Source organism: Paenibacillus qinlingensis, assembly GCF_031455095.1.
In the GTDB taxonomy this organism is placed as follows: Bacteria; Bacillota; Bacilli; order Paenibacillales; family NBRC-103111; genus Paenibacillus_E; species Paenibacillus_E qinlingensis_A.
The window spans coordinates 1-57,671 of the sequence record NZ_JAVDSB010000020.1; the positions used below are offsets into that span (position 1 = coordinate 1).

A 57,671-nucleotide genomic window follows, 5' to 3' on the forward strand; every position below is an offset into this window, starting at 1 on the left:
GGCAGGCCTTTGAACCTGAGCCAAAGGGATAGTGGTGATAGAGTAACAATAAAGTTATACAGGGCTTAGCTTTGGACCTGAGCCAAAGGGATAGTGGCGATAGAGTAACAATGAAGTTATACAGGGTAGGGCTTTGAACCTGACCCAAAGGGATAGTGGCGATAGAGTAACAATGAAGTTACACAGGGCAGGCCTTTGAACCTGAGCCAAAGGGATAGTGGTGATAGAGTAACAATAAAGTTATACAGGGCTTAGCTTTGGACCTGAGCCAAAGGGATAGTAACGCTACGAGGGTAGCGATAGATAGAATAGATAGTGGTTAACCAAGATCAAAAAAACGAACCCCTAACGAGGTTCGTCTATCACATCAAGCTTCAAGCCTCAAACTCCTTAAATCCCCGCCGCGGCGTAGACCTTGTCGAAGCCCGCCTTGGAGCGCTCTACCAAGCTCTCTGGAGAAGCCGTCGGCGCTTCCGCCGTAAGGATCTCCTGTGCCACAGCGCCGGTGTAGCCAATGCGCTGCAGGCCTTGCAGGAAGCCGGCCAAATCAATAACACCCTCGCCCGGATACACGCGTCCGTTGTCGAGCACTTCCTCTACTGGCACATCCGGTGCATCGTTGATGTGCACGTGCACGATCTGATCGGCGCGGAGCTTCTCGATATCCGCGACAGTCCCACCATTCGTGTACCAGTGGTACGAATCGAACAATAAGCCCACGTTGCGCTCGCCAATCGCATCGATCCAATCCAACGTTTCATCAATGGTCCAGATGAACGGGTTCTGCCACCGTGTCCGCAGATGATGCGGACCGACGAACTCCAGCCCTAGGCGGATGCCGTAGGCGCCTAGGATTTGGGCGCACGTGCGCAATCTGCGCGTCGCGAGCGCCATGAAGTGCGCTGCCCCGAGGTCCGTCGAGGGCAGCACATACGTGCAGCAGCTCGTGCAACCGAGCGCTGCAGCCGCTTCCGCGGCTTGGGCTAGCTTCGGCAGCCCCTCGCGGAACACCTCTTCCGTGGAACGCCATTCCACGGGTAAACCAATGGACCCGACAACGAGTCCATTCTTCGCTAAAAGCTCCCGCGCACCAGCAACGGTGTGAGCTTCTACAAGGCTCACAGCGTCGATATCGACCGCTTGGAAGCCATTTTTTGCCGCTAACTCGATAAATTGCTCGTTGCTCTCGATCTTGCCAAGCCCTGCTCTAGATAACCCTCTAAGCATCGGATGATCCCTCCAAATGGTGTTTGTTTACTCGACTAATCCCAGTTCAACTTCACTTCACTACCTGTACGAGAAGATTCATAGATCGCATCTAGAATCAAATTGTTCGTATAACCAGAAAGCGCCGATGTGATTGGCTGTTTGCCCTCACGAATACAAGTTAGGAAATGTTGGCTGAGACGTTGGCGCTCACCTTCATCATTTTCAGGCTTTTTCAATTCCGTCTCGATCGCACGGTTGAATTTCTCTGTCAACAATTTACCCGTAGGACCTTTGTAGCTAGCTCCGCCATCTGCGCCCATGAGGTGTACGAAAGGCGTGTTGTCCGTGTCCATATGAACTGCCCAGCTCACTTCAAGCGTCAGCGTACTGCCATCCTCCATACGAATCAGTGCCGTTGCCAAATCCTCCACATCGTACGTACCGTTCCAATTCGGTTTCCCCCATGTGCCAATCCCTTTACGGCGTGGTCCGAATTCCGCATACGTTGCACCAACAACTGAAACTGGTTTCGGATTCCCCATCAAATAGAGCGCAAGATCCAGCATATGAACGCCGATATCGATCAACGGACCGCCGCCGGACTCATCCATTTTCGTGAACCAAGTCCCCCAGCCTGGAATACCTTTACGGCGGAACCAGCCGGTTTTGGCTGTATAGATTTTGCCTAACTCGCCGGCTTCAACCTGCTCCTTAATCTGCATAGGAACTGACTCCCAGCGCATTTGATGACCAATCATTACAATTGTATTCGAAGCCTTACTGGCATCATATATTTGTTTGGCCGCAGCGGCGTTAATCCCCATTGGCTTCTCGATAAGTACGTGTTTGCCCGCTTCAATCGCTTGTACAGCAAGGGAGGCATGGTATTGATTCGGCACCCCAATGATGACGGCATCGACATTTGTGCTTTGAATAAGTTCCTCTGGTGTAGCCGCGACATAGGCAATGCCATGCTCTTGCGCTTTCGCCTGAGCCAAAGGCAAGTAAGCATCTGTAATCGCCGTAATTTCGCACTGTTCTGCCAGCTTGGAAAATTCCCGAATATGAACACCGCCAATATTGCCTGCACCAATAATTCCAATTCTAATTTTGTTAACGCTTTCCACGATTCGTTCCTCCTCATAAGTACACGCTGTTGACCCTGCTTTTATGATAAAATAAGATCACTAAGAAGTCGTACCGTATATTCGGAAAACGTCCCATTTTTTCGAAGGAGCCCTGACTGATCATGACGTATTTTCCAGATTATCTAAAAACATACCCAAATATGCACTCTCCCTTCCCATTCCACCTTAGTAGAAATACATTGGAGCACGGCTTTCGCGCGCACCGACATGATTACCTGGAGTTCTCTTATGTTGTTGAAGGACGTGGAGCTGAATCAATAAATGATGTGAAACATACGATGGCACCTGGCACTTTCACGTTTGTTCTGCCCTATCAGGTGCATGAGATTTTTACAGACCCAGGTCAAAAGCTAGTTCTCTTCAATGGCATGTTCAGTATGGATCTGCTCATGGAGCCGGGAAACGATCAGGGACTGTCTGAGCTATTTCAGGACTCGAATGCATTGCCAGCCTATGTGCAGTTCGATGGGGCCGAACAGGCACAAATGACCGCCCTCATCGAAGATATGGTGAAAGAGTATCACAGCGACGAGCGCTATAGGCAGACGCTCCTAAAGGCCAAATTGAAGGAAATTCTGATCCGCTTTGATCGGCATCGCTACCAGCACGCAGGGCAAGAGGAAGAAGCTACGACGTTGGCCAAATCTCCATCAAGGTCCAGCCACGCCGTGTGGCCGATTATTCACTACATCCATCGGAATTATCAAGAGGATTTGGCGTTATCCGATTTGGCTGCCCGCTTTACAATGAGCGTCTCGCGGATCAGCGAGGTGATTAAGCAAACGACAGGTCAAACCTTCGTTCACTTCCTGCACGATCTGCGTCTGCGCCACGCCTGCAGCCTGCTGGTCTCCACTGACATGAGTGTCACGGAGATTGCGCTAGAGGTGGGGTATGGATCGTACAAAACCTTTTCGCGGATATTCCGAGAGACTAAGGGGATTGTGCCGAAGGAATACAGGCGAGTTGAGCATGGTCGGGCACTGACATAACTGATAAAGAACCTGCCATTTCGCACGATGCGAATTGCAGGTTCTTGGCAAGTTGCTATGTACTTGTTATATCCGCAAGAGCTGACAAACGGACAAATGAACCTTTTTAGCCACGGAAAGATCAGCTATTGCCCCTTAAACAAAAAAGGGACCCACAGCAACGGGCCGCGGGTCTAAGGTATATATATTTAAAAGGGGGTCGAGATTTAGTATAGGCTTGTTACCTTAAATCTACCTGAAGAAAAGATTGCAACCCTGTTACAATTACATAACGACTTGTTGCAGTTTGCTTTATTTATTCAGCACCCGATTGGAAACATCGCTGATTTGCTTCAATTCCTCATTGGTTAGTGTGAATTGCATCGCCTTCACATTCTCCTCCGCATGGTGCGTCTTCGATGCACCTGGAATAGCAAACACCGTCTCCCCATGTGCATGGATCAACCAATTCAGCGCGATCTGCGTTGGTGATGCATCATAAATGACTGCGAGCTCGTCCAACTTATCGATGAGGGGCTTCGATTGCTGTAAGCCCGCTCCTCTGAAGGCTGAAGTGAATTTACGAGGGCCCTTGATCGCTTTCACCAGCGCAGGATTCTTATGGAACTTACCGCTTAAGATCCCTTGCTCCAGCGGGGAGTACGCGATAATCGCGATGCCCAGCTCCTTCGCGGTATCCATGATGCCGTTGTGCTCAATCCGACGATCCAACAAGCTATATTTTACTTGGTTGGAAATGAGCCGGAGTCCGTGCTCCCGCAATACACGATCAGCTTCACGCATCTTTTTCGCGGAGAAATTGCTGACGCCCACGTTCTTGATTTTGCCCCGCTTCACTAGTTCAGCCATCGCGTTCATTTCTTCGCGAACGGACGAAAATGAGAATGGCTGATGCACCTGATGCAGCTCAATTGTTCGGTTCTCCAGCAATCGGAGACGATCATCGATGGTACTCGTGATACTGCTCGCCGTGCGCAGGGCTGGCCACCACTTTGTAGCTATGTGAGCCCCTTCAGCTAATGGCCCAGCTTCGCGCAACGCTTCTGCAAGCATTTGTTCGGATTGACCTTTTCCATAAACCTCTGCTGTATCAAACCAATTAATCCCGCCCTTGAGACTGGTCTGAACAATGCTGCGTACATCTTCCTTCTTCAGCACCGGCCAAAACTTGCCCACCATCCCTTGACCATTGCTAAACTGCCAACAGCCGAGTCCAAGAGGTGATAAGGCCAGAGACGAGCTGCCCATCTGCCTGATTACCGCTTTTCCCACCATACTTTCCCACCCATTCCTCGCAATGATGTGAATCTTCCATTGATTATACACGATCTCCGTTGGAATCACTCGATTCACGTGAAGATGCTCATTCTTCAACGAGAACGAGAAAAACCCAAACTGCCGAGAAAATCTCGGCAGCCTGGGCCTAAAGGTATCGCTTATAATAGCTGGAATGTAGTAGGGCTCTTATTGGTAATCCTTTGCTTTCTTCACCAATTCCTCATACGCCGCTTCCGGCGTAATTTTGCCGAACATCACTTTTTCGCCAATATCCTTGAAATCCTTAGCTGTGTAGTTACTCCAGCCTTTTGCCCCAGGGTTAAATGGCTGCGCATCAGGCGCAACATTCTTGATCAACTCGATTTGCTGTTTATCTGCCGGCGTCAGCTTCGGTGTCAAGTACTCGAGAACTTTTTTGGACACGGGTACACCACGCGTTGTTGTCAAAATATCCGCTGCTTCTGTATCGTTCACAAACCAGTCGATGAATGCTTTAGCCGCGTCAGGGTTCTTAGAATCCGCACTGACAGACCAGAACATGGACGGCTTCAGGAAGCCGCTGGCTTGCGCACCTTTAGGCTGTGTAACAAACTTATAAGCTCCCGGTTTTACACCCTCATAGCCAGGCAGCAAGGCTGCGAAACTACGCTTGATCAAGACCGTATCGTTGTTCATCAAATCCATCTTCGCATCGGATTCTTTATCTGTCGTCGCAACATCCGGCGGAGGAACTACACCTTCTTTACGAAGTTCAGCATATTTCTTCGCATACGTAATGTACGTATCTTTGTCCAAGTTGAATTTGCCTTCTATTGTAACCGGATAGCCCTTGCCTTGGCTGCTTTGGTAGGAGGAATACACGGTGTAGTCACTTGTCGCATCCATTAAGGCATATTTATCTTTTTCCAGCTTTGCTTTCGCATCTTTGCCAAATTGGAAATATTGATCCCAAGTCCAGCCATTAGCTGGAGGTGTGATGCCCAGTTTGTCTACAGCATTCTTATTAAATAACATCCCCGTAGCGTTATTGCCTAATGGAATCGCATACAACTTGTCTTTATATTTACCGGAATCAACCAGAGACTTATCTATATCTGCGATATTAATGCCTTTGGAAAGGTCCACGAGTTGGTTTCTACCACTGTATTCCGCTAACCAAGCCGGGTCCATCTGGATTACGTCAGGTGCGTTCTTTGCCGCAGCCTGAGTTGCTAGCTTATCCGCATAGCCATCAAACCCGGAAAATTCCGGCTCAAACGTAACGTTCGGATGCTTCTTTGTATAAGCTTCGAGTGCCTTCAAGGTCGCATCGTGCCTAGCTTGTGAGCCCCACCATACAATGCGCAGTTTAACCGGCTTATTATCGACTACAGCTGCTGTTGGTGTTGCTGCTGCACCACTGCTCGGTGTCGCAGCTTCGTTCGTTTTGGTTCCGGCACCGCATGCAGTCAGACTTACAGCTGTAAGTGCCGTAATTGTCAGTACACCCCATCTTTTTATCTGCTTGTTCATCATTTTGTTAACCCCTTCCTGTCTTCCATATTCAGAACTGTGTCAAAGCCGTTCCAATTAAAAACGAAGGTGCCGTAGCAGCTCCATTCATTCAGCAGCGCTTCTAGCTTCATTATATGAATGGAAGGACACAATCAAAATAAGGGTAATGAACACATTTCTACCACAATCGAGCACAACCTATTTTTTTCCGAGCTCACTGGGATTCATCCCATAATGCTTTTTAAAAATGGAACTGAAGTAAGCCACATTCTTGTAGCCTACCATTTCTGCGATCTCATAGATCATGTGCTTGCCTTCCGCCAGCAGCACCTTAGCTTTCTCTAGCCTTACACGGATCAAATAGTTCGTAAATGTCTCCCCTGTCGCTTTCTTGAATATCCGGTTCAAATAATTGCGTGTTAGATATAGTTGTTTAGATAAATCCTCCAAAGCAATGTCCTCTGCATAATGCTGGTGCGCATACTGAATCATAAAATCGATAGCTTCCTTATGTTTGGAATGTTCGCTCCATCCACGTTGTGAGGCAATACCAGAGATTTTGTTCTCGAGCCAATTCCGAAGCTCCTCGATCGTTGAGATCTTGGCAATTTCCTGGCTTGCTGGCAAACCGGGGAACAGATCGTCGAGCACGACACCTGTACTGTATAACGAATAGGCGAGAATCGTCCACAGCTCTGAGCATAAGTATTGTAGATAAGCCGGCGAAACGGGCGACATCTGGCGGAGCTGCGCTAAGTAGGCATCAACAATCGCAAGTGTCTCCTCCTTCTTGGCGTACACGATAGCCTCGGCCAGTTCTTGATAAAACTTGATGGGACGTATCGTCACAGCAGGCTCTTCTGCATCCGGGATCGATAGTCGAGTTCCATGATCTTCTTTCAACGTTTGCTGGAGTAAATCTAGGAACGCCTCTTCCGTTGAGTTGGGAAGCTGTCGCCAATCGCTCTGTACACTGCCAATTCCGATACGGATACTCAGCTTCAAATAGGTCTGCATACACGCCGTAAGATGCTCTCCGATATGCCTTATATTCGCCCTGGCCTCTGCATTCGATTGGGCTGAAGGGATGTGATACACGATGGCTGCATGATGACTGTGCAACTCAATGAATTCCGATTGTGGCCATTCCTGCTCTAGCACTTCACATATGATATTGGCTAGTGCAAATCGGAACAAGCTCCAATCTGTTAAGGTAAGATTCGATAAGCGATCCGTCCCCATCAGCTCAATGCCCATGACGAGATGCTTCTGCCGCAGCCACACTTTCTCGTCGATGGGCTCCATGCTTTCCTCTGCCATAGCCCGACCCAATGTACCCGTAACGACCGATTTTAGCCATTCCTTCTGCACGAAGGGTTCGTACATCATCAACCTGCGCCGTGTCTCCTCCTGCTCAAGCTTGGCCAATTCCTTGGTCTCCAGCTCGCGAATTACCCGCTCCAGTACGCCCCCCAACTCATCCATCGTAACGGGCCTCGACAAGTAATCGCTCACCTGTAAGCGCAGCGCCTGGCGCGCGTACTGAAAATCGGAATAACCACTGAGAATAATAATTTCTCCAGAAAATCCAACCTGTTTCAGCTGCTCAATCATCTCGAGTCCATTCATCACAGGCATGTAGATATCCGTTATAATAATGTCCGGGCTCGTTTCCTTCACCTTCAGAAGCCCCTCCTGCCCATCCATCGCTTCTCCTACCCATTCTGCCTCTAGCCGCTCCCAGGGAATGGATTTCTTCATCCCTTCCAACACTTGAAAATCATCATCAATAATAAGTACTCTCCACATGAAGGGCATCCTCCAGTTCTGTTTTATTATGCAAAATAGGGAGCAGCAGGACGACTTCCGTTCCACCTTCCTCTCTGTTTCGTAAAGTGACACCGTAAGGCTCCCCGAAATACGCTGCGATCCGGTCCATCACATTCCTGACGCCATAGCCTCCCGTTTTGCGTGGCTTCGGTGATGCCCAATCTGTCTTCAGCCCAACGCCATTATCGCGAATGATAATTTCTAATTCGTATTCCTTACGCTTAAGGGAGACGTTGACTTCCCCAGTCCTTCTGCCATGAAAACCATGAATGAAGGCATTCTCCACAAACGGTTGTATCGTTAAACGCGAAATATACAGATCTTTTAGATCTTCTTCGATATCCATGCTGTATGTGAGACGTTCTCCCCAGCGAATCTTTTGAATTTGCAGGTAGCACTCCACATGCGTTAGCTCATCCCGAATGGGAATGACCGTCTCTCCGTTCGAAAGGCCAATACGAAACATCTTGCCCATTAGCGAGACGATGGTACTGATCTTCTCTTGTCCGGAATCAATCGCTATCCAGTTCAACTGATCCAAGGTGTTGTATAAAAAATGGGGATTAATCATCGCCTGCAGTGCCAGTATCTCCGCTTCCCGCTTCCGCTTATGCTGCGATTGCAGTGATTTCAGCAGCTCTTCAATCCGCTCCATCTGCCGACGATAGCCATTAAATAAACTCCCGAACTCGTTCTCATAGTCCGTAGGCAGATCCACCACAGCTCCTGCAGCAGGTACTCGCCCCATTCGTGACAGTAACAATCGAATTGGTTTCGTGAACTGTCTGGATAGAAACAGCGTGAAGAAAGCGGTGATGAATATCGCGGTCAATCCAACGGAGACCAAAATATAAGCCAAGCGGATACTGCCATGTACAATCTCATTCCATGGCGTAATCTCAATCAGCATCCAGTCTGATCGCACCTTGCTCCATACGAGAAGCGCACCCTCGCCATGATCTTGGTTCACCGGTAGGTGAATATAATTCGAGGCGTTCTCCTTGCTATTGATCAGCCCAAGATCATTTTCACTTAATGTCGGCTTACCAATCGTAGCAATTGTCCTGCCGCTCGCATCCAACAACAGCCGGTTCTTCTCTTTGCCAGCGGACCCGCCCCGAACAAGACCTTCAATCGCCGTTGCCTTCACATTAAGCATCAGCAGCCCATAATATTTGTCCGAATTATTATAGAGCTTGCGGGCAAAGCTGATAAACTGCTGCGGTCCTTTATTCGTTGGGAGCGTCCGTTCCCCGACCCAGGTGAAGTCTAACTTCTCAATCTCCGGATACCATGACTCCTCCCGGACATGCGCCATATCCAGAATTTGCACAGGAGCCTGTGGATCGGTTTTCGTAGGGTTATCTATATATAAGTAGATCGACTGCACCATTGTCGTGCTGTAGGTGATGCTGGCCAGCATCCGCAGCATATCGTCCCTTCGATGAAATAATTCGAACGGATCCTTCTCAAATGGATCATACCCAATCGTATTCATATTTCGGGATGCCGCAAGCGACATCTGCTCAATCGATTTCAGCTGAATATCAATCTGCTTATTCAACTCATTAAGCATATCTTGCTGATAGTAAGAGGACGTATTCGCAAGTTCCTTGGACGTCGTACTGTAGCTAATCCAAGTAAAGACGAGCAGCAAAATGGATAAGAAAGAAGCGAAGCTCCCGAAAAACAAACGGTCAATCCGCACGCGTTTAAATAAATTCATACAGGCTCTCCCTTCTGGCGTAATCATGAAAGCCAAAAAAGCTGCACAATATCGCAGCTTTTCAAATAACTCTCCAAATTTTACCCCTTCACCGCACCGGAAGCAATGCCGTCTACAAAGTGGCGCTGAGCCATAAAGAAAATAATTAAGGAAGGTACAACCGATAGGAGTGACATTGCGAGCAGTTGACCCCAAGGCAAAGCAGACTGACTATCTACAAACAATTTGAGCGCAAGTCCTACTGTATATTTATCCACGGAGTTGATATACAACAGGTGCCCGAAGAAATCATCCCAGTTCCATAGGAAGCAGTAGATTGCTACCGTAACAAGTGCAGGCTTCGTTAGCGGCAGGACAATGCGCCAGTAAATACCGAACCAACTACAGCCATCTATTTTGGCTGATTCATCCAGATCCTTCGGAAGTCCTCTTATGAATTGAATGAGTAGGAATATGAAGAACGGTCCGCCTACCCCGCCAGCCAGAGCATGCGGGACATAGAACGGCAGATACGTATTCACCCAGCCGAATGTATTAAACATAATATACTGTGGAACCATCGTTACCTGACTAGGCAGCATTAACGTGACCATCAGAATAGAGAACCAGACATTTTTGAGTGGAAAATCAAGACGGGCAAATCCGAATGCGACGAGACTGCAGGAGAATACGGATGTAATCAGTACGCCCAGTGTAAGCTCGAAAGAGTTCATATAGAAGTGCGTGAACGTATATTTCGGCAAAGCCACCCAGCCTTCGGTGAAGTTGCTCCACAGCCACACTTTCGGGAACAAACTTGGAGAGCTCATCTCATCATTGGATTTGAATGCCGCTCCAACCCACCACAGGATCGGATAGACCATAAGAATACTAAATATCGCTAAAAAGATATGAGAGCCGAGGGTCCGGCGTTGTGTAATTGTCATTTCTTACGGCCTCCTTCTGTCTCATAGAATACCCAATAGCGGGACGATGCGAAGATCAAGGCAGTCGCGATGCCGATAATAACTAGCAGTATCCAGGCCAATGCGGAAGCATAGCCCATATCATAGCGGGCGAAGGCTCTTTCGTACAAATACAAGGCGTACATGTAAGTGGAGTTAATCGGACCGCCTTTGGTAATGATGAATGCCTGCGTGAACATTTGGAACGAGCCAATCGTCTGCAGCACTAGATTAAACAGGAGTACCGGCGAAAGCATGGGCAGCGTAATGGTAAAAAATTGTCTCAGCTTCGATGCACCATCGACCGAAGAAGCCTCATACAGCTCCGCTGGGATTTGCTTTAGCCCAGCAAGGAAGATGACCATCGAAGATCCGAACTGCCAAGCTACCAAAATAATTAAAGTACCTAGCGCTGTACCAGGACTACTGATCCAACTAATCCCCTCCACGCCGAAAATACTTAAAAATCGATTGATAAAGCCGTCGATGCCGAATATGTTTTTCCATAAAACAGCAACAGCAATACTACTTCCGATCAGGGAAGGCAAATAAATAAAAGTACGGTAGATCGAGATACCCTTGATATTCTTGTTAAGCAACATCGCAACCAACAGGGCGCTCACCAGCTTCAGTGGCACAGAGATGACAACGAACAACAGCGTGACGGAGAGAGACTGCCTGAACGTTTCATCATCAGCGAAGATCCGCTCATAGTTTCGCAAGCCAATCCATTCGGGAGCATCGAGCAAGGTAAACTTGGTAAAGGAATAATAAACGGACCGAATCATCGGCCATAAAGTTAAGAGTAAGAAACCAAGCAGCCATGGGGAGATGAACAAATATCCGGCGACAGGCGATTCCCAGCGGCCCTTCCAATTGAAGGCGGCGAACCGCTTTTGAGCCTGTTTACTGGCATTTGTCGTAGGTTGTGTACGCATATCGGGGCTCACCCTCTTCTCAAAGTAATTTCATATACCTGTAGTATAAAAGAGCCCTCCCTGCAAGAAAATGAGGGGATTGAACACAACTTCATCCCAATCGAACACAACCGCTGGGCCACACATTTCTAGCCCAACGAAAAAGGAGCTGCTCTCAGCAGCCCCCATCTCGCCTAACCCTACTCATACTCTCGCCCCTACTCCCACGTCCTCCTCGCTTGAGGACAACACTTCGCGTTTCATGAAGAAACACGTCATACATGCTACAACCCCGAATCCGAATCCGATGGCGACGATATACTGGAGGGTTTCTTCAACAAACGTAGTGATCCGCAGCATCACACCTAACATCAGCCCTTTCGAGGTATCACTTCCTTGATCCATCCTAAGCCCCCCTTTAACCATCAATGAGATTGATTTCCTTCACCCGTAATTGTCATTAAATGCTATACATCTATTGTACAGCTGCAGCCCCCCACGCTCATCAGCCGTGAGTTTTAGCCTCATCTCGGTCTAGAGATGTAGTTTGCCTGGCTATGGTATACTGTCCACATATGCATGATTGAAGGAGATATGATCGTTGAACGTGCTATACAAGCAACAAACCGACCACCATGGCATCTCCATTTATGATACAAACACCTTTTCAGGGGAAAAAGGCCGCTTTCGCATCTTAGAGTTTTCTAACCAAGCCATGCAAGGCGCGATGGATTTGGCGCATCCAGATCGCATTCTGTTCGAGTACCCGAGAGCCATGATTCATCTCATGACGGTGAACGCTCCTAGCTTTGATCGTGTTTTCCTCATCGGTCACGGCATTGGCACCATCGCCTCCCACCTCGCTGAGAAACGTTTCACTGTGGCAGAGCTGGATGCGCATGTCGTCGAGCTCAGCAGGCGCTACTTTGACTATAGCCAGAATAATGTACATATTGGCGACGGCAGGCAACTCTTAAGCGATGAACCTTCACACACGTACGATTATATTCTTGTCGATGCTTTTACCGAGAAGGGCACGCCCCTTTCGTTAACATCATTAACCTTTTTTCAAATGGCACGAGATAAGCTTGATTCCGATGGCGCGATTCTTCTGAACGTTATGGGGAAAGGTGAGCACGACCCGCTTCTCACGGCCATACATACCACGCTTAGCGAAGTATTTAACCACGTTAAAGCATTCGCCCTCCCCTCTGAGGGACGCCGCGATTTACTGAATATCATTCTAATGGGTCAAAATAAACCGATCACCAGTCACATGCGCCATATGGCGGGCTTCGTAGAAACAGAGTTAGGCTATGGGCATATCCTGATGGATGAAGCGTAATTTCCTTTTTTTATTCACCTGGGGGAGTTGTTTGCTTCCTATCGTTTATAATAAAATGTAAGAAGCAAAAAAAGTTCAATAGAAAAGGTGTCATTCATGAGCATATTAAATGTAGAACGACTTAGTCACGGATTTGGGGATCGTGCGATCTTCAACGATGTATCTTTCCGCCTGTTGAAAGGCGAGCACATCGGACTTATTGGCGCAAATGGTGAAGGGAAATCCACCTTCATGAACATCATTACCGGAAAGCTGCAGCCGGATGATGGTAAAGTGGAATGGTCCAAGCGCATGCGCGTAGGTTACCTGGACCAGCACGCGGTGTTGAGCAAAGGAATGACGATGCGCGACGTGTTGAAGGGTGCCTTTCAGTATCTATTCGATATGGAACAAGAAATGAACGATATGTATGGCCGTATGGGCGACGTTTCACCTGAAGAGCTGGAGCGCCTGCTCGAAGATGTAGGAACAATTCAAGATACACTTACGAATCAAGATTTCTACATGATCGATGCCAAAATCGAAGAAACGGCCCGCGGTTTGGGTCTGACAGATATCGGCTTAGATAAAGATGTCAATGATTTGAGCGGTGGGCAGCGTACGAAGGTCTTGCTGGCTAAGCTTCTTTTGGAAAAGCCAGACATCCTGCTTCTCGATGAGCCTACGAACTATTTGGATGAGCAGCATATCGAATGGTTGAAGCGCTATTTAAATGAATACGAGAATGCCTTCATCCTCATCTCCCATGATATTCCGTTCTTGAACAGCGTAATCAACTTGATCTACCACATGGAAAACCAAGCCTTGAACCGTTATGTCGGCGACTATGACCATTTCCTAGAAGTACACGAAATGAGAAAATCTCAGCTGGAATCGGCTTATAAACGCCAACAGCAGGAGATCTCGGAGTTGAAGGACTTCGTTCAACGTAACAAGGCGAGTGTCGCAACGCGTAACATGGCGATGTCTAGACAGAAGAAGCTCGACAAGATGGAAGTCATTGAAATTGCCAAAGAGAAACCGAAGCCACAGTTTAACTTTAAAGAAGGGCGTACGGCAGGTAAGCTCATTTTTGAAGCGACGGATCTGGTTATCGGTTACGATTCACCGTTGTCCCGTCCACTTAATCTGCGAATGGAACGTGGTCAAAAGATTGCGCTCGTCGGAGCCAACGGAATTGGTAAGACGACGTTGCTGCGCAGCATTTTAGGCGAAATCCCGGCGTTGTCAGGTTCAGTGCATAAGGGAGAGAACCAACAAGTCGGTTATTTCCAGCAGGAAATTAAGGAATCCAACAACAATACGTGTATTGATGAGGTTTGGAATGAGTTCCCTTCGTTGAATCAATTCGAAGTGCGCGCGGCGCTTGCTCGTTGTGGACTTACGACGAAACATATCGAAAGCAAAATCGTTGTGCTCAGCGGTGGCGAAAAAGCAAAGGTTCGCTTATGCAAGCTGATTAATCGCGAAACGAACCTGCTTGTACTCGATGAGCCGACGAACCATTTGGACGTGGACGCGAAGGAAGAACTGAAGCGTGCGCTGAAAGCGTACAAAGGCAGCATCATCCTGATCTCCCATGAACCTGATTTCTATCGTGATGTTGTAACAGAAACATGGAACTGTGAGTCCTGGACGACCAAAGTATTCTAAGCTGCACACGTAAAGAGCCTATCCCATCGCTTGATGATGGAGGTAGGCTCTTTGCTTTTCCACAAATCTGGACAAACCTCCTCTAAAATGATACATTATGTATCAGACGAAATTTGAACTAAGCCACGGAAAGCGAGGAACCGTATGCTTGTTTTTCGATTCTTCTTTACAAGCAAATTGCTGCTATCCCTGCTCATTCTTTGCTTCTTTGACGCACTATTTACCGACATTGGCCTGCAGCTAGCCCTCATCCAAGAGGCCAATCCATTGATCCGCTATCTCTACGAATGGCATATTATCGCCTACTATCTGGTGAAGCTCATTTTCCCAGTCGCTCTCATGCTGATATACCCCTACATTCGTCAAAAACTATGGGTAAAACCTTGCCTTACCCTCACCGTCGTGATTTATGCTGCCGTCAACGTGTATCACTTCGTCTGGCTTTCCTATGGACTAACCTACGTCGCTGGTCCTGCTTAGAAGGGATTGCAGCTCATCGGAAACATATAGAGAGGCCTGCTGTTACGTCTACCGACTCACTCGGTATTCACGTGAACAACAGGCCTTTGGTCTTTTTTATTTTCAATAACCCTCACGAATGGAGACGGTTGCGTCTTGCTGTCCCAGTATGCCGTCAATTTCATGCTGAATTCGTTTCAAAAGGGAGAACACCTCCTGTGGATCGATGCCTCTCTCCAGCTCTTTCTCCATCGCAAGGACCTGCGCTACCAGCGCGTCCGCGTAAAAATTCACAGCAATCCCTTTCAGCGTGTGGATCTTCCTTTTAACAGCAACAAGCTCTCCATCGCTAATAAAAGGTGCCAGCTGATCCTGAAAATCATGATAATCCATCTTGAATTTCTCAAGCATGTATTGAAAAATATGCAGCTTATGATCAATATTTCGCATTAACTGGTCCACACCAACACCTGGATATTGCTTTGACCAGTTCAACATGTCCCATTTCCCCAACATATCTGTCAGCTGGCGTTCCGTAATCGGCTTAATGAGCAAATCATTCATGCCCAGCTTCAGAAGCTGCATGCGATCCTGCATTAACATATTCGCGGTAAGCGCGACGATCGGCACAAGATTCAAGCTTTTGCGCTGCCTTAGCTTCTGTGTAGCCTCGTAACCATCCATCTCTGGCATATGTATGTCCATAAGAATCAGCTTAAATGTCTCTTTATCCGCCAATTCCAAGGCTTCAAGACCATTCTCTGCGATCAGCGGGTGATAGCCTAGCTGCTTCAATAACTCCGAAATAACCAGTTGGTTGATTTCATTGTCTTCTACCACGAGAATATTCCCTTTGGACGCAGCGGCCTGTTTATTCACTAAAAGTGCTTGTAGTACCGGCTCCACTGCAACGGATTGTATCCGCTCTTGAGCTAATCCTTCAATGACCATCTTCAGTTTAGCTCGGCTCACTGGTTTCACGAGCACCGCATCCGCCTGCAAAAGGTCTGGAAGTTCTGACATCTGTTCCCTTCCGTCAAGTGTCGTATACGCGATGACCTTCGTGCGTGAACGATCGATTGGAGCCATCACACGCTCTAGCCCATCTTGATACTGGAGTTCCTCCATTTGCATATCGAGAAGCACATAGTCCACAGGCGCAGCATACCAAGCATCCTCTTCCAACGTTCTCACCAAATCTGCTGTCGTTGAAACGCTGTCGATCTGAACAGGCATAGAGCTAAGCAATTCACGGATATGCGTTGCAACAAGCGGGTTATCTTCAGCAATCCGAATACGTTGGTTCTGAACGGAGTTCATCTGCCCATCCACATCTATAAGCTTCGTCCCTGCATCTGTTCCCGCTTTCCCCAGCATTAAGTTGAAGTAGAATCGGCTGCCTTGACCTAAGGTGGATTCCACTTGCAAGATACCGCCCATCGACTGAACCAAATGTTGGCAAATAACCAACCCTAAACCTGTCCCTCCATAACGCCGACTCATCGATGTATCCGCTTGAGAGAACGGAACGAAGAGCTTCGAGAGCTGTTCCTTGGAAATGCCAATTCCCGTATCCTCCATGGCGAATGAAAGTAAGTAACCTTCATCTGTTGTAGCCTCCAGAGCAACTCTCAACCTCAAATAGCCTCTCTTGGTAAACTTTATTGCATTATTCGTAAGATTAATGAGCACCTGCTCCAGACGAAACGCATCACCATTGACAAGATCAGGCAGATCCTCTGAGGTATCCAGCATAATCTCGATTCGCTTCTTTCCAAGTGAGACACTCGCAAGATCAGCTACTTTTTGGATGGATTCTTCGAGTGAGAAATCCAACGTTTCTAGTGTCATTTTGCCTGCTTCAAGCTTCGAGAAATCAAGAATATCGTTAATCGTAGCAAGCAGAACGTTAGAAGATGAATCAATTTTGTTCAAATAATCCTGCTGGATGGGGGATAACTCTGTCCGTTGCAGCAGCAAGGACAGTCCGATAATCCCGTTCAACGGTGTTCGTATTTCATGACTCATCCGAGCTAAGAACTGACTTTTGGCCCTGTTGGATTGATCAGCCTCTTCCCGCTTCTTCAGATCAGTGATATCGTGGACCGTTCCCGTTACACCATCAATCTCCTCATCCCCATCCATATAAAGAGGGGACAACGTGACATTATACGCGTGTTCCGAACCATCCGGATGCAGCAGCTGTATGCCGAATTGTTGCGTTTTCCGCTTCAGAATGGTTTGCTCGAATTTCATCTCCCACTTCTCTGGGTCATCCATCTGCACGACTTCCGTCAGCAGCTTTCCTTTCACTTGGTCCGATTCCAACTCGTAGGTAATATACATCTTACTATTCGATGAAGCTATTGTTCCATCGAGTCGAAAACGGAAGATAAAATCCTCTGAATTTTCTACTAATGTTCGATATTGCTCATCTCGCACTCTTGCTTTAACTAAGGCAGCTCGATGCTCCGTAACATCGCAGGCCGAGCCAATGAGTTCTGTCACATAACTATTTTTATAAATCGGTTGTAAGCTGACTAAGATCGTAAAGCCGTTATAATCATACTCATAATTCACACGTTCGCCCTGCCAGGCCCGTTCATAATAACCTTTGATTTGAGCCTGAAAAGCTGAAGTGAATACTTTCACATCATCTATCTTTTTGCCAATGAATTGATGTGGATACAGACCTAACATTTGCAGCAGCTGTCCTTCAATCACAATGAAAACGTATTCATCTCGATGTTTATGCAGTTTAAATGTGAAACCTGGCTGAAACCTAAGCATATCAATCAACTCATCTTCGACTTGTCGAAGCTGCTGCTTATATTCCCGATTTCGTAATAAATATCGCAAGAAGCACGCAATTACGAAGACACACATCAACTGGTAAGTGATATATTTCCAGATCGTATCAGGCGACGTCCCATACACCATCCACACCAACGTATAGTAGAAGACAAAAAAGAATGTGGAAGCCGACATCCATTGTAACCAATAGGTTTTTATTTTGGCAAAGATTATGCTCGTTCCCGTAATCGTTGCAAGCCCAATCAGCAATAGCGGCAAAGAAATCGTTCCGTCCATAATGAATCTCCCTATCCATAAACAAACAAAAGTGATAAATATTGAAAGCATACCACCCATATAGGCAGATAAGAGTAAACCTACACCCCTGAAATTTAGACTTACCAGCGGTTCCAACTGAATACTATAATTCAGTAAGACAACCACCAACGCTCCGTGCGCCAATCCGATATACACTTTAGTTACCCAGGTTGGCCTCTGATCAAGCTTCATGATGAGAAAGAAGTGTTCTACAAATACGACAAAAACAGTTATTACGGAAAAATTGATAATTAAATCACGTAACAGAACAATCACCAACCCGTTTATTGACTCTAGTGGGAACCTTATCTAATCCTTCATCATTCTATCATGTCTCTTAAGCTAGTTGAAACAACATTTGTTCGATAAGGCAAACTTCGACAGGCTTACTATAGTAATACCCTTGAACGAAGCGACAACCATACTCACGCAGCACCTGCAGCTCTTCTTCCGTTTCAACACCTTCCGCAACAACAGACAGATTCAATTGCTTCGCCATAGAAAGCATCGTACTCACAATAACAGCATTCACATGTCCATGTTGTAAATCTTTAATGAAAGATTTATCAATTTTCACTTTGTCGACGGGTAAGTCACGCAGGTAACCAAGTGAGCTATAGCCCGTTCCGAAATCATCCATCGCAATTCTCAGACCTAGCTTCTTGAGTTTCCCTAGCGCATCCGCGGCAAGTCTAGCATCTACACTTAGACTCTCTGTAATCTCTAATTCTAAGTACTTAGGATCTAAGCCAGTTTCCTCCAGAATGGCTGCAATCGTCATACTTAACCGACAATCATTAAACTGCTTGCGTGATAAATTCACGGCTACAAACATAGGTGGAAGGCCGGCCTTTCGCCATTTCTGGTTTTGTTGGCAGGCCTCTCTCAGCACCCACTCACCAATTTCGTGAATGAGCCCACTTTCCTCTGCAATCGAAATAAACTCCGTTGGCGGGACATCGCCAAAATCAGGATTATCCCAACGAAGCAGACATTCCAACCCGACAACAACGCTCGTACTGATATCAACAACAGGTTGATAGACCAGTTTTAACTCTCGCTTGGAGATCGCCTTGCGCAGATGAACCTCAATATCCATTCTTCTCTGCAGCATTACGCTACTGCTTAAAGGAGTGCTAGGCTGTGTACATTCCACATAGCCCTCTACATGGGCAGTGGCGGGGTAGACACCTTTGACCCCATTTTGAATAGCGACCTTACATCGTTCTAAGAAGTAGGTAATGACCCCTTCGCCATTTAATCCTGCAATTAACATCTCTTTATGAAAATAATCGACCGCGCCAAAGCGCATCGCTTGGATCGTTTGAACCGAGCCTTCTGAAGTATGTGTACTTAGCATTATCACAGGAATAGGGCTATGGTCCATAATGAGCTGAAGTGCTGTAAGTCCTAGTAAATTCGGTAAGTCCATATCAATAAGGACTAGATCAGGCTTATCACGAAGCATACATACCAATGCGGCACTGCCATGTGCTACAATTCCTGTCAGAATAAGCTGCTCATCCTGCTTCAATATGGTCGTAATGACCTCTTGAGTTTGTTCGGACACACTCACTACCAGTACTCCATACCTGCCTGTCAGACTCATTTTTTCGCCACCTTTTTAAGCCATTCTTACTTATAATCCCATTGTACTTTCCACTTATTAGGTTACTTACTTAAATCTCATGAATTTTTTTGCTCTATTTCGCTAATATTTTACTAACATTTTTTTGAAATCCCTATATGAAAACGGTTTACTCTTAAAATTCGACAGCGTATAATAGATTTATTAGCTAAATATTAGCAATATCACTCACCTCATCACTTTTTACGATATTCAAATTAGAAAACTATGCGTTAGGGGGTACTTCTAATGGACAGAGTTCTATTAATTGAGGACGATGATATTATCGGTGAGATGATCTGCATGTATCTGAAAGAGGAAGACTTTTTAGTTCTCAGGTGCCACAATGGACAGGAGGGGCTCACAGCCCTACATGATTTCCAGCCAGATCTGATTCTACTTGATCTTATTCTCCCAGACTTCGAAGGTACAGAGCTATGCAATTCCTTACGAGGGCTTACACCTGTTCCGATCATTATCATCTCCTCAAACTCTAAAGTCAGTGAGAAAATCGAAGCTTTTACCGTTGGCGCCGACGATTATTTATGCAAACCATTCAGCATGCATGAAATGAAGGCCCGCATTCAAGTTCTTTTACGCCGCTTCAAAAAGGAACTACCCGCTGAGCAGCAACCTGCTGATCCTGCCCCGATTCGCCAACGGATTACCGTTCCCGCTATGGAGCTCCAGATTAATTTAGAGAAACGAACCTTGCACGTGCGAGGCGAATCGATCGAAATGACCTTCTCTGAGTTTGAACTCATTCGATTGCTAGTTGAACACCCTGAACGGGTTTACCGCCGCGAAGACCTGATTAATGCCCTACGTGGATTCGATTCTTACATAAACGAGCGGGCGATTGATGTACATATTACGAATTTGCGTAGGAAAATTGAGATCAATCCCAAAGAGCCAAAATATATTAAGACCGTATGGGGCGTAGGCTATAAATTTGTCATCTAAGCGACTTACATATTGACCTGATCCTGGATTGGATTCGGTCTTATTTTTTTGTTCTTTTTACTGTAAAAGAGCAAACACTTTCAACTAATTATTAGTTGGCCTAGGAAGAGGGGACTTGAAGATGAAAGTTCAACAAGTTGTTGCTGGTGTTTATATGTTACCACTTGGGACCGTCAATGCTTACTTGATCCAAGCGGAGGACGGTCTTATTCTGATTGACACGGGAACGCCAGGAAGTGCACCTAAGATCTTGGAGGGGATCCAAGCCATCGGTTGCAAGCCTTCTGACTTGAAGACCATTCTCCTTACACATGGCCATCCTGACCATGTAGGGGGTACAGCTGCACTGAAGCGCGCGGTTCCGCATGTGAAGGTCTATATCAGCGAAGTGGATGCGCCGATCGTGGAGAAAGGACAGCCGCAGCGTCCGCTGACGGCCACGCCTGGATTGATGAATAAACTGTTGTTCCGTTTATTCATCAAAGAAACGCCGATAGAAACCTTTGCTATCGACGGTTATTTGAAAGCGAATGCCACGCTGGATTTCGCTGCTGGTATGCACACGATCGCTGCTCCCGCGCACAGCGCAGGGCAAATCGCCTTGCTGCTGCCGAAGCACGGCGGCGTGATGTTTGCCGCGGATGCAGCGGCGAATATGATGGGCCTTGGCTGGAGCATCGGCCACGAGAACTTCTCGCAAGCGAGGCAGGACTTGATCCGCCTAGGGAAGGCGGAATTCAATGCCGCTTGCTTCGGGCATGGCAAGCCCTTGCTTGCGAGCGCTTCGCAAGCGTTTCGCGCCAAATGGGCGTAGGATCGCCGCTGGCACGCCTATTAGTCCGATTTTGCCGAACTAATCCCACTACGCGCGTCGATACATCCTATTTAGTCCGAAATAGCCCAACTAAATCGCTCCAAACACCCGTTACACCAGGAAAATGCTGAAATAGTTCGGTAGAATCAGACTATTGGACTTGTATCACAAAAAATCCTCGATTTAGTTCGGCAGAATCGAACTAAACGAGGATTTCACAAAACTGAAGTAGACACATCTACTCTTCAGGCCGACCTGCTTGCTTGCTCACTCACTCTGCCTTCTTCTTCACCTTAATCGAAGCCAACGTCTCCCCTTCGGCAAGAGCATGTCTTCTCGATTTGGACAATCCTATCCGCTGTGAGGTGTAAATCCCTGAATGACCGGAGAACAGATAGCTCACGAGGCAAGCCATAAACATGTAGAGGATCCCTTCGGAGCCAAACAGCTCTACGCCCATGATGAAGCAGGCCAACGGTGTGTTGGTGGCGCCGCTGAAAACCGCAATGAGTCCCAACGCAGCCAAGAATGGCGCGGACAGCCCCAACAGGTCGGCCAACGAATTACCCAGCGTAGCGCCAATAACAAACAACGGGGTTACTTCCCCGCCGAGATAGCCCGCTCCGAGCGTTAGCGCAGTAAAAATCGTCTTCCACAAGAAGGCAAAATGAGCGACTGGCGCTTCGAAAGCTTGCTGCAGCAAAGGGATGCCCAACCCCAAATAGTCCCTCGTTTTGAATGCTGCAATAAGCGCGATAATCACAATTCCGCCGACAAATGCTCGCAGCACCGGGTTCGCGAATAACCGCGTATAGAGCTTTTTCATCCCATGGGTAAGCTCGCTAAATAGGATACTGGCTCCACCAAATAACATAGAAGCAATCACTACCTTGAGAACAACCCCTACAGTTAACAACGGGACTGCCCCCATCGCATAATGAATATGATGAATCCCCCACGCCATGGTCACCTGATGTGCTACCAGACTAGCAATGAAACAAGGAATCAGTGCTTGGTACCTCATCATCCCGATTGCAGCCACTTCCAAAGCGAAGATGGTACCTGCTAGCGGCGTCCCAAAAACGGAGCCAAACCCGCTGCTGATGCCGCACATGAGCAGGATTTTCCGATCCATCTCATCTACTCGGAAGATGCGCCCTATCCATTCAGCTAAGCTTCCCCCCATTTGAACAGCCGTCCCTTCGCGACCCGCTGATCCCCCAAAGAGATGCGTGACAAGGGTCCCGACGAGCACCAAAGGCGCCATGCGCAGAGGAATCCTCTCCTTGCCCTCATGAAGCTGTTCGAGGATCAAGTTATTCCCTTTCCCTGCATTTTTACCGATTTTCAAATAGATATAGGCCATGATTGCCCCACCTGCAGGCAAAAGAAATAACAACCACGGATAGGCAATTCGACGCTCCGTAACCAAATCTAGACTGACGAGGAAAAGCGCTGAAGCTGACCCCGTTAGGATGCCAACGATGCTGCCATAGCAAATCCACTTTACGAATGAAGCTAGTAAGGTAACATGCATGTATTTAGCTGCAAAATCTATCACTTTGGGACGATTATTCAAAGTAATTCTCACCTCTCGTGGAAAGGCCTCGTGTTACAGTGTTCCGACTCGATCCATAAGAAGCTTGCTCTCCGCGTTCAAGCCTATGATCATTACGGTTTTATTGATTTGCTCGTATCTTTGTATGGTTTTGGCAATCGCCGTCACCGCTGAATGGTCCCAAACATGAGACGAGGCGAAATCGATAATGATCTCTTCTGGATCATTTTTATAATCAAAAAGCTCAACAAAATGCGCCATCGTACCGAAGAATAGCTGTCCCTTAATACGATACACCTTAGCGCCATTCTTCTCAATTGTTGATTGTGCCTTAATTTTCGCTGACCGCCACCCGTAGACCAATGCACTCAAAATCACACCCGATACAACGCCAATCGCTAAGTCAGATGTTGCCAAAACAGCAGCCACTGTCACGATCATGATTAACGCATCACTCCGAGGAATTTTCGCGAGCGTTCGTAACGAGTTCCAATCGAAAGTACCGATTGACACCATGAACATGACGCCAACAAGTGCGCCCATCGGAATTTGCTTCACGACATCGCCGAGAACGAGAATAAGGAATAACAGGAATACCCCAGATACGAACGTAGATAATCGCGCTCTACCGCCGGATTTCACATTAATCACGGTTTGTCCGATCATCGCACAGCCTGCCATCCCGCCAAATAACCCTGAGACCACGTTCGCAATTCCTTGACCTTTTACCTCTTTATTTTTGTCGCTTTTCGTATCCGTCATCTCATCAACAATCGTCGCCGTCATCAAAGATTCCGTCATACCCACAACAGCGAGCGCTAAAGAGAACGGCAACATACGCCAGATAATCTCTAGAGAGAAATCAATTTGCGGCACATGGAAAAATGGCAGCTCTTGCGTGATTTTGCCCATATCCCCCACCGTACGAAGATCCAAATGCAGACTCATCGAGATTATCGTCATCACAATAATGGCTACGAGCGGTGAAGGAACAACCTGCGTGAATCTCGGCAGTATATAGATAATCACAAGCGTACCTGCAATCATCAGCGGCATTTGCCAATTCGCTCCTTCAAAGCTTGGAAACTGCGCCATAAAAATAATAATGGCCAGCGCATTCACGAATCCTGTCATCACCGAATGAGGGATAAAGGTAATGAATCGCCCAAATTTCAATGCCCCCATCACATACTGGAGTACGCCAGTTAGTATTGTCGCGGCAAATAAATACTCAATTCCGTATTTCGCTACCACAGGTCCCATTAACGAAGCCATAGCTCCTGTAGCCGCGGAAATCATACCTCTGCGCCCGCCTACGATGGAAATCGTAACTGCAATACAAAAGGATGCATACAACCCTACCATCGGATCTACACCCGCCAAAATAGAAAAGGCAATCGCCTCTGGAATCAGCGCTAAAGCCACTGTTATGCCCGCGAGTACATCCTTACGGACGTTAGAGAGCCACGCCATTTTAAACTTTTGAACCAACAACCTGTCTCCACTCCTTCTTTAAGTTTCTTGACCTTTCAGTCTCAGAAAAGTCGGGTCCGTTCGTCAACTTGTCTCATTATACACAAATGTTCGACATCCCTCTATGCAAAAATAAAGAGCTCCTCCATGAAACGGAGAAGCTCCTAAGTTATATCGTTCTATTACTGTGAAACACTAACCGATTTCCGACTAGTCACGACTTCTGGTTCAACTTCCTCTGCCTGACCTACACGTTTAATGAAAAAGGATAACACCAAGCCGACAATCGCGATGCCAATAATAACGAGATAAGAATCATTAATCCCCTGAATGGATGCCTCTTTAATCATTTCTTTCGTAGCAGTCGCCGTTTTACCTGCCGTCATTAACTCAATGACATGTGATTTGGTTCTAGTCGTCATAACCGTAATCAATAGTGCGGTACCCACACCACCAGCTACTTGCTTGATCGTATTGGATATCGCAGTACCATGCGCATTCAGCCTAGCAGGCAATTGATTGAGCCCCGCTGTCGTGATTGGCATTAAGAAGAGTGCCATACCAAAACGTCGTCCTGTGGACATGAGAACTAGGTACGTATAACTTGTAGAATCCGTCAAATTGATGAATCCAAGTGTCGTTATGATCGTAATAACCATACCAACAATGGACAACCATTTTGCTCCGAATTTATCGAACAACTTACCAGCTACTGGCATCATCAAGCCCATAAGCAATGCGCCAGGGAGCATAAGAATACCAGACTCCAACGCGGTATAGCCGCGAGCATTTTGCAAATACAACGGAAGCAGCATCATATCTGCATACATAACCATTGTTACAGCGATGTTGATTAAAGTGGTCAAAGTAAACATGTTATGCTTGAACGCTCTTAGATCTAGAAGTGGGTCTTTAATGACCAGTTGGCGCCATGTAAACAAAATTAATGCAACTACACCGACAACAATCGATAAGATGACCTCCATGCTGGACCAGCCTTTGCCGCCAGCACTACTAAAGCCGTAAAGAAGGAAACCGAATCCGATCGTTGAAAGAATGGCACCCCACGTATCAATTTTGGGATACTGACGTTCAGACACATTTTTCAGATACAAGAAAGCAACAGCAATAACGATAATAACAATAGGAATGATGCCGTAGAAAAGCGTACGCCACGAATAATGTTCCAAAATATAACCAGCAAGTGCAGGACCGACTGCAGGGGCAAAAATGATGGCTAAACCAACCATCCCCATAGCTCCTCCACGCTTATCTGCCGGGAAGATTGTCAAAATAACATTCATAAGCAACGGCATGATAATACCTGCCCCAGCTGCTTGAATCAGACGACCCGTCAACAATACCTCAAAGCCTGGCGCCACAGCTGATACAATGGTACCAATGAGGAAAATAATCATGGACGCTTGGAACAATTCCCGCGTCGTAAAGCGCTGCATGAGGAACGCTGTTATCGGAATCAAAACACCGTTAACTAACATGTAACCCGTAGTCAGCCATTGTCCTGTTGAAGCGGCAATATTGAATTCGACCATGAGTGGCGGTAAGGCAACGCTCATAATCGTTTGATTCAGAACGGCAATGAACGCCCCCAGAATCATAACAAAGAGAAGGGGACCTTTCTTAATAGAACTTGGATCAAATGCTGCAATTTTACTCATAGAATTATTCCTTTCACATTCGACTTCTAACTAATAGACATTGTGTTGTATAATTAACTCGATGTAAATAGTATTATAGTCATTGAACCTCATGTTCACAAGCAACAGCTTTTTTAGATATGTATATTAGTTAACAGTTTCTATGGATTTGTAGTCTATCTATTAGATAATCCACAGTTCCCGAAGAAATTGTCGTATATAACATTTGTGGAGAGGAAGAACTGACTCATGTCTACCAACATACAACGGATAGACCCGCGAGTACTTCGTACACGCCAATTAATTCGAGATGCTTTCATTGAATTGCTTCAGGAATTTGAACTAGAGAAAATAACGGTCAATCGCATCGCGAAGCGTGCCACCATTAATCGCGTCACCTTTTATCTGCATTATCGCGATATTCCAGATATGATGGACAGGTTGGCAGAGGATATGATTAATGATATCGATGCTATCCTGAAGCAAGCGCCGGATCCTCCCGGTTTTAACATGCAGATCGTCGTCCAAATGCTAGAGCATATCGCTGACAATTCGCGATTTTATAAAACGCTGCTCGCTTCCAAGCGGTTTCCTGTCTTTACAGAAAGGCTTATGAAGCTGATTGCTGAATTTATCACCAGTCGCATCGACAAGCTGGAGGCAGTCACCAAGCTGACCGTTAAGCGCGATATCGCGATCTGGTATGGCTCCTCGGCCATCATAGGCACGATTGTCTTCTGGCTTCGCAATGATTTGCCCTACACGCCAGAGTTCCTGTCTGCCCAGCTTGCGGAGCTCCTGCATCTGACCAAACGGGAATAATCCTCCCTACATGCGGGCATGTTATTTGTTATCTAAGGGTTAGGAAACAACAAAAGAGCGAACCAGAAATCAGTTCGCTCCCCTACATGAACCTTATTATTTTTTCATCGTTTTATAAGCATCGCTTATCTCTTTGTCGTAATCTTTTCCTCCAGCTCTTTCCCAAGCAGCCAGCATCTCCGCATACGTCTTCTCGAAGTCCGTAGAAATAATGACTTTAGAAACCCCTTCATACAGGCTCTTCTCGATGGCTGCAACGGTCTTCTGGGCTACAGGACGAGGTGAGTCGATGACTGTGTTCGGTTTGCCGAATTTTTTGAAAATATCATAATAAAGAACGAATGAATTCGCATACTCTTCACGCTGCTTTTGATCTGGAAGTGAGAGGGCTACTGACTTCAGCAGTTGTTCTTTGTTTAAGGCAGGTCCCCCTTGTTGAACAATAGCAAGATCTCCCGCAAGTGATACCCACGTGGTTTTCTTGTTCAGTTCGGGATCAATCTGGACTTTAACACCACCGTCATCCTTCCAGTTAACTCCCTCAATACCACTTTGTACGGTCGCAAGATTCTTCGGTTCAACCATCCAGTTCAGATACTTCATAACCGCATCCGGGTTCTTACTGGATTTCGGAACAGCCACAAGCATAGAGAAGTCGGATACCTTGTTCATCACTTGAGTGCCATCTGGACGTTTGAATGGCTCTACAGGTACCCAAGTTGCTGTTGGAACCGACTTACGTGTAGCCACATTCAGGTTCCAAGGGGTGTCGTTGGAGTCCACGAAGCCGGCAGCACCACTGTTGACCTGTTGCGTAAATTGCTGTGAGCTCACATCGGTAACGAACTCCTTGGAGATTAGCCCCTCTTTGTACACTTTGTTCATCCATTGGTAATAGGCTTTTCCTTCCGGTGTAGCAACGGAGGAGGTGAAGACACCGTTCTTATAGTTGCCATCTGGCGCATAGAACTGATTACTTGGACCATCCATATTGACGCCGAAGCCAAACATTGGACCATAATAGAAGGCTTTCATAGATTGGTTGATCGCAGGGAGCGCCCATGGAATCACTTTATCTTTTCCTACTTTGCCAGGGTCCTTCTCTTTAAAGGCCTTTAGCACTTGATAAAGTTCTTCGTTCGTAGTCGGAATCTTCATCCCTAGCGCATCAAGCCAGTCTTGACGAATCTTCATGTTAGGACCTGAATAGGTGTTTGCTTTCAAAGCAGGAATCGCATACCGCTTACCTTTGTACATGCCTACTTGGTCTAGCGCGACTTTGTTATTCTTAATCAAGTCCGGATATTTGGCAAGATAGCTGTCCAACTCCCATAATCCGCCTTGTTCCGCGTATTTGAAAATCGTATCCATGGAATAGGTTAGAATAACGTCAGGTGCTTCGCCGGATGCCATCCATACGTTCAGTTTCTCCGATTCCTGCGCTCTAGGCAGGGAAACGAATTCCACGTCGAGGCCAACCTTCTTCGTCTCATCGATGACATATTTAATAATTGGGTTATTACCCAGGTTCTGCCCCTCTGGCGCATTAGCGCGATCCCATAAGGTGACACGGATCTTGGCTGGTTTTTCAGGTTCCTTGCTTGGTGTTGCTGCGTTACTGCCACTAGGTGAAGTTGTTGCTGTGCTTGCTCCTCCATCCTTATCGGAACAGGCAACCAAGAAACCCGAAAGCATGAGCATAGCCGTCATACTTCCTAATACCCCTTTTTTAAACACCTTTACCATACTGCTTCCTCCCTAGTTTTCATTTTCAAGCCTACTCGTTGAACTGGGATTTGACCCACATCTTGTTGGGAATATATCTACTTAAGCGCTTGCATTGTAAATATAGGCGCAATCAATATGCGATTCTATTCGATAATTTTGACATTTTGTTAGTTTTTTTGTTATCAACTTTATTCTTTATCCTTTAACTGAACCGAGGAACGAGCCCTTCACAAAATACTTTTGCAGGAAAGGGTATACGATGAGAATCGGAACCGTAGCGAAGACAATCGTAGCTCCTTTCAGAGACTCCTCAATGACGTTGAGATTATCCAAGGATTGCATCGTTTCCAGAGAAGTATCCATCTGGGCCAGCAGCAAAATGTTCCTCAGTTTCACTTGTAACGTATAGAGCGCCGAATCGTCGATGTACAAGACAGCAGCAAAATAGGAATTCCAGTGACCAACCGCATAAAACAGAGAGATCGTTGCCAATACGGCACCAGATAAAGGAAGCACCACCTGTGCTAAGTATCGCAAATTGCCACAGCCGTCCATGACGGCCGCCTCGCGCAACTCTTCAGGGAGATCCTGAAAAAATGTTTTCATAATAATAACATTAAAAGCGCTAATCAAACCTGGAAGCATTAACGCCCATAAGCTATTCAACAACCCGAGCGACTTGATCAACAAGTAGCTGGGAATCATCCCACCGCTGAAAACCATGGTTACAATCATGAAATTCATAAAATATTTGCGTCCCTTCAAGTCCTTTCTTGAAAGGGGATAAGCCGTTGTAATTGAAAATAGCATATTAAGTGCAGTACCGGCTACCGTGATATAAATCGTTACCCCTAACGACCTGATGATATTAGAATCGGTAACGACCGATTTCATCGCATCAAGCTGAAATTCCACTGGCCATAGCACAACTTGACCCGTCTGTATGGCATGGCTGGAGCTAAAAGCATTAGCTATCGTATTAATGAAGGGAAATATGCATATGAAGGTGAACAGGATTAGCAGGGAATAGTTAACGATGTTAAAGCTAACGTCCCATCCCGAATACTTGCCGAATAAGCTGCGTCTATTTCCATATTTCTGTGCAGTAGCCGCCATATCTCTACCCCCTACTCGTTCGAATTTTACCAAAGTCCTTCCTTACCGAGACGCTTGGCAAAATAATTCGCACCAAGCACAAGAATAAGATTAATAATCGATTGCGACATCCCGATGGCCGTTGTAATGCCGAATTGCCCCTGTTTGATCCCCGAAGAGTACACGTATGTGCTAATGACCTCCGAAATATTCGTAACAACCGGATTCTGTAGGGCAAAAGGATGCTCGAAACCGATAGATACCATATGACCGATGTTGAGAATCAACAAGATAATAACCGTCGGCATGATGCCCGGCAGCGTAATATGTACGATTTTCTTCCATCTGCCTGCACCATCCATGACAGCCGCTTCGTACAAAGAAGGATCAATCATCGTCATTGCCGCAAGATAAATGATCGTTCCCCATCCCGCTCCAGCCCATACGCTGGACAACGTGTAGGTGATGACCCACCAGGTCTCATCGATCATGAAATAGATCTCTTCCATCCCAAAGAATCTCAACATACTATTGATGATCCCATATTTCGGGGAAAGCAGATTATAAATAATCCCGCCCATGATGACCCAGGACATAAAGTGAGGCAAATACAAAAGCGATTGCGATATTTTCTTAAAATATTTCGCTCTGATCTCATTCAACATTAGCGCTAGAATAATGGGTGCCGGGAATCCCACTATGAGACCTAGCACGTTAAGTAGCAGCGTATTGCGGACGATCCGATAGAAATCCTGAATCTGTAGCATCTCCTTGAAATGATGCAGCCCTACCCAATCCGAATCGAGGATTCCTTTGAAGATGTTATAATCTTTAAAAGCAACGACAAGCCCTAACATAGGAACATAACAAAATACAAAGAAAAAGATAATACCTGGGACAAGCAGTAAGTACAAATCGTAATTTTTGAACAGCTCTTTTGTAAAAGCACTTCTTCGTTTACTGTCCGTCTGTGCAATTACTTGGTGTTTCTGAGATTGTACTTCCATACCCTTGCTCCTTCCTTCACATACTAACCCCGTAACTTAGCCGAATGCGTTTCCTCCATTGTCAAACATTCACTGCACAGCCTATTCTTCTACTCATATCGCAAGTGTACTTCCTTGCTAAAACGATTGACATGCTAGAAATTTTACTTTTTATTAGTTTTCTTTACTTTATCTTTACAGTCCTTGCTTTTGTTAATCGATCCATAATTCGTACATACCCTGTAAGCAAATTTCGGCATGTTGCATCATATCGTCAATAAAGACGAACTCATCTGCTTGATGAACATGGGTGTCAACGCCACCAGGCAGCCCCGCACCGAATGCGACACCATTGTTCCGTAATTTACGAGCATAGGTGCCAGCCCCCATCCGCAGCAGCACGGCTTCATCACCCGTCATTTTCTTGTACGCACGGCTTAACCGGACAATGACAGGATGGTTCTCTGGCACATATACCGGAAGTAGATGTCGTGTCAGTTCAGTATGGATGCCACTTGTGCCCGCTAGGCCAGCAACTGTACTTAATATCCCAGCGCCGTCATGGCTGACTGGATACCGAATATTGCTTAGTGATTCCGCTCGATGGAGATCACAGGAAATGGTGCGTAAAAATAAGATCAACGCGCCTGACTCACTATCGCTGCAAGCAATACCAAGCGACTGTCCGCTTTTCTCCGCGCCAATCTTTTCATTAAGAAAATGTAAGAAGGGATCCCAATTGGTAGTCAAGCCTTGCCCTCTTAGGAAAGCAACCATATTCACGATGGCATTTCGCGAGCCTGTTAGACAGTCTGCCAGAAACTCGCTTCCTGCTGTTAGCACTAGCCTACCCTCATCGTCGTATACGAACGACATATTGGTCTGAAGGTTGACCGCATCGTGAAAGTCTGCCACCTGATTGTCGGTAAGTTGCGCGAGTGATAGCAGAGCTGTACAGGTCTCTGGAATCAGGGTGAGCATGTTCCCACCTTTCAGAGACAAAATCGTGAGCTGCGGTTTCGTGGAAGCAGATTCTTGTTCACTCGAGAACACCACGTTCATACTACCCATTTCCACATTGAAAATAGGGTATCCCGCATCAGGGGCAAATGCCATAACCGGAAGCTGTTCCCTCTCGAAATAGTACTCGAGATCCCTCATGCCACTCTCCTCATTCGTACCGAAGATTAAGCGGAGACGGCGACTGCCGGTAATGCCTAAGTCCATCAGCGTTTTTAGCGCGTACAGAGCGACTACAGATGGTCCTTTGTTATCGGACGCACCTCTCCCAATTATCTTACCATTCTCGATGAGGCCGCCAAACGGTGGGAACGTCCATCCCTCCCCTTCTTCTACGGTATCCAAATGTACGAGCACTGCAGCGATTTCCTCGCCTTGTCCGTATTCGGCATGACCCGCATACCCGTCCACGTTGGTCACCTCGAACCCTAACGATTCCGCCAGTTGGAGCATGTATTGCAGAGCACGATCAACACCAGCGCCAAACGGTTTTCCCGGCTCCGGGGTGGCTTTGATGCTTTTTATTTGTACAAGTTCGGAAATACCAGCGATAATCGCATCCCGATATTTGTGAATTTCTTTCCCAATGATCATCGATATACCTCCCACTTTCCCCTATTCGCTTCTAACCAATAATTAGTCGACATGATGAAGGCTTTCCACCAACATCAGCAGCGTCATGGATTGCCCGTAGGGCATCGGGCATAGCGGGATGTCGCGATAAAACTGTAACGTACGCCCCATGCGCGTTCCGTAAGATACGCCGTGAACAGCTCCTTTGGCGTCAACCTTATTCATGACCGCTTGCAGTGCCTTCAACCCGACTTCTTTGTAGACTTCACTGACATAACCTTTGCGAACAGCCTTTAATATGCCGTACGCAAAGCCTGCTGTTGCTGAGGTCTCCTCATAGGATGTCGGATCGTTCAGCAATGTCGTCCACATCCCGCTCGGTCTTTGCAGCTCCGTCAGTTTCTGAACTTGACGTTCTAGGGAAGAAAGCAGGAACACTTCCACACCAAGCGGTAGCTTAACAATATCTAGGTAGTCGACCAACCCTGCCGTGTACCACGCATTACCGCGCCCCCAGAGCGCTTCCGCGAAATTATGCCCCTCCTTGAAACTCCAGCCATGGAAAAATAGTCCTGTTTCCTTATCCGTCAAATACTTAAGATGAACGAGGAACTGACGGATACTTTCTTGGACATAGTGATCTTTGGTCAACAAAATGCCCATCCTACCCATGAATAGCACTGTCATATAGAGCGTATCGTCCCACAACTCACCTTCGTTCGCATTGTCAATCGTCTCATGCGTGATCCCAAACTCCGGCGTACGGGGCATCTCATCCGCCGCATAGCTAACCCACTCTTCACATATCCGTAAATACTCTGGATTGCCCGTTTCTTCATACAAGTAGCTCAGCGTAAGCAGAGGACACATCGTATTGACGTTCTTCGGTGGAAGTCCCTCGCGAATCCGACTGTCAAACCAATCGGTTAGATACGTGAACACATCCTGATTCTGGGTTTCCTTGTAATACAAATAGAGGGAGAACAAGCCGACTCCCTGGGACCAATCCCATTTATCCATTGTAATGATGCTGATTGGTGTGTCTTCCTGAATGGTTGCCTCTAGATTTTTCATCCCACTAATGACTTTATGAAGCATGATCTCTATCTCTTGCCGCTGTATTTGCGTTATAGTCACGGTAAGTACCTCCCAATACGCACTATGAAGTGCTTGTAACCCTACTGTAACGCACACGCCCAGCAGTTTACATACGAGAATCTTACCCTTTTATTAGATTTCTTTACCTCTGTTCTTATATTCTTTGGGCGATTGGCCTTCAAGCCGTTTGAACACCTGATAAAAATAGGCATACTCCTTATACCCTACCATTTCGCCTACTTCATTCACCTTATTTTTAGGATCCATGAGCAGACGCTTGGCGGTCTCTATCCGAGACTTAGATACCAAATCCACGAAATTTATTCCGGTTTCTGTACGCAGCAACCTGCTTAGATAACTTGAGCTCAGACCAAAATGTTCAGCCGTTGACGTCAAGTTAATGGGGTCGCCGATATGGCTGTTGATGTAATCAATCACCTTTTTTACAACAAGGCTGTACACCTTTTCCCCGCCTTCAAGCTTCTTTTTAACCGTCCCAATAAACGTCGTGAGGTAGGTAGACGCTTCCTTCATACTCGTGAGCCGATATACATCCTCAAGAATTTGGTCGACACTTTTCCCAAGACCGAACTCATCACCAGTTACACGGAAATAATAGCGCGCAACGGCAAGACAAACTTCGGAGAGCAAGCCCTTCACTACAAGAATATTCCCTTCGCTATAAGCGGTAATTTGTTTTAGAAAACGCTCCAAATACGCCATCACATCTTCGCTCGATTTGTCCTCCAACATTTGATTGAACTGCTCTAAATCCTGAATAATTGAGAATTTTCCCAGTTCCTTCTCTTGCTCGCTATGTTCCGGAAATAACACACTTTCCTCCATTCGGAAAAAGCTCCAATCCATAATCGAAGAAGCTTCCCGAAAAGCATTCGGCAGCTCATGAAGTGATTTATACACGGAACTGACTGCAAGATGGCAGGAGACTTGCTCCTTCATTTTAGCCACATCAATAAACTCATTGCAGAAGTTCTGCAGCTTCATTCTGTACTCCCGGTGCGACATTACCTTGGGAAACAGACATACAAATAGGAGATCGCTATTACGCAAAGACTCAATTACATAGAAATCGCGCTTGGCAGTTAGCTTATGTGCTTGTTCGGTTAGCCGCAGTTGCATCTGTTGCTTAAGCTTGATAGCACTCGCTACACCAGTCTGCCCCGTTTCATCTGTTATACGGACAATTTGCACAACGTATCGGCTATATGGGATCTCTAGCTTCTTCACTTGTTCCTGCATGTCTGCTGTTCCTGTAATCAAATCACCGATTAGCTTACTTCTAAGCGAGGGCATAGAATCGCTATGTTGTTTCTCCAACTCGACGTAAGCAGAAGCAATCTTGACCGTATTCTCATTCTCCTTGCGCTTAACATCGATCTCTGATATAGCGCTCCCGATCACTTGGCTTAGCTCTTCGTAATTGATGGGTTTGACGATAAAATCGAATACACCCAGTCGAACAGCCCTCTTCGCATATTCAAAATCTTGGTAACCTGTAATAAGGATAGTTTTGGCCAAAGGAAAGTCCGTACTCATCTCCTCAGCTAAATCGAGCCCGCTTAATCCGGGCATTTTGATGTCCGTCACGAGAATGTCTGGCTGAAGCTCTTGAATTAACCGTTTACCCTCTATGCCATCCTCCGCTTGACCGACTACGGTACAATTCAACTTATCCCAGGCGATCATTTGCACAATCGCTTGCCGAATCAGCGGTTTATCGTCAATAACCACGACTTTGTATGTCATTTGGAGCTCTCCTCCGTTAGAATGGGAAGACGAATCCGAATCGTTGTCCCCTGATCCATTTCACTCGTAATACTTAAGCCATACTCTTCGCCAAATAATATTTGAATCCGCTTATGCACACTAATAATCCCGACGTTCGTATGCTTATCCTTCTGTTTCAGCTTGGAGTGCTCTGGTGGGTTGAGCAAATGTTCCTTCGTTTCTTCATCCATACCTACGCCATTATCGGACACTTCGAGATAGAGGACGTCTTCTTTAATCCAGCTGCCAATACTGACAATCCCTTTACCTACTTTCTCTTCAATGCCATGTTTAATCGAGTTTTCTACGAGTGGCTGTAGAATAAATTTAGGAACCCTATAGGCCATCAAGCTCGTGTCAAAATAATAATTAACCTCAATTCGATTGCCATAGATAATCTGATGTATAGATAAATAACTCCTAATATAGTCCACTTCTTCCTGCAGGTAGATGATGTCCCCCTTTTTACTGATACTCTCTCTGAGCAGCTTGCCGAGAAGGTAGATCATTTCACTGACTTGTTCGTCACCTCGCATCTTGGCCAAGCTATGAATAGACTCCAGCGTATTGTAGAGAAAGTGGGGGTCAATCTGCGCCTGCAACGCTTTATATTCGAACTGCAGCGTGCGATACTCCGCTTTTTGCTTAAGCAGTTTCTCCTCATAAACCGTGTGGATTAACTCGCTGATCTTCTTCGCCATAGAATTGAATTTCTCTGCGAGCAGCCCTACCTCGTCTCTACTTCTGGGCACAATCACTTTATGCGTAAAGTCTACGGAGAAGTGAGTCATACTCTGGAGCAGCAGTCGAACATTGCCTGTGATGTTTCTAGAAATGACCACGGCTAGAAAGAACGCCAGGGATAGTGAAATGAGAATGGTGCTCAATGTCCAAAATTTGATAACTTCCGTGCCACGTGTTAATTCGTTAACAGCGATGACTTGGACAATCATCCACTTGTCATAAGGTGTTGAAATTATAGTAGAAATGTACGTTTGCCCTTCAAATTGAAAGCCCTCATTGAGACCAGGCTTCTGATCGTACATCTTGTTTTCGATAAAATAGCGAGTCGGCTCGGAAACAAGCCTGTCGTACATTAGCGGCTCGAGGACTTCGTTTAGGATGACGATGTTTCCCTTCGTAAGTTCGTTCACATTCGTGTAGATGCTGCCGATTAAATTAATGTCCACACCGACGATAATGATACCCGCATAACGACTAGACGTAACATCGTATACAGCCTTCTCCATGAAGATAACGTTGCTAGTGCCCGGCACCCAGGAAGTGCGGCCACGCTTATCTTTAATCATCTCGACGTCGAGATTCATCAATTGTTTATTGTAGTTTTGGGTCGCACTGCGTTCGAACCCGAATGGGTTGCCCGCCGTATCAATGACCATGACCGATAAGTATTCATCTTTGGAAAATACTACATCTTTCATAAACTCACTAATGACCTTATTTTTCATATATAAATCGGATTCACTTGCGTCTTCAGAAATACCCAGCGTCGTATTGAGCGTGGAATTGCGGAATTGTTGAAATACATGCTCCTCGATGTCCTTGGTCCGCTTCTCGAGATTTATACCAATTTGCTCAATTAAGTATTGAGAAAAAACGGATGTATTCTGCTTGATTACGCTTACAGATACATAGTAATTAACGATACTAATCATTAGCACAGTCAATAAGATCATGACTGTAAAGGACAGCAGAAACTTCGTACGCAATTTCAAATTTAGAAATTTGGAAATCACCTTAGACAAACGCTTCACCCGCATTCTGATGGAATGGCAAGTGCGCGAGCCCACAGCTCACGCACTGATTGTTAGCATTATAAACCTTTCCATGGTAAACGGCTATCACTTATGCTTTCACTCTATCGTGTAAACGGCACGGTACGCCGCTCCACGCCCTTGCCTTCTTACCAATACACCGGTTCGTTGCTTAGCTGTTGTATCTTCGTAGCCCTCGAATACATAAATCTCAGTGCCCACGCACCCTTCCATTCGAAGCGTCAACGTGCGTTCTGCCAACACCCAGCGTATCGACCAGCTCTCATCCGTCGCGCATACACGCAAATTCATCAAGTGCTGATAGCCATACTCGCTCCCGATGGGCGAACAAGGCTGCGTTTCGAACGCGGTCTCCATCTTCCCTTGGCAGTGGAAAAGCCAATCTGTCTGATGTTCCTCCGCGGTGATAACCTCAAACGTATCCGAGATGTATCCTTCTTGAAGGTGAATATCGCGCACATAATCGACACCAGGATATACCTCCTTGGCTTTGGCACGAACACGATTCTTCTCCGGTTCGAATTGTTCCACTCGCCCCCGCTCCGAATAGATCTGATCAACACCGTCGACGATAACCGTATTATGGGCGATTGTCTTCCGTTGCCACTCTAGAAACAAGAAAGATCCGTAGCCATTCGAAGAAATATCATGAGACCATAAGCAATCCGCGTCGAACAGCTCGATATTCATTAAATCAGGGTGTGCATGACTCCGCGTATTCAGTCCGTATTTCATAAATAAAGCCGTTTTTCCTGCATGTAACGAGCAAATATGAGAGGCTGGATAATTTTGCGTAGCGCGGAGCATCTCTTCCCCTGCATATTCCCGTTTGCCAAAAAGGAGACGCTGAACCCACCCTTGGGGTGAATTCTCGATCATCCCTCCATAAGCCATTGTTGGTCGATAGTACGCCTCATAGGATCTGGAAAGCGCATATTCAAAGGCTGGATCTGGAAACAATCGGTTCGCGTACTCATACTGTCCCGCATAGTGAGTCAGTGCGATATTGGGCCAGCCATCATTCGGATTCGGGAAAACACCGTTATCGAACACAAGCTCAGCGGGGAACACATACATCCGTTTAACGATCTCTTCCATCCCATTGCATGTCACATTATACATACGGGCGAACAACAGGAAATAAGTGAACGGTTCTACGCAATAAAAATGATAGTGAAAGGAGCCTTCGTACCAGAATCCTTCCGCTGTTACGCCCTGTTGCAATTGCTGCTGCAAGCCAAATGGCCCCTCCAAGGCTTTCTCCACGTAGCTACTATCACCGAAGAACATCCCAGTCATGCCCACAGCTGCCTTCATCCAACATGTAATGTTGTGAATACTTGTACAAAGTTTTTCCAGCAGCTCTACCTGGGGATCGAATAGATGACTTTTGTAGTGCCGAAGCTCTGTGTCGCTTAGCGTTTCCTTCACCATCTCCATGCCCTGCAATAGCCAAATCATGCCCACCGCATCGCAGAGATTAATGCCAGCTATTTTTCCAACATAACCGGCGGGAACGTCTACCTGGAGCTGCTCATAATGGTCACTATAGAAGGACAATACTCGGCGGATATAGGCCGGATAACGTTCATCGCCCGTGAGTCGATACAACACCCCTGCGTAAAAAACATGTTTATGAACTTCATCCCGGTACAAATAATTCCAGGCTTGATCGAATCGCGCCCCCTTGTTGACGTGACCACAGCTTCCGCAGCTATTCATATGAGGGGCTTCCCGCTCAAAATCAATCCTGCTCCCGCAAGCTTCACAGAAATAGTTATGACCCCACCCCGTAATTCTCTTTGGATCATCTGCGTAATGAGTGACCCACCACTCCGTGGTCTCAACCAGGGTATCATAGACGGTCTTCGCCCAAGCTTCCGTCCGAATTTTCTCTTGAACAGCCTGCCAATCCTGTACATAGCTCACGTCAACACTCGTCTCCTTCATACTACTTGCAATTTCCGATCGACAGTTTCCCTTAACGACTAGCGTGTCATTCCGACCAGTGCGCGATCTAGATCCTCGATTATCGAATCTGCACTCTCCAGACCAACCGAAATGCGCATTAGACCGATCGGAATTCCAGATAGGAGGGATGTCTCCTCGTTGACCCATAGCCCAGGGGAATTAATGAGACTCTCAAAACCGCCCCAGCTTGGGCCTTCTTCGAAATAACGCAAGCTTTTCATCATTTTCATAATCTGCCCTTTGTCGCCCTTAGGCACGAAGCTCATCAAACCGGAGTAACCGGACATCTGCCTGCACCCGAGCTCATATTGCGGATGGCTAGGCAAGCCTGGATAGTAGACAGCGGATACTTGCGAATGACCCTCAAGGAAAGCAGCGACCTTCTTGCCATTCTCCTCATGCTGCCTCATCCGAACTGTGAGGGTTCGCAAACTTCGGATAAGCAGCCAAGATTGGTGAGGATCCATAACAGCTCCAAACAAGCTTCTTTCGTTATTGGTAATCGATTCTAGAATCTGCTTACTGCCTATGATGACACCACCGAGAATGTCGCTGTGTCCTCCCAAATATTTTGATGCGGAGTGAACCACAAGATCAATGCCATAGGCAAGCGGATTCTGATAGAGTGGCGTCGCCCATGTATTATCAATAATCGTCGCAATCCCATAAGATTTCGCCAACGCGGAGATAGCCTGCAAATCCTGGAGCGAAAAAATGTTCGATAGCGGGCTTTCCAAATAAATCACTTTCGTGTTCGGGCGAATCGCTTGTTCGAATTCTTCGATGCTTTCCCCTGATACGAGCGTCACCTCACAGCCGAATTTCTTCATGTAAGTATCCAGAAATGCTCTTGCCGGTACGTAGGCCGCTCGAGGGCAAATCACATGGCTATCTTTCTCCAGGTAGTAGGACAAGGCAGCGCTTATAGCCGCCATGCCTGAAGAGAAACAACGTGCTTCCTCCCCACCTTCGAGCGCTGCGATTTTCATCTCAGCAATCTCCGTCGTCGGATTGGCCACGCGCGTATACGAATACCCGTGATTGACCGTTTTCCTTGTAAACAGCGTGTTTTGAAAAATCGGGGGGACGATGGCACCCAAATAGCGGTCATAATCGTCACCGAGATGAGCAAGCAGGTCTTCCTTGCTCTTGATATCATCCTTATCCATATCTGTCCTCCTTACGATCTGGAGGCTAAGAGTGGGAACATCCGACCGGCCAATGGTTGATTGTCCTGCAAGTTCAAATCCATCGTGATCGCATGCTTCTTCCCGCTAAAAGTCGTTCCGTCCGGCATGTAAATGATTGCTAATGCACGTCTAGGTTTATCCGTTACATTCGAATGCGCATAGTGAAAAGTAAGTCCATTATGAAACGTACAGCTTCCTGCTTTTAACGGCACCTTCACAGGCTTCGCATTCTCATAATCGGTCCCTTTAACGAACTCGAATAAATCCTGAGGATTTGCCAAATCGATGTGGTTGAGTTTACCAGCATTTTGCGATTTCGGTACGAACATCATGCAACCATTCGACTCATCCACGTCATCGAGTGCGATCCATATCGACATCGCTCCCTGCTCCGTCATTGGCCAATAAGGGTAATCTTGATGCCACGGGGTCGGTTTCGAGTCACCTGGCATTTTCCACAGGGCATGATCGTGAAAGAGACGAATGCCGCTAGCTCCCGTTAGCTCGAGTGCCATTTGCGCAAACCGCGGATTGAAGGAATATTTATGCATGCCACCATGATCGCGCCAGACGTTAACACGTTGGTTAAGCACGCGGTAGTAGCTTCCTCCTTTTTTATCCGTTTGTAAGGATAGCGCTCCTGACTCCTCGACCATCACTTCTTCCATGTATTGACGAAGCTCAATTAATTCTTGCTCATTCAGTACATTATCCACTTGCACGAACCCGTTCTCTTGATAAAATGCGCATTGCTCTGCGGTTAAAAGCGATTGAATCCCGTTGGTCATAGCAGCCAGCTCCTTTTATACTTTCTGTAATTTAACTTCACTTTATCATGTGTACATGGAAGCAGACTTGGTGAATCCGTCAGAGTTTGAAGGTGATTTGCCAGCTTCCCTTCTTTTTAAATATCCTCTATGATAAAAAGAAATGAAGCACTTATCTTCCTTTCCGGAGGTCTTGCCCGATGACCCGATTAGAAAATAAAGCTTATCTGGAAGCGCATGAATTCCCCTTTCATCTCGAGCAGTACATGTTCCAAAAAAAAGAATCCGTCAAGCCACACTCACACGAATTCATTGAGTTTGTGTATGTGGTAGAGGGATCGGGTCGCCATAGCTATGCAGGAGCGGAATACCTTATTCAAGAAGGGGATGTCTTCGTCATTGAGCCGGATGTCGAGCATGCATATTTCGTAGATGAACATCTCATCGTTTATAACATCCTGCTTGCTCCTTCCATCTTGAGTCACGAACTGCAATCGTTATCCAACGTCACATCGTTCGTCGACTTTTTCTATGTGGAGCCTTTTCTGCGGCAGTCTGTCCATTTCCAGTCTCATCTCAGGCTGAATCCACATCAACGAATTGAGATGAAGCAGCTGCTGGACCGCATCCTCAGCGAGTACACCGATAAGATGCTCGGTTATCGCCTGCTCGTGAAGACCAGGCTCATCGAAATGTTCGTATTCCTCAGCCGCTGTTACGATCAAATGCTGCACAAACCAATGACAGCGCTTGCTTCCGAGCATAAAATCATTGAGCGTGTAGCCGAATTTATCGAGCTGCATCACGCGAATCCGCTGTCGCTTGCCCAAGTCAGCCAGATGTGCGGCATGAGCCAGTCCGCCTTCACCTCTAGGTTTAAGCTCTACAAGGGCAAGACCTTCATCGAATTCCGCAATGAAATTCGCATCCGGATAGCGAAAGAGTTGATGCTCTCTTCGAATAACAACATTTTACAGATAGCGCAAGAGGTCGGCTTCGACGACTTGAGCTTTTTCAATAAGCTTTTTAAGCAGATGCATGGCATTTCGCCAGGCAAATTCCGCAGGAGCCAAATCTAGCCGATCACACGAATCTGAATATCCCAATCCGCCAACTGCTCATGGTCCGCTGCTACTTGAATTTCTAGCGGAACAGCTACGTGCATCACTCGTTTTCCTTCTTCCTTTGACCACGATACATCGATACGCCCGTAAGCAGTCGGAACGATTCCCTCTGCCCAGAGCAGTTCAGTCACAGGCGGGGCGATTCGAATTTTTCGGTAGCCCTCCTCTAATTTCTCAATGCCCAGCAGCTGATTCCCAAGGACAAAAGCTGGCGCAGCCGACCAAGCATGCGCATGACTCCTTGGGAATACCTGAAAGGTTTCCCACGTAGTGCTCGCGCCATATCGGATCATTGGACCCCAGTCCGTCTTCATCTGCGCAAGTGTGCGATCGAGTTCACCGAAGCGATTCCACACCTCGAACAAATAGAACGAGAAAAAAGGAGAGCCAATTTGAATCCAATCCTTCGGTGGATGAAGCAGTTGCGGCTCGATAATGGCCGCCTGTCGTTCTCCCAGACAGTCCGCCAGATACAGCAACACATGTGTCTGAAGACTTGTCGTTGTCGAAGGCTTCCCGGTACGGTGGACACCGTCTAGGTAAACCTGAGCCTCATCGTCCCATAAATGTACATTAATCGCCCGCTTCAACTGCTCCGCACACTGCAGCAAATCCTCCGCCTCGCCTTGTAGTCCGAGCAATTCCGCCATCTCCGCTGCGATTCGATGACACTGGGCCAACTGCGCCTGCTGCGCGGTGACTACACCGACTGAAGGAATATCGATTGGTGCCCAATCAAGCATATTCCAAGAGCTGGTGTCGAATAGGCCATCTCCGTTGAGAAACCCTCTATACGCTTCAAGTGTGATCCTGATTTCTGGATAGATCGTTTCGATGAAGGTAGGATCGCCACTGTAATCGACATACTCCTTACAGGCAATAATCCAACTAAACGTCCACATCGGAATAGCCGCCTGCCAATCCGTAGGGAGCAAGGCAAGCAAAAACGGACTTTGACTCCGCGAACGCGGTACCATTTCCAAGCAATGCCGGACTAGCTCATAGGAACCGAACAGCTGATAGTTAACAAGTGCGCTCACTCGGCAATCACCTACCCAGAATACCTGCTCATATGTGGGGCAATCGACGAATGTATCCTCCATGCACATGTGCGATGTATGTCGGGAGATCTCCCAAATGTCATTCAGCAAGGGATCTGAACAGCGAAATAACGCTTTATCCGTGCCCGGGTAGCTAGATTGGTTCAGCTGGACTCCGTGAATCCGTGTCTGCCTGCTTGCGCTGCGAACCGCCACAATCATATATCGGAAGCCCATCCGGGTGAAGCTCTTGAACACCTGCCTACCTTCACGGCATATGTATCGGAATGAATTATTGCAGCCGGATGTATAGGCATTGACGCCATTGATGCGATTCTCGAAGCCGTAGACATCAATCACCGTCCCTTGGGGTGCATCAACTTCGAGTTCAATCGTACCTACATAAATTTTTCCGAAATCCAACACGATTTCGAGATCCCCGCCTTCTACGGGATCAGGAAGCACTGTCGGCAGCCGATGGTCATGGAGCATTCGCTCCAGCTCGTTCGTAATGGGATAGTGCTTAACGAATCGTTTACGCATCATCAACGAATAAATCATTTTATTAACGAGCACATGCCTAGGATGAACATTACGGCACATGTCATGGTATGCCTCGAATGCCTTCAAGGTGGAGCAAGCCCCGATGTCCAGCAGCAGCGCATGCTCGTGATTCAAACCTGTACTCTTCTCAACGCCTCCATATACAGGTTGAAAACCATCCGCATACGACTCGATGGTCTCGATTGGGCCGATAGTTACGAATGAGGCGTCCTGATCACCACCCTGAGGATGAGCGAACAGTAGTTCTCTATCGAAATCGAATTCCATATGACAGAACAAATCATTATGAACACCACAAATCTCCATGAGGAACAGATGATCACCAGCTGCTAGCTGTATCTCGTCCTGATGAGCATACCAGCGGTCATCGATCTTAAACCGTCCCTGAACGCCGTTCCATTTGGAATGTGCAAATGTTAACCGACCTTTGGTTTCTGTCTCAACTACCAGCCTAACAGCCAAAAATCCGCTAAATATCTTCGCATTCGCATCGCGCGAGCTTGGAAATAGATTATCCCGCATATTGACGGAGATTACTTGACGGATCGGTACAATTTCACTAAGTCCGATGATTTGCTTCGGTCGGATGATCTGTGTCGACAATGGCTCGATGACTCGGGGATAGAGTCTCCCCCAAGGCGCACCGCCGTAGGAAGCAACAACCTCACTCCTCGCCCAACTCTCGTCATCATAGGAAGGAAATACCCATTGTTCACTCAGCGCATTGGCATCGTATATTTCCATCCAACCCAAATTCACGTTTCGCTTGACGACATCGGTATCATAGCCCTCATGTTTACAACAGAGCCATGTCTCATCTGTGCCGATCACTTGCATGCCGGCGGCGCCCTGTAAACATAATTCTGCTATAAGACCCGCTTCATTCTCAATGTATTGATAATTGGAATGACCGTAGTGCCAGACCTGTACAGCAATTACGTTCTTATCAGGCTGCAATAAGTGAGTAATATCAAACTCATCGTAATACCAGTGATCAGCGGTTGAACGAATAGGTCCTTCTCCCAGCTCCGTTCCATTCACCCATAACCTGTACTTCGTATCCGCAGAGATAGACAGCATCGCTTGATTGTATAACTCTGTCTCGTATGCAAACGTTTTTCGAAAAAGGATGTGCTCATTAATCGGTCTCCGCTCTCCCGACTTCCATATCCATTTCGCTTGTTCGAACATGCGGTGCTCCCCACCTTTTGTAGAAGTTATTCGTGTCCTTCGAATATGCGAGCTTCGATCAAGCGCATATACGTCCACATAAGCCAGCTTTTCTTGCTCCAAATACGGCTTAAGCCCTGCTTCCCCAGCATGGCAATCGTTCACCCCGAAACCAATGGTCACAAGATCCGGTTGATACGCAATCACATCCCGCTGCCATCTCACCTCCGACTTCACGACCCTTAGGCGCTTATGGAATCTGGCAAAAGCACTCATAACGGATCCACCAATGTATCCGGATTATGATAATTGCGTGGCCAATTGAACGGTTTTAATTGCTGCACTAGCTCTGGCGACAACGGCTTGCCATCCGATACTTTGAGATTGAGTTCCACTTCTTGAACGCTGCGCATTCCCGGAATGACGCAGCTTACCGCTTCATCCGACAGACAGAAACGAAGCGCAACTTCGGCAAGCGTCATTGTCGCATCGTAGTCACGAATCATCCGTTTGATCGCATCCACCTTCTCCAGCGTCCGCAGGAAACGCTCGCCCTTGAAATAGCTCCGTCTTACATCGCCTGGCGCAAACGTATCGTAAGTTTCCGGTATCCAGCTGCCGATTAGCGAACCTTCATCAAAAGGGACACGTGCAAGGACAGCGACTCCATTCTTCTTACATGTAGGTAACAGTTCTTCCGCAGGCCTCTGTTCGAAAATATTATAAACAACCTGCTGGGCTTGAATCAGCCCTGCCTCGGCAAGCGCAATACCGTCCTGCGGACAATAATCGCGAATAGACACGCCGAATTCACGGATTTTGCCCTCCTTCTGGAGCTCCGTCAACGCCTCATGCCATTCTAGATCCTCTAACCCCTTAGGGAACCAGCCGTGCAGCTGATACAAATCAATCGTGTCCACACCTAGCCTGATCAAGCTGTCTTCACACTGCTTGCGTATGTGAGCTTTGGGATAGCGCCCTGTCATTGCTGGATTAAGCTCATTCGGATGCGGCCATTGAACGGGTTGCACCTTAGAAGCGATATAAATATGATTGTGGTGCCATTCCTTGAGTGCCTGACCAATGACTTCCTCAGAGTGGCCTTTCCCATACATTTGCGCTGTATCTACCAGGTTGATTCCAAGGTGCCAGGCTTCAAGCAGCGTTTTAACTGAATCACGATCATCCACTTGACCGAAAGCCCCGCCACCGCCAATCTGCCAACCTCCGAAACCGATCTCTGAAATATCCCATCCCGTATTGCCAAATTTCCGATATTGCATAAGAAGCATTCTCCTCCCTCGAATCACCTTTCAGTATAAGGCGTTTGCGAAACGATTTTCTTGGTCGATCTGCCAGAAAAAGCACGCCAAATTCGTGCTTCACAGCTCCTAAAGGATGCGGTAGAATGTAGGAAATTCTGGACATTCCCACGTATCTGCGTCCGAATACATGGAGGGACGAAAAGTATATGAAGAAGGAATTGATTGCTATGCGAGGCGAGCAACATGCAAATTTTACCGAGGATGGAGCGTGGTGTTTCTTCGCTGACCCGCGGGCAGTCCGGTATGTCGGAGGGCAGGACCGTACCTATGTCGGTTGGTTGACTCAGCAGGGCCATGTCATGATCGGCACTTATGATCATCGTGACGAGTCCGTTAACTCCGTCATGATTAAACCAAGTCTGCAGAAGGATGACCATGCGAATCCCTCTTTGTATTTTCCTGAGGATGGGCGTGCAGTCATCTACTACTCGGCTCATAATGGGAAGACGATGTATTACCGTCAAATGGAAACAGCAGAGGATATCACATCCTTTGGCACTGAACAGGACCTTCCCGAGAATACGAGCGGCATGCATGGATATACTTATCCCAATCCAATCTATCTTCGTCAGGAACATCAGCAGTATTTGTTCTGGCGCGGCGGTAATTTCAAACCTAATTTCAGTTGTTTACATGATAAAGAGGGGACATGGTCGGAACCCCAAACCTTAATCATGGGAGAAGGCGCCCGCCCCTACGTCAAGTATGCCAGTAATAGCGAGGATACTATCTGGTTTGCTTTTACGGATGGGCACCCGAATATAGAACCCAACAACAGCATCTACTGTGCTTGCATCCAAGATGGCAGCATCTCTCATGCGGACGGTTCAGCCATTAAACTGCTATCCGACCTGCCTATGCTTCCCCGTGAAGCTGATGTGGTGTTCGATGGTACCTTGCACGATACGAAGGCATGGATTTGGGATATTGCGGTGGACGAAGGCGGTCGTCCTGTCATCGTATATGCCGTCTTCCACACCAATACGGATCACCGTTACTGGTATAGCTATTGGAACGGCCACGCTTGGGAGAACCATGAAATGACAGCCAGCGGCTCCTGGTTCCCGCAAACCGTGCAAGGCGCCGTCGAACGGGAGCCTTTCTATTCGGGCGGTCTTATTCTCGATCATGCCGATCCAGCCAACGTGTATTTGTCGCGTTCGGTCAATGGTGTTTTCGAAATCGAGCATTGGCACACGACAGATCACGGTAAAACGTGGGTATCCACTGCTGTGACCAGCGGTTCCTCTCACAATAACGTGAGGCCTGTCCTAGCTAGGAACAACAGGCAAGAAGACGCGCTCCTTCTGTGGATGCATGGGGATTATGTGCATTTTACTAACTATGAGACAGCTTTAAAAATGAAGTTGGTTACGGGGAACAGGTAGGCATAGGATTTCGCATCCAGAACACCGCCTGTTGGGATTTACGCCGTTTATCCTCCCTATCTCCACTATCCCCTTCGCTCAGGCTTCAATTCCTTGACTACCATTCAACAACTTTTTTATTCTGAGCCAAAGGGATAGTGCGAATAGGCGCCTAATAACCAAACGATGATGGCCTAGTACTGGGAGCAGAATAAGCCCTTGCATCCTTCCTATTGAAGGGCGCAAGGGCCTATTCTGAACTCATTTCACATCAACAACGAACGGCACTGTGAACACTTCTCCGTTATGCTGGCATAGGATTTCGCATCCAGAACACCGCCTGTTGGAATTTACGCCGTTTATCCTCCCTTATCTCCACTATCCCCTTCGCTCAGGCTTCAATTCCCTGACTACTATTCAATAACTTTTTTATTCTGAGCCAAAGGGATAGTGCGAATAGGCGCCTAATAACCAAACGATGATGGTCTAGTACTGGGAGCAAAATAAGCCCTTGCATCCTTCCTATTGAAGGGCGCAAGGGCTTATTATGAACTCATTTCACATCAACAACGAACGGTACTGTAAACACTTCATCGTTATGCTGGAACTGTCCCCACAGCTTATAGATGCCCGCTTCAGGAAATGCGGTAGCGAACTTAGCAACAGGGCCCGTTGAATTCTCCTCAAGGGGATGTACATGAATGTACTGCTCGGCATCGGCTGACAGAATCACAACATGGCCCACGGCGCCTAAGTATGGCTGCAGATTCGTGATCTCTTTATTCGTCTGAGCGTCTCGAATTGTAAAACGGAGCGTTACCTCATCTTTGGCCTTCAAGCTGCTCAAGGAAAGTTCAACTGTCTTACCGCTAACCTCTTGCCGCAGCTTGGCATCTGCTTTGAGCACGGTGTGCCCCGCCTCTTTACCAGTAACCTTCACCCATTGACTAAGCGTAGTGCTTGTTCCACCACTAGGGATGAAATCAGCGATGAGCTTGTAGTCCCCGCCTGCATCGAAGCTTGTGCTGACCGTAAACTTGCCATTTCCTTGGTAGGTCGGATGGATATGTTGAAAAGAAGATAGATTGTGATTCACTACAATCAAGTGCAGCAGCTTCTCATGATTAATTTCAAAATCTGTCACTGCTTTGCCAACATCGTCTGTAATTTGGATCGTTAATTCTGACTTCTCATTGGCTTTCAGACTTGTCGATCCGAACGTAAACGATGCTTTCAGGTTCGTGGCTGCCTTAGCCATTTCGCCCCCATGTCCGCTATGTTCATCGCCACTTGCTGGGCTGGAGGCTGCCTCGTGACTGCCATGCTGACTCTTGCTCGAGGCCTCTCTGACACTGCCGCATGCGCTCAGAAGCAATACGACAAGCATAGCTGAGATAAGCCCTATTTTATGCATATTCACGCGCTTCTCTCCTAGATCTAGGTCAATTCTTTGCGAATCTTCACACGTTGCAGACGAAGTGCATTAAGAACGACAGAAACTGAGCTTAATGCCATGGCTAGGCCCGCCACCCAAGGCGCCAATAAGCCAAGCGCAGCAATAGGTATCCCTAACGTATTGTATCCGAGTGCCCAGACCAAATTTTGTTTGATGTTGCGCATCGTTTGGCGGCTCATGTAGAGCGCATCCGGAATGCTCGCTAAATCCCCACGCATAAGCGTTACATCAGCAGCTTCCATGGCCACATCCGTACCCGTCCCGATCGCCATCCCGATATCAGCCGTCGCTAGCGCCGGTGCATCATTAATACCATCTCCAACCATCGCTACTTTCTTTCCTAGCGCTTGGAGTTTTTTCACTTCTACCGCTTTGCCTTCGGGTAGAACCTCCGCGAGGACATGCTCAATACCCACTTGAGCTGCGATCGCTTGGGCCGTCCGTTCATTATCGCCGGTGATCATGATAACCTGAAGGCCCATTGCCTTCAAACGGCTAACCGCGGCATGCGAGGTTTCTTTGACGGTATCCGCAACAGCTACTATACCCCCGTACCCTTTATTGATGGCGACAAGCATAACTGTTTTACCGGACTCCTCGAGCTGCGACATCGTGTCATAGGCAGCCTTTGCATCTACACCGAATTGCTCCATAAGTCGTCGCGTTCCGATGAGCAGCTCTTTCCCTTCAACAACAGCTTGAATGCCATAGCCCGGGATGGCTTCGAATGATTCTACTGCGGGTAGTTCAATACCCTTCTCTCTAATCCCAGTCACGATTGCTTCTGCAAGGGGATGCTCCGAGTTTTTCTCCGCGGCGCCAACAAGTCGCAGGAATTCGGCTTCGTCACCTTCCGCGTACACATCGGTAAGTGCTGGTTTTCCTTTGGTGACCGTACCTGTTTTATCTAAAATAATGACATCAATCTGATGCGTCTTCTCTAGATGTTCGCCGCCTTTGAACAAAATGCCCAGTTCGGCCGCGCGCCCGGATCCCGCCATAATGGAAGTCGGTGTCGCTAAGCCTAGCGCACAAGGACAGGCAATAACCAAGATGGCTATGGCTTTCTCCAAAGCCCCTGCAAAATCGCCCGGTGTCACGAAGAAATACCACACTAGAAAAGCAATAAGCGCGATACCCACTACAATAGGAACAAAGATCCCAGAAATCACGTCGGCCACCCGTTGAATCGGCGCTTTTGAACCTTGCGCTTCTTCGACGACTTTAATAATTTGTGCGAGCGCCGTTTCTTTCCCGACCTTCGTTGCTTGGATACGAAGCCTACCATTTTTGTTGATGGTAGCTCCTATTACCGTATCACCAGATCTCTTCGTTACAGGCAGACTTTCCCCAGTGAGCATCGATTCATCCACAGAGGAAGAGCCATCAAGCACTTCTCCGTCTACCGGTATTTTATCTCCCGGACGGACGAGCACGATATCCCCCGTCATTACTTCGTCAATGGATACGTTGAGCTCTTGACCTTCACGGATAACCAACGCGGTCTTGGCTTGCAGCCCCATCAAAGACTTAATCGCTTCGGATGTTCGCCCTTTAGCAAGTGCTTCAAACAATTTACCCATGATGACTAATGTTATCAGCACAGCACTTGTTTCATAGTACAGAGACGGTCCGTGATGCATGCCGCCGCCCCCGATCGCCCAATCGATCGTCAAATACAGACTATAGAAGTACGCTGCCGATGTTCCTAGTGAAACCAGTACATCCATGTTGGCAGAACCATTGCGCAGCGCTTTATAAGCGCCTTCGTAGAATTGTCTTCCGATATAGAACTGAACCGGCGTTGCCATCAACAATTGAAACCATGGATTCATGAACAATTCCGGTATCCAAATCCATGTGGTAAATGAGAAGTGGCTCACCATCGACCACAGCAACGGCAAAGATAAGATCGCAGCTATCAGAAGCTTACGTTTCTGCTTTGTAATCTCTTGTTGCCTGTGTTCAGCAGGGTCGCCTTGCTCTTGTTTCGGCACGGCTTTGAAACCGAGCTTCTCCACCCGCTTCTGCATGTCAGATACCGTAAGATCGGCTGGATTGTACACGACATGGGCTGTTTCCATCGCAAAATTAACCGTCGCCACGCTAACACCAGGCATCTTGTTTAAGGTCTTCTCAATCCGCTGGGCACAGGCCGCACATGTCATGCCTTCAAGCTGTAAATCAACGGTTTCCTTCGCTGTATCATAGCCTAGCTTCTGAATGCTTTGTTCCATCTTGGCAGCATCGATGCGACTAGGGTCATACGTTACCGTTGCTCGCTCCATGGCGAAGTTAACATTGGCTTCCGTGACCCCCTCCAACTTGTTCAAACCCTTTTCAATCCGATTGGCACAAGCGGCGCAAGTCATTCCCGTGATCTGCAGGGATGTTTGCTTCGTGTTTGTTGCAGCATCCGCAGTTTCCATGATCTACACCTCTTTTAGTTAACGTCGTAGCCTTGCTCTTCAATCGCTTCTTTAATCGCATCTTGTGTCAGTTTCGTTTCATCGAAGGCCACATTCACTGTTCCGTTTGCTAAGTCCACTTTTCCGGTTGCACCTATTGTTTTCAAAGCTCCCTCAACGGAATTCACACAGTGATTACAGGACATGCCTGCTACTTTTAACGTTACATTTTGCATATGGTTCATTCTCCTTAATTAGGTTTATTGTTATTGAGTTTAGTATACCCCCCTACCCTATAAAAAGTCAAGCCAGAGACTTAGCTTTTCTGGGGGTTCACCATAGGCATCCACCACATATGTTTCTACACATGAAGAGGATGAATTCGTACGCTTGCGCATATCCTATCCATAGAGCACCTTCGGAACTTCCTGCCTATTCGTTTAAAAAACATTAGATCCGTGTAATTAAACACAGGAGGTGTTTATTATGAAGATCATGATCACAGCTGCGGAAGCTATGGAGAAAGGGGTATGGCTAGAGCTCCTTCGGCTCTTCGGCAGAGATAAAGATGAGGATATTTGGCCTGGGCAGGAGTTTATTCTAACCGAACAGCAAGCAATTCATTTGAAGCTGATTAAGAGATAGACACCTGCTAACTTACATAGGGACCTCATCTATACGGTGAAGTCCTTTTCGTACGTTGGTAGAATATTTACGTCCCTAATCCTTATTTCATAAGCTTATTTATCGTGGTTAATAACTCGGTTATCACTTCTTCATCGCCTTCTTGAATACGATCAATAACGCAACTCTTCATATGATGCTCAAGTAGTTGCTTACTTACCCCGTTTAACGCGGATTGGATGGATGAAATCTGATTCAGCACATCGTCACAGTACGTATCCTTCTCAATAAGCCCCTTAACCCCGCGAATTTGCCCTTCGATCCGGTTCAAACGCGTAATCAGATTACTCTTGGCTTTATCGGAATGATGACTCTTTCGTTCACTTGTAGTTCCACACATATCGTGTGAATGGCTCTCCTCCGTCATCACAATCACTCCCTATTGATTGCATTTTATCATAGCCCCCCACCCTATGCAAATGACAAAAGGGGTTGCATTGTCATAAACGACCGGTCTAATATATAGGGGTAATAGAAAGGAGATTTCCTATGAAACCCAATACTCGCGACACGATCATCGCCGCCGCGCTTGACTTGTTTTATTCGCGCGGTTATACAGCGACAGGTGTGCTCGATATCACCAAAGCCGCAGGTGTGCCTAAGGGCTCGTTCTATCACTTTTTTCCAAGTAAGGAAGCGTTGGCTGAAGCGACCGTCATTGCCTACACCAAGAATAATCGTATCGAGCTCCTGACTGATTCCAGCCCTTCCCCACTTCAACGTATCCATAATCATATCGATTATCTCCTAGATTTTGCAGAGCGGGACGGCTATGTGCGAGGCTGCTTATTCGGAAACTTCTCGACAGAAATGCCCTCTCAGAGTGACTTGGTTTCGCGTGCTGTTGCGGCCGCCCTCGACAATTGGGTCAAACAGCTTACATTAACAATTATTGCAGCCAAAGAGGCTGGCGAAATCACCACGAACTCTGATCCTGCGAGACTTGCCACCCACATCGTTGCCAGTATCGAAGGTTCCCTTTCTCAGTCCAAGGTTTCCCGCTCCAGTGCACCTCTAGAACTAACCATCACTACAATCTTTACTGACCTTCTCTACTAGACAAACTAGACAAAATAGACAAAATAGACAACTTTATATGCAGCAAGTTGCCCAAAACAGCAGTTCAAAGTAATTTCCGAGCTGCTGTTTTTGACATTCATTTTTACACAAAGCTTGCAAATACTAGACGACCGGTCTATTATGAAGAAACAGAAGAAGGGAGGCTACCTATATGTTCACAGAACATGTTTTTGTCGGAAGCGTTTTTATAGCAGGATTACTATCTTTTTTCTCACCATGCATCCTCCCCTTACTTCCTGTGTATATGGCTCATCTCGGTGCGGTTTCACCCAGAAGTAACGCAAGGGCAGTTCAATTAGGAAAGATGAAGCTTCATCCTCATCTGATCGGTAATACCTTATTTTTTATCCTAGGCATCTCTGCCGTCTTCCTACTACTTGGATTTGGGGCAGGAGCCTTGGGAACGGTTATTAATAGCTCCTCGTTTATCGTCGTTTGTGGTGCCATTGTTGTTGTCTTCGGGATCTTTCAGACAGGTCTTATCCAACTACTCTTTCTACAGCGGGAAAGAAAATTAACGATTTCAACGAGTGAAAAGAAAGGTTTCACAGCGGCATTCTTGCTTGGCTTAACCTTCAGCTTCGGATGGTCACCATGTATCGGTCCTGTTTTAGCTGCTGTACTTAGTCTATCTGCAAGTGAAGGGTCGTCGCTTGTTGGCGGAGGATATATGTTCGTGTATACGCTCGGATTAGCCATTCCATTTCTGATTCTCTCCATCTTCTCAGATTTGCTATTAAGTAAGCTAAGAAAACTGAATGCCTATACACCTACAATAAAAGTCATATCTGGCATCTTGCTGATTGTGATGGGCGTATTGCTCATGACGAACAACTTGAATATATTTGCTCTTATTTTCAACTAACTAGGGAGGCGATTCTATCATGATGATAAAAAGAAACTGGATGATCACTACAGCGATCTTACTTACGCTGCTAATTCTTACGGCTTGTGGCAGTTCGCAAGCTGCACAATCAGAGAATTCACCGCAAGCTGTTCTAAATAAAGGACAGGCTGCACCTCCGTTTACATTGAAAGACTTAGATGGTAAGAACGTAGATCTAGCTAGCTTTGCTGGGGAAAAAGTTTATGTGAAATATTGGGCTTCTTGGTGTTCGATCTGTTTAGCCGGATTGGATGAAATTGATGAATTGGCCAGTCAGGACAATGATTTCAAAGTCATTACGATTGTTAACCCCAATTATCGAGGTGAGCAATCATCTGAGCGTTTTACCAAGTGGTTTAAGGGGTTGCAAGCCGACCAAACAGGAACTCATCTAACCGTTTTGCTAGATGAAGATGGCAAGTGGGCTCAAAAGTTTGGGGTCAGAGCCTATCCATCCTCGTACTACATCGGTTCTGATGGCATTCTGGCGAAATCAGTGCCAGGTCATAACGCGAATAGTGCGATACTCAACAATTTTGGTGACATCCATTGATAATTGAAGCTTCTAGGAGGACATATAATGAAAAAATTTGTTCATATAAGTAGTTTGCTGCTCCTACTGTTTGTTACAGCATGTGCCAGCCCAAGTTTCACTTCACAGGCAACAACGAAAGCGACGAAAGCGAGTACAGCACCGACAACTACCCGTTCAGAAAACCCGAATGATGCAATTGATTACACAAATAGCAAGCTGCAAACGATCTATTTGGCTGGCGGATGTTTTTGGGGCGTAGAAGCTTATATTTCACGTATTCCTGGTGTACAGAATGTAACTGTAGGTTATGCTAATGGGATAGGTGAGAATCCCACTTATAAAGACGTTGTTAGGGAGGATCGTAAGTTTGCCGAGACCGTTGAAGTTAAGTATGATCCGGAACGAATCCCGTTATCTGACCTACTGAAACGTTTCTTCAAAATTATTGATCCGACAAGTTTAAATAAACAAGGGAACGATGCGGGGATTAGTTACCGTTCAGGCGTTTATTATGTTAATGAAAGCGACGTCTCCGTTATTAATGAAGTGATCGGTAATGAGCAGAAGAAATATGATAAAAAGATCGTTACGGAAGTGCTGCCTTTAACGAACTATTACTTGGCTGAGGAAGAGCATCAAGATTATTTAGTGAAAAATCCAAATGGCTACTGCCACGTTGATTTGACGATTCTAGATGAGCCTGTCAAAGTAGACCCTACTTTGTACACACGACCGAGCAACGAAGAACTGAAAGCCAAATTATCGGATCTTCAGTACAGGGTCATTGTACTTGGAGCTGAAGAACAGGCTTTCTCCAATGAATACTGGAATACGTACGATCCTGGTATCTACGTTGATATCGCAACAGGAGAACCTCTTTTCTCTAGTCGTGACAAATACGATTCCGGCTGCGGGTGGCCCAGCTTTACTAGACCGATTGATCCGGATGTCGTAACTTATGAAAAGGATACCCGATATAACTTAGTTCGTACGGCGCTTAAGAGCCGTGTAGGAGCTATTCATCTTGGACATGTGTTTGATGACGGTCCTGCCGAATCGACAGGAAAAAGATATTGTATCGATAGCGCCTCTATCCGGTTCGTACCACAGGATAAGATGCAGCAAGAAGGCTATGGATATTTGCGCGCAGCTGTGGAATAAATAAGAATAAGGACCGGGAGCACTTCTTACAAGTGCTTCCGGTCCTTGCTATCATCGACTTTATTGATAGACTTCCATCTCAAAAAGCGAGTAACCATATTGCGTATTACGTTGTGTGCCAGACATTTTTACATACCTAGCGTTGGTTGGGCTGAAGTCAATGTTATTCAAGCCGCCAGCTCCAGTTGTTGTTGCGAATACAGGTGTCCAGTTCTCACCATCTGTTGATACTTCAATTGTATACGCTTTTCCGGAAGCATTTTCCCAGTACAAAATGACGTTACTAATTGAGACCGTTGCTCCCAAATCCACGCTGATCCATTGTGGATCGCTGAATGCGGACTCCCAACGGGAGCCTTTATTACCATCCACCGCTTTATTCCCGCCTTGAAGCGGATTCTCAGAGGTAAACGTCGGCTTGTTCAGCGCAAGATTAACGGCCAAATTCGGCGTGATCACCTGTTGAACCGAAGCTTCACCAAATCCAGTCGCCGGAATGCTGATTACGTAATTGCCGGCTTCTGTGAATAAGGAAGCGTCTAGCGTGATTTTCCCCGGTGTAATGGTATATTTCGCTGTGTTTAACGCAGCTCCATTAACCTTCACCGTCTGGATAGCCTCTCTCCATGCCGCATCATCTTCATAGGTGATCTCAATCGGCTGGCCTGTCGTATTCTTCGTCACATCTGCCGTTATAACAGGGGTTACTACGGGTACTACGGGTGCAGTTTCGGCACTGCCATACACTTCAAATTCAAAAAGCGAATAGCCATAATTCGTTGTCCGTGTCGTACCGTTCATCTTCACATATCTTGCGCTCTCTGGAGCAAATGTAAGATTATCGATTCCTGCCTTACCTGATGCTGTCGCATAAACCGTCTTCCACGTTACGCCATCCAAGGAAACTTCCAGCGTGTAGCTCTTTGCTGCTGCATTTTCCCAGTTCAAGCGAACGGTGTTAATGACATGCTCCACGCCCAAATCCACTGTGATAAACTGTGGATCGCTGAATGCTGACTCCCAACGGGAGCCTTTATTGCCATCCACCGCTTTATTCCCGCCCTGAAGCGGATTCGCAGAGGTGATCGTCCGTTTGTTCAAAGCAAGATTAAGAGCCAAATTGGTGTTCGTAGTCACTTCCTGCTGCACGATCGCATCGTTGTAGCCTGAAGCCTGAACGCTGATTGAATAGCTCTTAGCCTCTGCAAATAGTGACGCGTCCAAAGTCAATTTCCCCGACGCTATGCTATACTGAGCTGCAGACACAATCGCTCCGTTTAGTTTCACTGCGTTAATCGCATTACGCCATACTGCATCGTCCGCGAAGGTGATTTCGATCGGTTGACCGATCTTATTCGACGTGGTATCTGCATTCATTGCAGGAGCTGCTAACGCATTAGATGGGTTGCCATATACTTCAAACTCATACAACGAATAGCCATATGCCGTTGTCCGTGCAGTGCCATTCATCTTCACATATCTTGCGCTCACAGGTGAGAACGAGATGTCGTTAATACCTGGTTTACCCGAAGTTGTCGTATAAACGGTTTTCCAATTGGCTCCGTCTGTGGAAACCTCAACCGTATAACTCTTGCCTGCGGCATTTTCCCAGTTCAAAAGTGCACGGCTTATGGTGTGCTCTGAGCCCAGATCCACCGTGATGAATTGAGGATCGCTAAATGCCGATTCCCATCTTGTATCCTTGTTTCCGTCAACGGCTTTACTGCCGGCTTGCCCAGAATCCGCCGAAGTAATTGTCGGTTTGTTAAGCGCAAGGTTCACTGTTGAGCTCGTGATGATAACTTGCTGCACGACAGCCGGTGAGTACCCTTTGGCCT

The 57,671-nt window shown here is 46.9% G+C and carries 45 protein-coding genes (1 of these 45 running past the window's edge); 14 read left to right on the forward strand and 31 right to left on the reverse strand.

All coding sequences use genetic code 11. From position 1 onward, the window contains the following. Nucleotides 1-390: 390 nt before the first annotated feature. A complete protein-coding gene (locus J2736_RS29750; RefSeq protein WP_310502214.1) occupies nt 391-1,227 on the reverse strand; it encodes a sugar phosphate isomerase/epimerase family protein in 837 nt (278 codons plus the stop codon). A 35-nt stretch (nt 1,228-1,262) separates the two neighbouring features. Beyond that, entirely contained in the window at nt 1,263-2,336 is a 1,074-nt protein-coding gene (locus tag J2736_RS29755) for a Gfo/Idh/MocA family protein (RefSeq protein ID WP_310502215.1), read from the reverse strand. Nucleotides 2,337-2,458: 122 nt separating this feature from the next. Here J2736_RS29755 and J2736_RS29760 point away from each other — a divergent pair, with 122 nt between their 5' ends. Continuing rightward, nucleotides 2,459-3,349, forward strand: a complete 891-nt coding sequence (locus tag J2736_RS29760) for an AraC family transcriptional regulator (protein ID WP_310502216.1) — start codon at nt 2,459-2,461, stop codon at nt 3,347-3,349. A 291-nt stretch (nt 3,350-3,640) separates the two neighbouring features. Here J2736_RS29760 and J2736_RS29765 read toward each other — a convergent pair whose 3' ends face one another. The 7 genes from J2736_RS29765 to J2736_RS29795 all read right to left on the reverse strand — a co-directional run bounded on the left by J2736_RS29765 (nt 3,641) and on the right by J2736_RS29795 (nt 11,943). Continuing rightward, nucleotides 3,641-4,624 carry an aldo/keto reductase gene (locus tag J2736_RS29765; RefSeq protein ID WP_310502286.1) on the reverse strand — a complete coding sequence of 328 codons (984 nt, stop codon included), beginning with the start codon at nt 4,622-4,624 and terminating at the stop codon, nt 3,641-3,643. A gap of 189 nt (nt 4,625-4,813) precedes the next feature. Next, entirely contained in the window at nt 4,814-6,142 is a 1,329-nt protein-coding gene (locus J2736_RS29770) for an ABC transporter substrate-binding protein (RefSeq protein WP_310502217.1), read from the reverse strand. Between the two features lie 177 nt (nt 6,143-6,319). Then, nucleotides 6,320-7,930, reverse strand: coding sequence for a response regulator transcription factor (locus tag J2736_RS29775; protein ID WP_310502218.1), 1,611 nt, complete (start codon nt 7,928-7,930; stop codon nt 6,320-6,322). Then, nucleotides 7,908-9,677: a sensor histidine kinase gene (locus tag J2736_RS29780; RefSeq protein ID WP_310502219.1), complete on the reverse strand. Its 1,770-nt coding sequence runs from the start codon at nt 9,675-9,677 to the stop codon at nt 7,908-7,910. Before J2736_RS29780 ends, J2736_RS29775 begins: the two co-directional genes overlap by 23 nt. Before the next feature lie 80 nt (nt 9,678-9,757). Continuing rightward, nucleotides 9,758-10,603: a carbohydrate ABC transporter permease gene (locus J2736_RS29785; protein WP_310502220.1), complete on the reverse strand. Its 846-nt coding sequence runs from the start codon at nt 10,601-10,603 to the stop codon at nt 9,758-9,760. Then, nucleotides 10,600-11,559: a carbohydrate ABC transporter permease gene (locus J2736_RS29790; protein ID WP_310502221.1), complete on the reverse strand. Its 960-nt coding sequence runs from the start codon at nt 11,557-11,559 to the stop codon at nt 10,600-10,602. The genes J2736_RS29785 and J2736_RS29790 overlap by 4 nt, the downstream gene beginning before the upstream one ends. A gap of 183 nt (nt 11,560-11,742) precedes the next feature. Further along, on the reverse strand, nt 11,743-11,943 hold the full coding sequence (locus J2736_RS29795; RefSeq protein ID WP_310502222.1) for a hypothetical protein: 201 nt from the start codon (nt 11,941-11,943) through the stop codon (nt 11,743-11,745). A gap of 196 nt (nt 11,944-12,139) precedes the next feature. Here J2736_RS29795 and J2736_RS29800 point away from each other — a divergent pair, with 196 nt between their 5' ends. The 3 genes from J2736_RS29800 (at nt 12,140) to J2736_RS29810 (ending at nt 15,016) form a co-directional block, all read left to right on the forward strand. Further along, on the forward strand, nt 12,140-12,883 hold the full coding sequence (locus tag J2736_RS29800; protein WP_397341923.1) for a spermidine synthase: 744 nt from the start codon (nt 12,140-12,142) through the stop codon (nt 12,881-12,883). A gap of 96 nt (nt 12,884-12,979) precedes the next feature. Next, nucleotides 12,980-14,536: an ABC-F family ATP-binding cassette domain-containing protein gene (locus tag J2736_RS29805; protein WP_171637022.1), complete on the forward strand. Its 1,557-nt coding sequence runs from the start codon at nt 12,980-12,982 to the stop codon at nt 14,534-14,536. Nucleotides 14,537-14,680: 144 nt separating this feature from the next. Further along, nucleotides 14,681-15,016, forward strand: coding sequence for a DUF5658 family protein (locus tag J2736_RS29810; RefSeq protein ID WP_310502223.1), 336 nt, complete (start codon nt 14,681-14,683; stop codon nt 15,014-15,016). 102 nt (nt 15,017-15,118) lie between these two features. On the opposite strand, the gene J2736_RS29815 is transcribed toward J2736_RS29810, so the two are convergent. Then, nucleotides 15,119-18,085: a hybrid sensor histidine kinase/response regulator gene (locus J2736_RS29815; RefSeq protein WP_310502224.1), complete on the reverse strand. Its 2,967-nt coding sequence runs from the start codon at nt 18,083-18,085 to the stop codon at nt 15,119-15,121. Between the two features lie 358 nt (nt 18,086-18,443). After that, nucleotides 18,444-19,715, reverse strand: a complete 1,272-nt coding sequence (locus J2736_RS29820; protein ID WP_310502225.1) for an EAL domain-containing protein — start codon at nt 19,713-19,715, stop codon at nt 18,444-18,446. A gap of 267 nt (nt 19,716-19,982) precedes the next feature. On the opposite strand from J2736_RS29820, the gene J2736_RS29825 reads away from it, so the two are divergent. Together J2736_RS29825 and J2736_RS29830 are read left to right on the forward strand one after the other, a co-directional pair. Continuing rightward, nucleotides 19,983-20,696, forward strand: coding sequence for a response regulator transcription factor (locus J2736_RS29825; protein WP_310502226.1), 714 nt, complete (start codon nt 19,983-19,985; stop codon nt 20,694-20,696). A 121-nt stretch (nt 20,697-20,817) separates the two neighbouring features. After that, complete coding sequence (locus J2736_RS29830; protein ID WP_310502227.1) at nt 20,818-21,510, forward strand: MBL fold metallo-hydrolase; 693 nt, start codon at nt 20,818-20,820, stop codon at nt 21,508-21,510. 271 nt (nt 21,511-21,781) lie between these two features. Here J2736_RS29830 and J2736_RS29835 read toward each other — a convergent pair whose 3' ends face one another. The 3 genes from J2736_RS29835 to J2736_RS29845 all read right to left on the reverse strand — a co-directional run bounded on the left by J2736_RS29835 (nt 21,782) and on the right by J2736_RS29845 (nt 26,220). Beyond that, nucleotides 21,782-23,047 (reverse strand): voltage-gated chloride channel family protein, encoded by a 1,266-nt coding sequence (locus tag J2736_RS29835; RefSeq protein WP_310502288.1) that lies wholly within the window; start codon nt 23,045-23,047, stop codon nt 21,782-21,784. Nucleotides 23,048-23,122: 75 nt separating this feature from the next. Then, entirely contained in the window at nt 23,123-24,559 is a 1,437-nt protein-coding gene (locus J2736_RS29840; RefSeq protein WP_397341950.1) for a SulP family inorganic anion transporter, read from the reverse strand. A 164-nt stretch (nt 24,560-24,723) separates the two neighbouring features. Further along, nucleotides 24,724-26,220 (reverse strand): DHA2 family efflux MFS transporter permease subunit, encoded by a 1,497-nt coding sequence (locus J2736_RS29845; RefSeq protein ID WP_310502228.1) that lies wholly within the window; start codon nt 26,218-26,220, stop codon nt 24,724-24,726. A 228-nt stretch (nt 26,221-26,448) separates the two neighbouring features. Between J2736_RS29845 and J2736_RS29850 the strand changes: the two genes are divergently transcribed. Next, the gene (locus tag J2736_RS29850; RefSeq protein ID WP_310502229.1) at nt 26,449-27,021 is read left to right on the forward strand and encodes a TetR/AcrR family transcriptional regulator; all 573 of its coding nucleotides are present in this window, start codon (nt 26,449-26,451) and stop codon (nt 27,019-27,021) included. Nucleotides 27,022-27,117: 96 nt separating this feature from the next. On the opposite strand, the gene J2736_RS29855 is transcribed toward J2736_RS29850, so the two are convergent. The 10 genes from J2736_RS29855 to J2736_RS29900 form a co-directional block, all read right to left on the reverse strand. After that, nucleotides 27,118-28,767 (reverse strand): extracellular solute-binding protein, encoded by a 1,650-nt coding sequence (locus tag J2736_RS29855; protein ID WP_310502230.1) that lies wholly within the window; start codon nt 28,765-28,767, stop codon nt 27,118-27,120. Between the two features lie 177 nt (nt 28,768-28,944). Continuing rightward, complete coding sequence (locus tag J2736_RS29860) at nt 28,945-29,865, reverse strand: carbohydrate ABC transporter permease (RefSeq protein ID WP_310502231.1); 921 nt, start codon at nt 29,863-29,865, stop codon at nt 28,945-28,947. A 26-nt stretch (nt 29,866-29,891) separates the two neighbouring features. After that, a complete protein-coding gene (locus tag J2736_RS29865; protein ID WP_310502232.1) occupies nt 29,892-30,851 on the reverse strand; it encodes an ABC transporter permease in 960 nt (319 codons plus the stop codon). Nucleotides 30,852-31,043: 192 nt separating this feature from the next. Beyond that, the gene (locus J2736_RS29870) at nt 31,044-32,444 is read right to left on the reverse strand and encodes a Sapep family Mn(2+)-dependent dipeptidase (protein WP_310502233.1); all 1,401 of its coding nucleotides are present in this window, start codon (nt 32,442-32,444) and stop codon (nt 31,044-31,046) included. A 42-nt stretch (nt 32,445-32,486) separates the two neighbouring features. Further along, nucleotides 32,487-33,560 (reverse strand): beta-galactosidase BglB, encoded by a 1,074-nt coding sequence (gene bglB / locus J2736_RS29875; protein WP_310502234.1) that lies wholly within the window; start codon nt 33,558-33,560, stop codon nt 32,487-32,489. A 93-nt stretch (nt 33,561-33,653) separates the two neighbouring features. Beyond that, nucleotides 33,654-35,288 (reverse strand): response regulator transcription factor, encoded by a 1,635-nt coding sequence (locus J2736_RS29880; RefSeq protein WP_310502235.1) that lies wholly within the window; start codon nt 35,286-35,288, stop codon nt 33,654-33,656. Further along, nucleotides 35,285-37,045: a sensor histidine kinase gene (locus tag J2736_RS29885; RefSeq protein WP_310502236.1), complete on the reverse strand. Its 1,761-nt coding sequence runs from the start codon at nt 37,043-37,045 to the stop codon at nt 35,285-35,287. The genes J2736_RS29880 and J2736_RS29885 overlap by 4 nt, the downstream gene beginning before the upstream one ends. A gap of 138 nt (nt 37,046-37,183) precedes the next feature. Then, complete coding sequence (locus J2736_RS29890; protein ID WP_310502237.1) at nt 37,184-39,055, reverse strand: heparinase II/III domain-containing protein; 1,872 nt, start codon at nt 39,053-39,055, stop codon at nt 37,184-37,186. Nucleotides 39,056-39,093: 38 nt separating this feature from the next. Beyond that, on the reverse strand, nt 39,094-40,245 hold the full coding sequence (locus J2736_RS29895) for a trans-sulfuration enzyme family protein (protein WP_310502238.1): 1,152 nt from the start codon (nt 40,243-40,245) through the stop codon (nt 39,094-39,096). Between the two features lie 11 nt (nt 40,246-40,256). Continuing rightward, nucleotides 40,257-41,054, reverse strand: a complete 798-nt coding sequence (locus J2736_RS29900) for a phytanoyl-CoA dioxygenase family protein (protein ID WP_310502239.1) — start codon at nt 41,052-41,054, stop codon at nt 40,257-40,259. A 179-nt stretch (nt 41,055-41,233) separates the two neighbouring features. Here J2736_RS29900 and J2736_RS29905 point away from each other — a divergent pair, with 179 nt between their 5' ends. After that, nucleotides 41,234-42,112, forward strand: coding sequence for a helix-turn-helix transcriptional regulator (locus J2736_RS29905; RefSeq protein ID WP_310502240.1), 879 nt, complete (start codon nt 41,234-41,236; stop codon nt 42,110-42,112). Here the strand turns inward: J2736_RS29905 and J2736_RS29910 are convergent. Together J2736_RS29910 and J2736_RS29915 are read right to left on the reverse strand one after the other, a co-directional pair. After that, on the reverse strand, nt 42,109-45,207 hold the full coding sequence (locus J2736_RS29910; RefSeq protein ID WP_310502241.1) for a family 78 glycoside hydrolase catalytic domain: 3,099 nt from the start codon (nt 45,205-45,207) through the stop codon (nt 42,109-42,111). The genes J2736_RS29905 and J2736_RS29910 overlap by 4 nt on opposite strands. Continuing rightward, nucleotides 45,204-46,214, reverse strand: coding sequence for an aldo/keto reductase (locus tag J2736_RS29915; protein ID WP_310502242.1), 1,011 nt, complete (start codon nt 46,212-46,214; stop codon nt 45,204-45,206). The genes J2736_RS29910 and J2736_RS29915 overlap by 4 nt, the downstream gene beginning before the upstream one ends. A 188-nt stretch (nt 46,215-46,402) precedes the next feature. Between J2736_RS29915 and J2736_RS29920 the strand changes: the two genes are divergently transcribed. Beyond that, nucleotides 46,403-47,644 (forward strand): BNR-4 repeat-containing protein, encoded by a 1,242-nt coding sequence (locus tag J2736_RS29920; RefSeq protein ID WP_310502243.1) that lies wholly within the window; start codon nt 46,403-46,405, stop codon nt 47,642-47,644. Between the two features lie 532 nt (nt 47,645-48,176). On the opposite strand, the gene J2736_RS29925 is transcribed toward J2736_RS29920, so the two are convergent. From J2736_RS29925 to J2736_RS29935, 3 genes are read right to left on the reverse strand one after another with little or no spacing between them, the layout of a single operon-like run. Beyond that, nucleotides 48,177-49,037, reverse strand: a complete 861-nt coding sequence (locus J2736_RS29925; RefSeq protein ID WP_310502290.1) for a hypothetical protein — start codon at nt 49,035-49,037, stop codon at nt 48,177-48,179. Between the two features lie 23 nt (nt 49,038-49,060). Then, nucleotides 49,061-51,508, reverse strand: coding sequence for a heavy metal translocating P-type ATPase (locus J2736_RS29930; protein WP_310502244.1), 2,448 nt, complete (start codon nt 51,506-51,508; stop codon nt 49,061-49,063). Between the two features lie 14 nt (nt 51,509-51,522). Next, the gene (locus J2736_RS29935) at nt 51,523-51,723 is read right to left on the reverse strand and encodes a copper ion binding protein (RefSeq protein ID WP_310502245.1); all 201 of its coding nucleotides are present in this window, start codon (nt 51,721-51,723) and stop codon (nt 51,523-51,525) included. A gap of 250 nt (nt 51,724-51,973) precedes the next feature. On the opposite strand from J2736_RS29935, the gene J2736_RS29940 reads away from it, so the two are divergent. Beyond that, on the forward strand, nt 51,974-52,132 hold the full coding sequence (locus J2736_RS29940) for a hypothetical protein (RefSeq protein ID WP_310502246.1): 159 nt from the start codon (nt 51,974-51,976) through the stop codon (nt 52,130-52,132). Between the two features lie 82 nt (nt 52,133-52,214). On the opposite strand, the gene J2736_RS29945 is transcribed toward J2736_RS29940, so the two are convergent. Then, complete coding sequence (locus tag J2736_RS29945) at nt 52,215-52,538, reverse strand: metal-sensitive transcriptional regulator (RefSeq protein ID WP_310502247.1); 324 nt, start codon at nt 52,536-52,538, stop codon at nt 52,215-52,217. A 122-nt stretch (nt 52,539-52,660) separates the two neighbouring features. Between J2736_RS29945 and J2736_RS29950 the strand changes: the two genes are divergently transcribed. The 4 genes from J2736_RS29950 (at nt 52,661) to msrA (ending at nt 55,833) form a co-directional block, all read left to right on the forward strand. After that, entirely contained in the window at nt 52,661-53,230 is a 570-nt protein-coding gene (locus J2736_RS29950; protein ID WP_310502248.1) for a TetR/AcrR family transcriptional regulator, read from the forward strand. Nucleotides 53,231-53,402: 172 nt separating this feature from the next. Continuing rightward, on the forward strand, nt 53,403-54,116 hold the full coding sequence (locus J2736_RS29955) for a cytochrome c biogenesis CcdA family protein (RefSeq protein WP_310502249.1): 714 nt from the start codon (nt 53,403-53,405) through the stop codon (nt 54,114-54,116). A 19-nt stretch (nt 54,117-54,135) separates the two neighbouring features. Further along, nucleotides 54,136-54,690, forward strand: a complete 555-nt coding sequence (locus J2736_RS29960) for a TlpA family protein disulfide reductase (RefSeq protein WP_310502250.1) — start codon at nt 54,136-54,138, stop codon at nt 54,688-54,690. A gap of 27 nt (nt 54,691-54,717) precedes the next feature. Beyond that, a complete protein-coding gene (gene msrA / locus J2736_RS29965) occupies nt 54,718-55,833 on the forward strand; it encodes a peptide-methionine (S)-S-oxide reductase MsrA (RefSeq protein WP_310502251.1) in 1,116 nt (371 codons plus the stop codon). 60 nt (nt 55,834-55,893) lie between these two features. On the opposite strand, the gene J2736_RS29970 is transcribed toward msrA, so the two are convergent. Continuing rightward, on the reverse strand, nt 55,894-57,671 hold the final stretch of the coding sequence (locus J2736_RS29970; RefSeq protein WP_310502252.1) for a galactose-binding domain-containing protein. The gene runs 4,129 nt beyond the window's last position; the window shows 1,778 of its 5,907 coding nt (coding positions 4,130-5,907); the start codon falls outside the window, past its right edge; it ends in the stop codon at nt 55,894-55,896.

Bases quoted from the DNA above. Each gene is read 5' to 3' on its own strand.
- J2736_RS29780 (WP_310502219.1), bottom strand. From the start codon at position 9,677: ATGAATTTATTTAAACGCGTGCGGATTGACCGTTTGTTTTTCGGGAGC.
- J2736_RS29845 (WP_310502228.1), bottom strand. From the start codon at position 26,220: ATGAGTAAAATTGCAGCATTTGATCCAAGTTCTATTAAGAAAGGTCCC.
- J2736_RS29855 (WP_310502230.1), bottom strand. From the start codon at position 28,767: ATGGTAAAGGTGTTTAAAAAAGGGGTATTAGGAAGTATGACGGCTATG.
- msrA (WP_310502251.1), top strand. From the start codon at position 54,718: ATGAAAAAATTTGTTCATATAAGTAGTTTGCTGCTCCTACTGTTTGTT.
- J2736_RS29850 (WP_310502229.1), top strand. From the start codon at position 26,449: ATGTCTACCAACATACAACGGATAGACCCGCGAGTACTTCGTACACGC.
- J2736_RS29825 (WP_310502226.1), top strand. From the start codon at position 19,983: ATGGACAGAGTTCTATTAATTGAGGACGATGATATTATCGGTGAGATG.
- J2736_RS29810 (WP_310502223.1), top strand. From the start codon at position 14,681: ATGCTTGTTTTTCGATTCTTCTTTACAAGCAAATTGCTGCTATCCCTG.
- J2736_RS29910 (WP_310502241.1), bottom strand. From the start codon at position 45,207: ATGAGTGCTTTTGCCAGATTCCATAAGCGCCTAAGGGTCGTGAAGTCG.
- J2736_RS29765 (WP_310502286.1), bottom strand. From the start codon at position 4,624: ATGGTGGGAAAAGCGGTAATCAGGCAGATGGGCAGCTCGTCTCTGGCC.
- J2736_RS29830 (WP_310502227.1), top strand. From the start codon at position 20,818: ATGAAAGTTCAACAAGTTGTTGCTGGTGTTTATATGTTACCACTTGGG.
- J2736_RS29760 (WP_310502216.1), top strand. From the start codon at position 2,459: ATGACGTATTTTCCAGATTATCTAAAAACATACCCAAATATGCACTCT.
- J2736_RS29860 (WP_310502231.1), bottom strand. From the start codon at position 29,865: ATGGCGGCTACTGCACAGAAATATGGAAATAGACGCAGCTTATTCGGC.
- J2736_RS29795 (WP_310502222.1), bottom strand. From the start codon at position 11,943: ATGGATCAAGGAAGTGATACCTCGAAAGGGCTGATGTTAGGTGTGATG.
- J2736_RS29950 (WP_310502248.1), top strand. From the start codon at position 52,661: ATGAAACCCAATACTCGCGACACGATCATCGCCGCCGCGCTTGACTTG.
- J2736_RS29865 (WP_310502232.1), bottom strand. From the start codon at position 30,851: ATGGAAGTACAATCTCAGAAACACCAAGTAATTGCACAGACGGACAGT.
- J2736_RS29955 (WP_310502249.1), top strand. From the start codon at position 53,403: ATGTTCACAGAACATGTTTTTGTCGGAAGCGTTTTTATAGCAGGATTA.
- J2736_RS29900 (WP_310502239.1), bottom strand. From the start codon at position 41,054: ATGACCAACGGGATTCAATCGCTTTTAACCGCAGAGCAATGCGCATTT.
- J2736_RS29915 (WP_310502242.1), bottom strand. From the start codon at position 46,214: ATGCAATATCGGAAATTTGGCAATACGGGATGGGATATTTCAGAGATC.
- J2736_RS29890 (WP_310502237.1), bottom strand. From the start codon at position 39,055: ATGAAGGAGACGAGTGTTGACGTGAGCTATGTACAGGATTGGCAGGCT.
- J2736_RS29960 (WP_310502250.1), top strand. From the start codon at position 54,136: ATGATGATAAAAAGAAACTGGATGATCACTACAGCGATCTTACTTACG.
- J2736_RS29925 (WP_310502290.1), bottom strand. From the start codon at position 49,037: ATGCATAAAATAGGGCTTATCTCAGCTATGCTTGTCGTATTGCTTCTG.
- J2736_RS29805 (WP_171637022.1), top strand. From the start codon at position 12,980: ATGAGCATATTAAATGTAGAACGACTTAGTCACGGATTTGGGGATCGT.
- J2736_RS29815 (WP_310502224.1), bottom strand. From the start codon at position 18,085: ATGGACGGAACGATTTCTTTGCCGCTATTGCTGATTGGGCTTGCAACG.
- J2736_RS29835 (WP_310502288.1), bottom strand. From the start codon at position 23,047: ATGCATGTTACCTTACTAGCTTCATTCGTAAAGTGGATTTGCTATGGC.
- J2736_RS29750 (WP_310502214.1), bottom strand. From the start codon at position 1,227: ATGCTTAGAGGGTTATCTAGAGCAGGGCTTGGCAAGATCGAGAGCAAC.
- J2736_RS29905 (WP_310502240.1), top strand. From the start codon at position 41,234: ATGACCCGATTAGAAAATAAAGCTTATCTGGAAGCGCATGAATTCCCC.
- J2736_RS29880 (WP_310502235.1), bottom strand. From the start codon at position 35,288: ATGACATACAAAGTCGTGGTTATTGACGATAAACCGCTGATTCGGCAA.
- J2736_RS29775 (WP_310502218.1), bottom strand. From the start codon at position 7,930: ATGTGGAGAGTACTTATTATTGATGATGATTTTCAAGTGTTGGAAGGG.
- J2736_RS29770 (WP_310502217.1), bottom strand. From the start codon at position 6,142: ATGATGAACAAGCAGATAAAAAGATGGGGTGTACTGACAATTACGGCA.
- J2736_RS29785 (WP_310502220.1), bottom strand. From the start codon at position 10,603: ATGACAATTACACAACGCCGGACCCTCGGCTCTCATATCTTTTTAGCG.
- J2736_RS29820 (WP_310502225.1), bottom strand. From the start codon at position 19,715: ATGAGTCTGACAGGCAGGTATGGAGTACTGGTAGTGAGTGTGTCCGAA.
- J2736_RS29870 (WP_310502233.1), bottom strand. From the start codon at position 32,444: ATGATCATTGGGAAAGAAATTCACAAATATCGGGATGCGATTATCGCT.
- J2736_RS29920 (WP_310502243.1), top strand. From the start codon at position 46,403: ATGAAGAAGGAATTGATTGCTATGCGAGGCGAGCAACATGCAAATTTT.
- J2736_RS29945 (WP_310502247.1), bottom strand. From the start codon at position 52,538: ATGACGGAGGAGAGCCATTCACACGATATGTGTGGAACTACAAGTGAA.
- J2736_RS29940 (WP_310502246.1), top strand. From the start codon at position 51,974: ATGAAGATCATGATCACAGCTGCGGAAGCTATGGAGAAAGGGGTATGG.
- J2736_RS29930 (WP_310502244.1), bottom strand. From the start codon at position 51,508: ATGGAAACTGCGGATGCTGCAACAAACACGAAGCAAACATCCCTGCAG.
- J2736_RS29895 (WP_310502238.1), bottom strand. From the start codon at position 40,245: ATGGATAAGGATGATATCAAGAGCAAGGAAGACCTGCTTGCTCATCTC.
- J2736_RS29790 (WP_310502221.1), bottom strand. From the start codon at position 11,559: ATGCGTACACAACCTACGACAAATGCCAGTAAACAGGCTCAAAAGCGG.
- J2736_RS29935 (WP_310502245.1), bottom strand. From the start codon at position 51,723: ATGCAAAATGTAACGTTAAAAGTAGCAGGCATGTCCTGTAATCACTGT.